Below are 56,248 nucleotides of genomic sequence, written 5' to 3'. Positions count from 1 at the left end.
TGCGTTTATTGTACGAGTGCAACTCACTGGCTTATATTGCAGAGCAGGCGGGTGGCAAGGCTTCTAACGGCAAAGGCCGCATCATGGAGGTAGAGCCAACAGAATTGCACCAGCGCTCACCACTCATCATCGGATCTTCCGAAATGGTGAACAAAGTAGAGGAGTTTTTAAAAGCTGAAATAAAAAAAACAGAAGCAGTTACAGCTAACTAGTTCTGACTATACCGGAAGCGGATCTGCGCTTTTAGCAACTCGCGCTCCACAATTAAACGGGCTATGTTTTCGGCCACCTCTTCTTCGGAGGCTGCCAGCATAGCCCGTTTTACATTGCGCTCATCCACATCAATGCGGTATAGAATATTGAGCAACTGGTTGAGGTTGTGGCGGAGCAGGTATAGTACCATATGGGCTACTTCCTGTATCAGGTCGCTTTCCTGGGTAGGCAACTGGTGCTCTGATTCGAAAACCCGCTGTAACTGGTGCGCGGCGCTCGCAATTAGCGCAGGAGAGTACGTCATGGCTGTAAGCGTAAGGTATAGCGATAAAAAAAGCCCTCCTGTCCGGAGGGCTTTTCTATGGTGCAGGTTCTTATTTCTTGGCTTTCTTTGCCTTTGATTCGGCCTTTTCTTCTTTGCCTTCCGCTGCTTTCTCTTCTGAGGCAGTTTCTTCGACTGCTGTAAAGCCAACATGCTTGTTCACGATGCTGTACCAGGTGGCAAGTTTGCGCATGTCAGATACATACACGCGGTCCTCGTCATAATCGGGCAGCACGTCAGACATAAAGCTTTTCAGTTCCTCGTCAGAAGGCTTCTCACCGAAAGGCAACTCACCATTGTATTTCTGGTGGATGCGATCCATCACCTCGGCCAGCGGAACAGTTGCTTCCTCGTCGTTGGTGTAGATCGAGATCTCGTCCAGCAGCGACATGCGGTGACGCGCCTGGGCTACCATGCGGGTAGGCTTGTCAGAAAGGCTCTCCACAATTACGCCATTGCGTGTAGGCTTTACGATGCGGAAAAGTCCGCTCATGCCGGCAATGGCTGAAACTTGTCTTAAATCAATAGGCATAATCAGGTATAAAAACTTTGGTTATAGTTTGAACATTATGGGCACGCTGGCTAACATGCCAAAACCAGGCCCGGGTGCTTTGAATTTCAACATTTTGGCAATTCGAAGAGCCTCCTCTCCCGTGCCTGCGCCCGCGTTTTTCAGCACTTTGAAGCCTGAGGTGGAGCCGTCTTCATTCAAAGTAAAGCTGATAATGCATTCGCCCTGCACACGGTTTTTGCGTGCCAGTGCCGGATACTGTATCTGCTTGTCGATGAACTTGTACATCGCCTCCTGGCCGCCTGCATAGTGCTCCGTCACAGGTATAGACTTTGACGGTACCCAGACTTCTTTCTCCTTTGCCGTATCGGCTGATTGCGCAGCGGCGGCAAAGGTCATAAAGGCAAATAAAAGAAACAAAATTGAGATTTTACTTTTCATAAGGGTAAACAATTTAAGTTTAAGTTGGTGCACACCTGGTCAACCTTCTTCCTAAACCGCAAACCCTGTGCCGGTTAGAACTGCACTTGTGCGTTTACCTCCTCTATAAATTGAAGGATTTCATCGCGGCCCGTTCTTTTTTCTGCAGAGGTCTTGAACATGCGGGGAAGCTCATCCCAGGTTTCCTGCATCTTACGGGCGTAAGCGGCTATGGTTGAGTCAGTCTTAGTGGCCGACTGCTTGTCAGCTTTGGTGAACACAATCACAAAAGGAACGCCGAGCTCGCCCAGATGTTGCATAAAGTCGAGATCGACCTGCATAGGCTCGTGGCGAGAATCTATTAGTACGAACACGCAGGTCAGGTTTTCGCGTTTCTGCATGTAGTAGTTGATCATCTTGCGCCACTGCTCCCGTGACTCCTTGCTCACTTTGGCATATCCATAGCCCGGCAAGTCGACAAGGTACCACTGGTCGTTGATCAGGAAATGGTTGATGAGCTGGGTTTTGCCCGGTGACTGGGATGTTTTTGCAAGCCCTTTTTGCCCGGTGAGCATATTGATGAGCGAGGATTTTCCCACATTGGATCGGCCAATGAAGGCATACTCCGGTTTGTTGGGTTCCGGGCATAAGTCAACCCGGGTATTACTTATTAAGAATTTTGCTTCTTTGATAACCATGCTGTCGCTAGCTTAAGCCACAGGCCGGTGGATGTCCTGCTGATGTGGCAATTTTAATGTACGGTGCGCGTTGTGCCTGAGATGGAAGGCAGGTAGCTGATTTGTCAAAATTACTACTATTTTAATTAACATGTTCTGATTAAGCCCTAGGCCAGGTGAGTCAGGTATACAGGGCATCTGTTTAGCAGCATCCAAAAAACGTTTTATTAAATAATCCAGAAACCTATATAGTTTATATGTATATTTTAATATATTTGCTCTCTGATCTTAACTTGTGTTATGACGACAGTATATAAAAATAGAGATTAGTGTATCTATTATGTCGTTAGTAGCGTAAGGGGGATGTTGTTGGATGTGGGGAGGAATGAAAATAACACGATTAGGATGAAGGTAGTAAGGCACTGCTAAACCAGATCAGCTAAGCGAGTGAGCCTTTTTCAATTCTTTAGGAAAAGATTAACACATATATCCATACAAACAATAAGTATAACAAACCCTTTACAGCATGAATAATTTAGCCAAATTATTTTCACGGCTTTCATTAGCACTGGCGGTTACCTGTGTGAGTGTCTACACGGTAGACGCGCAGAGTAACAGAAAGCTGGTACGGACTGGAAACAAATTTTTTGACCGTGAAAACTACCGCGCTGCCTTGCCTTACTATGAGCAAGTGCTGGCCAATGACCCAAACAATGCTGAAGCCCTCTACTTTGCGGGTATCAGCTACATGACTTTCGACAAGGAGAAAGCGGCAGAGTACATCAACAAAGCACAGTCTGTTAAGCCTAATGTAGATCGTGATATTGAATACTGGCTCGGCCGTATCAACCACATCAACTACCGTTTCGACGATGCCATTAAGCACTACCAGGCTTACATTCCAAACATTCGTAAGCGTGACGACTGGCGCCGCGAAGAGGTAGCCATGCTGATTCAGCAGAGCCGCAACGCGCAGAAGGAAGTGGCTAACCCGAAGGATATCTTCGTGAAAAACCTGGGTGGTGTGGTAAACACAGAGTACTCAGAGCACAGCCCGGTAATCTCTTCTGACGATAACTACCTGCTGTTTACCTCGCGCAGTGCCGGTAACAACCAGAGTGGTGCCAAGGCTTCAGACGGCGAGTATTTCGAAGATATCTACGAAACACGCCGTATCCAGGGTGACGAGTGGGAGCAACCACGCTCTATCGCTGGTAACCTGAAGAGCTCAGGCCACGATGCTTCTATCCAGCTGTTCGACAACGACACCAAGATGCTCCTTTACCGCTCTGTAAACAACGGTGACATCATGTACGCTGAGCGTCAGGCTGACGGTTCGTGGGGTGATGCCAAGAGCATCGGTTCTAACATCAACACTGCTGATTTCGAGTCTGATGCCTTTATCACACCGGACAACCAGCGCCTTTACTTCTCGACCAGCCACTACTCTGAAGATGGTGACCTGGATATCTACGTATCGCAGCGTCAGCGCAACGGCGAGTGGGGCAAGCCACGCAGCGTAGGTGCCGCTATCAACACGAAGTTCGATGACGACAGCCCTTATATGGCTGCTGACGGCTCGCTGTACTTCGCTTCACGCGGTCACAACACCATGGGTGGTTACGACATCTTTGTAGCCAAATATGACTCAGTGGCTAAGCGTTTCGCCCGTCCTGAAAACCTGGGTTACCCGGTTAACACACCAGACGACGACACCTACTACCGCCTGAGCCCGGACGGAAGCTATGCTTACCTGTCTTCTTACCGCATCGGTGGCTACGGTGAAAAGGATATCTATACCATCAACTACATCCGTGCAGCTCGTGTGACTGGCCGTGTGTACGCTACGAACGACAGCCTGGCTATACCTGGCCTGGAGCTGGTTTTCAACGGACAGCAGGCTGACAAGCGTCCGATCTCTTACCGTGACGTGACCAAGCAGGAAGACGGTCTGTATGACCTGCGTATCCTTTCTGGCCGTACGTACCAGGTTGAGATCACAAAAGACGGTCAAGTGCTGACGACAGAATCATTCGAAATGCCAATGGTGCTGAACGACACGACTACCGTTGAGCAAAACTTCTACATCGACTTCGGTGACTCTACACGTGTAAGCCCTGGTGCTCCTGCACTGGCCGGTAAAGACGCGATTGCTACGATGGAGTTCAAAAACATCTACTACGATACCGACAAGTACGATCTGCGTGCCGAGTCAATTCGCGAGCTGGATGCTGTGGCAGCTTTCATGAAAGCTAACCCGAACGTGAACGTAAGCATCGAAGGTCACACCGACTCACGCGCCAGCGAACAGTACAACATGACACTTGGCGAGAACCGTGCTAATGCTGCCTTCGATTATCTGGTACAGCAGGGTATCTCTGCACGCAGACTCGTGACAGTAAGCTACGGTGAGCGTCGTCCGGTTGCTACTAACAACTCTGCTTCTAACATGCAGTTGAACAGAAGAACTGAGTTTAAGATCATTCAGCGTCAGGACACACAGCAGGAAGTTCCTGTAAACTAAGTTGCCTGATCACATTGTATAAATAAAAACAGGCTGGGCATTCGCTCAGCCTGTTTTTTTATAATAATGGAACACAAACTGTGCATAATAGTTACAGGTACAGTATTTTTGTTCTTTTATTACATAAGCATAACCCATGGCGGTAGTACCCTACAAAGACCAGAATAACGACAAGAAATCGCAGGTTGCTCAGATGTTTGACAACATTGCGGGCAAATACGATTTCCTGAATCACTTCCTGAGTGCCGGCATTGACATCATCTGGCGTAAGAAGGCGGTGAGCCTGCTCAAAGCCGAAAATCCGAAACAGATGCTGGACATTGCCACTGGTACAGCCGACTTCGCGATTGAAGCACTGAGCCTCAACCCTGATAAGATCACGGGCGTTGACATTTCGGAAGGCATGCTGGCCGTGGGGCGTGAAAAGCTGAAGCGCAAGGGACTGACCCAAAAGATCGAGCTAAAGTACGGTGACTCCGAGAACCTGCCGTTCGAAGACAATAGCTTTGATGCGATCACGGTGGCTTTTGGGGTGCGTAACTTTGAAAACCTAAAGCAGGGCCTGTTGGAGATGCGACGCGTGCTCAAGCCGGGTGGTACAGTTGTGGTACTGGAGTTTTCTAAACCGCAGAGCTTCCCCATGAAGCAGCTGTATCAATTTTATTTTAAGAATATACTACCGATGGTAGGTAAATTCGTTTCTAAGGACCGTGCCGCCTATACCTACCTGCCCGAGTCGGTGCAGGCCTTCCCGGACGGCAAGGAATTTCTTAACATCTTTGAAGAAGTTGGCTTTAAACAAACAAAATGGCATTCACTCACATTTGGAATCAGCTCCATCTACACTGGCAAAAAATAAGCTTTGCGTTATTGTTCTTGATTTTCCTGGCGGGTGCTACGCAGGTACAGGCCCAGAACCAGAAAGTGAAAGGCGAGAATAAGCCTGGCTACGACGAAAAGCGCATTCACTATGGCTTTTACCTGGGCATGTCCTATTCTAAGTACTACATTGAGCACTCGCAGGCTTACGCCGATCAGGCAGGCGGTGGCACACAGGTGAACACGATGAACAGCCTGGGCTTTTACCCTGGCCTTGTGCTGAATGTGCGTCTGCTTGAATACCTGGATGCCCGCTTCGTACCCGGCGTGGGCTTTTACGGGCGCAGCATCGATTTTGAAAGTGGTAGTGTACCTGAAGGGGAAGGCGGAAGCTTTGATAACACCACCTTTGCCTCACCGGTAATCGAATTGCCCGTGCTGCTCAAGTATAGAGCGAAGCGCCGCGGCAACTTCAGGATGTACATGGTAGGCGGTGTAAAGGCAAGTCGTGTGCTGGGCAATACCAAGCATACACAGAACCGCGACCTGCTGCGTATAAATCGCAATGATCTGGCAATAGAGTATGGCGTGGGTCTGGATATTTTCTACCCGTACTTTAAGTTTGCGCCTGAGTTGCGCTTCTCTCACGGACTTATGAATCAGAAGGCGGACGGCGGAGAGTACAGTCCATTGATCGACAGAATGACTACCCGTAACTTATCGCTAATTTTCCACTTCGAATAGTATGGCACGCATTGCACTTGTAACAGGAGCTACATCAGGTATAGGTCGCGCTACGGCGTTTGCTTTGGCTAAAGCGGGCTATCACATCGTAGCCACGGGCCGCAGGGCTGAGCGCCTGCAGGATCTGCAACAGCAGATCACAGAGGTGCCGGTGCACACGCTAGCTTTTGATGTGCGCGACCGCGAGGCGGTGGCTGATGCCATCAACAGCCTGCCCGATGACTGGAAAGGTATAGACGTGCTGGTGAACAACGCCGGCAATGCCCATGGCCTGGCGCCTGTGCAAAGCGGCAACCTAAACGACTGGGACGCTATGCTTGACATCAATGTGAAGGGCTTGCTTTATGTAACACATGCAGTGCTTCCGCTTATGCTTGCCCGTAAGCACGGCCACATCATCAACATCGGTTCTATAGCCGGCAAGGAGGTGTACGCCAACGGCAACGTGTACTGTGCCTCTAAGTTTGCAGTGGATGCCCTCTCCAGGGGTATGCGCATTGACTTGGTGCAGGAAGGCATAAAAGTGTCGGAGGTGAACCCAGGCTTGGTAGAGACGGAGTTTTCAGAAGTTCGCTTTAAAGGTGACAAGGAACGTGCCGCTGGCGTATACCAGGGCTACGAACCGCTGCGTGCAGAAGATATCGCTGATCTGATCACCTTTATGGTAACGCGTCCTGCCCATGTCAACATCGCCGAAGTAATGATTCTGCCAACCGCGCAGGCATCATCCACCGTGCTGAATAAACAGCTGTAGCCAACTCACGCTGACAACCCACCCTTAAGCTGGCCGTACTTAAGGGGGAATGTCCGTAATAATTGCGGGCTTGACGTGATCTATAAAATCAAAGATATGGCTACGAACAAGAATAATTCAGAAGAGAATAAGAATAGACAGAAACCAGATAGTAACGCGAACTCGCAGCCGATGCCGGATGAGTATTCGAACGAGGCGAACCATAAGGGAGCTACAGACCTGGGTACGGATGGCACAAAGGCTACGGCCAGCCAGCAGCAGGGCCAGGGTGCCTGGGCAGCCAAAGACCAGGATAACCGCACTGGCAGCCGAAACAGCGGAGGTGGCGGCGGACAAGGAGCTAAGAACAAAACAGGTGAGCAAGACTAACCTGTGACATAAAAAAGAGGGAGCCGGCTATTAAAGTCAGCTCCCTCTTTTTTATGTCAGACAAGTGGTTTATCAATCCAGATAATAGCGCAGCAGCCAGCCTTCGGCATCATACTGATTCGCATTTGGGTTTTGCTGGGTCTTTTGTCGGGTGCCCTTACTCAGGTCGTAGAAGTTTCGGTACTCGGTGTCTTCTATCCGGATGCGTCGGGCCATGGGTTTGGGTCCTTTTACGGTATAGCCGTCCTCGCCCGCACCGCCCCATATTCTGATCTTGATCTTTGACTTGCCTTGTCCCTTTACTATAAATTCGTCATCGCCGTTGAGGCCGTACAAGTGTATCTCTTTTGTATCGGCAGCCTGAAAAACCCGGTCAAAGAGCTGTCTCTTATCTTCCCCGTCTTTATTGATCTTGTATGCCTGTACCCGTACCTCATTGGCGGACAGGACTTCAACTTCAAACCTTTCGTGTTTGTCAGACCCTGTAACGATCGCCTCCCGCATCAACTCCTTGTAGTACTTCCGGATAGACTTGCCTAGTTTGTTGCGGCGGGACTTCAGCTTGGACATGATGGGTGTAGCCGTGAGCTTGTAAATATTATCGGGCATTTGTCGGAATGACTGCTCAATTACCTCATCTGTCAATTCACTGCTCACGCTGTCAGCCACTTCCACCCAGTCCTGGTAGGTGAGGCCGGCGAGTATCGTTTCGTCCAGGTTGCGGCCACTTCTGTTCAGGTCATCTAGGTTCGATAAGTTGTCGCTATAAGTCCGAAAGTGTTTCTTAAGGCCCGTGCGCATAAAGATCCAGGGTATGATCGCATCGTTGAGCTTGTAGAACACATTGTCGCGGTCGCGGGGCACGGCCTGGTATACCTTTACGCCGTCCTGCTTATACTGCGCCCAGCGCCAGTTGCCCTCATGCCGGCTCCAGTCGCCGATCAGCATGTCAAAGAGGCGGGCACGCAGGTAGTAGCGGGCGTCCAGGTGGCTGTCGTTGTCGAAGAAGCGGTCTTTGAGCATGGCCCGGGTGCTTTTGATATTCTCAGAGTTTCCCATACCTGGTTCGTCAGACAAGTTATCGTTTGGTCTGATCTCAAGCAGCGCAACCATGCCGCCAAAGTTTTCCAGATACTCGCCTAAGCGTGGGTCGTGGGGTATATAGACCAGTTCAGGTTTGGTGTGATGGATGCCGATGGCCTCGGCCATAGGAGGCAGCACCAGGGCTGCATAAGGGTGTGTAGCAGAGGTCGCATCACGAATGATGTTGGCGGCATAGCTTTGCTGCCATTTTTTTGGCAGTGCCGTGGCAGGATCTTTATCAACCGAGCGCAACACATATTCTTTTCCGTCAGAAGCCTCCAGGCGCAGGTTCATGGTCTGCCGACTGCCACCTTGCTGTGTAGGCTTGAGGCCTCCTTTTGCTGTGCCAAGGTCCAGCACTTTGAATTCGACCGGCGTAGTCCAGGCGGGGCGGTAATGCTTGCCATAGAAGAAGGTGTGCAGCCAACCGCGACCGTAGTGCTCCCCTACAGCCACCGTGATGGTGCTATCGTTGGAGGCAGGTATGGCAGTGGGTGACCCTGCAGGAGGAGGTACCTGCTGCAGACTGTGTGTGTATTTGTTGCCGATGCAGCCTGCTGAAAGCAGACCCAGCAAACAGGCAAGGGTAGTGGTGAGGTGTCGGTTGAGGCGCATGTTAGGGTGGTAGGGGTGCATGGTAGGTGGTGTCGGTTAGTGCTTTGCGGCGGGGGCTGCTTACTTAATAGCCCTCCCTATCAAAGGCGTGTACTCTTACGTCGTTGGTGGTTTTGTCGACGGTTTCAGGTCCAAACTCGATCTCGTTGCCCCGCTTCGTGTCATACACAATGGTTTTGCGACGCCAGCTTTTCACGTTTGAGCTATCCTTGATCTCGTCTTCCCCGCGGCCACCCACAATCACGATGCGTATACCTTTGTTCACTTCACCGCTTACTTCAAACTCATCGTCATCAGCCAGGCCGTGCAGTGTAATCTGACTGGTTTCGCTGCGCTTGAACACCCGGTGGTATACCTGCTTGTCATCAGATTTTCGAATGACCTTGACAGCTGTCTCCTCGTCGTTCAGGCGTTCTACTTCAAACCGGTCTTCCTTGTCAGTCCCGATTACCAGTGGCTTCTTAGCCAGATGCAGGTAAAACTCCTGTGCGGCCTGGGGCAGCAAGTCGCGGCGGCTTTTCAGAATGCCGATCGTCTGCTCACCCAACAGGTCGTATACCTTGGGGGGAAACTGGCGGATAGCCCGCTCAATAACATCATCTGTCAGGGCTGTTTGTAATTCGGTTGCGATCTGCTGGTAGTCCTCGGCGGTTAGCTCTGTCAGGGCGCGGCTGTCGATGAAGCTGGCGTTCATCATCAGGGCATACACATCCTTATATTTGGGGCCGAAGGTCTCGAACTTTCTGATGGCCCACTTGCGGCTGAAGAGCCATGTAATGATTCCGTCATCAAACTTAAAAAAAGCGTTATCGCGGTCTTTGGGGATAGCCCGGTAGTATTTGTTATCGCCATCGTCGTACACGGCCCATTCCCACTGACCTTCGTGTCGGTCCCAGTCATTGATGAACAGATCAAAGAGGCGGGCGCGGGCAAACTCGCGCTGGTCTATAAAGTGGTCATCATCCCCAAAACGCTCTTTGAGCATCTTCTTGGAACCGGCGATGTCGGTTGCGTTGCCGAGCATAGGGGTGATGGTACGGTCATCGTTGTATTTCTCCTCGATCATGAACACGCGGTCTTGAAACTTATCGTTGTGCTCTCCGAAGGTGGTGTCAGAAGGCAGCACGTAGACCAGCTCCGGTTTTGAGTGCGGTATACCTGCCGCTTCCGCCATGGTGGGCAGCACAAAAGCAGCATAGGGGTTAATGGCTGAGGTCTGGTCGCGGAGCACATCTGCCACAAAAGTGTTACGCCAGAATTTAGGCAAAATGCCGGCCGGGTCTTTGTCCAGAGAGCGGAGTGCATAGGTAAAGCCGTTATCATCGATCAAAGTAAGACTAGTGGTCTGCATTCCTCCTCCGAGCTTCTCGACAGACAAGCCACCCTTGGCCGTTTTCATGTCGAACACACTGACTGTAACTGGTGTGGCCCATACCTCGCGGTAGTGTTTGCCCCAGAATAGATGGTGGAATCCGGTACGTTTGTAATGCTGGCCAGCCATGACGGTTACGCTGTCTACCTCAGCAGGTGAGGCGGTTTTCAGCTGCTGATAGCGCGCTTGGTCAACGACAGGTGTTTTGGCGAAAAAATTCCTCCGGGCACAGCCTGAGGAAAAAAGGAGGATGCACGCGAGTGACAAAACGTGCAGGTAGTAGCTTTTCATGCAAAGTGGGTTATCAATTTTATCTGCCTATCTAACGTAAATGAGCGCTAATGTTTACAGACAAGCCGCCGAATGGGATTTATTTTCGTTGTGAGGGCCTTTGCGCAGCACAAAGTGCGGGCAAGTTACACTAAAGCAGGAACTAGAGGTTAGCCTAACCGGTATACCTGGAAGAGGAGATGAAACACTTAATATCGACTAACTTTAAAGCAGCAAGGGGCAGCCGCATCGTGCGGCTGCCCCTTGCTGCTTACAGGTCTACCCGGTGTTCTATTTTTTCACGAACTCCACCCGCCTGTTGTTTGATTTCGCCTCGGCCGTAGCGTTCTTGTCGATTGGCTTGGACTCGCCCCAACCTTTGGCCTCTAGCCGTTCAGCTGCTATACCTTGTCCGATCAGGTAGGTCCTAACTGACTCTGCACGCTGCTGGCTGAGTTTCATGTTTGCATTGTCGTCTCCGTCGCTATCGGTGTGGCCTTCTACGCTGAACTTGAGAGTGGGCTGCTCTTCCATGAGTTTGGCAATACTAGTGAGCGTACCTGCCGATTCGGGACGTATATCAGCCTTGTTCACATCGAACTTAATGCCGTAGGTAACGATCTTGCCATCTGCGGCCATCTGGTCATACAGCTTTTTGCCCCCTTCTGCAATTAGCACGTTCTTCACCATCGTGTTCGCATCAATGCGCTTGTCTACTTCTATGCGAAGGCCGGTGGGCGTACCCGTTACATTCGGAATGTTGATCAGGCGCTCTTCGTCCAGATATACCTTCATGCTGCGCTTGTTAAATGCGATGGACAGGTGGCGCCACTGGTTATTCACCCCCTTCTCTTTCAGTTCTTCTGACTCGGAGCCATAGGTCTTAAACCTAATTCTGTTTGCCCGCACGTCTATCGGATCCCAAAAGTGCCCATGTGTTGCTTCTTTGTAGGTCTTTTGATCATCTACCAAATAAATCTCATAGGCCACGTTGGGGTTGTCGCTGTCAAAGTAAAGGTCCATCTCGATGGTGAATGTTTCGGGGAGCCAGTTTTCCCGCTTCATGAGGGGTTTAATGCTCGTACCCGTCGAAACCAGGTTGATGACAGGCTCACCCCCAAAATCAGCTACCTCGGCATTTCCCTTGTTCAGATCCCAGCGCGATGGGAACTCGCCGTTTTCCTCTCCGGCTAGATTGTCTGCAAAGAGCACTTTGTCGCCCGGCACGAAATCGTACTTGCTCCAGGCTTTCATTTTTACTTCCTCCGATCCCGACCCACTTGCTTTGGCGCTACTGCGCTTGCTGTCACTTTTGTCAGCAGCGGGTTCCTTTTTGCCTTCCAGCGTTTCATCGATTGATTTGTCAACCTGCTGGTCTACTTTCTGGTTAATCTTATTGTTGATTTTATTTTTGAGGTTCTTACCCACGTTGATTTGTGCTGCAGCTGGTGTAAACAAAAGGAAAACCAGTGCAATCAGTCCGGTGAAAAAAGCATGTGTTCTCATAATACAACAGGTATAGTACTAAGAGAAAGGTATGATTTATAATTACATTTTAAATATGTATAGTTATATAATTGGTGAAAAATATTATTTTATGGGTAAATGAGAAGTAACAGTGGGTGAAAAACGATCAACATCAGACAAGGCTGCATCAGGTTTGCTCATTTTCGTTCTTAGTGGGCTCTTGCAGCACTGTGTCTTTATTCGTTTTAAAATACGCAGGTGTCAGTTACACCCTTATATCCAGTGCAATTTCTACCTATAGGAGCCAGGTGAGGGAGTGAATGCCTATACCTGAGACCATTACCGGACGCCAGCCTTAAGGCCAAGGCGACCCGAAAACAGCAATTTCTGCAGCATAAAGTGTAAGTGTGGTCTGTCAGTTTAGAGCGTACAGTTGCTTACAGCGGGTGAGCCTGATTTCTTTGCCGTTTTCTCCTGTAGGCGTTAAGTCCGATCAGCAGCATAAGCCCGAGTAAGATAAATGGCCAGATGTTGGTGATAAACACAAAAAGCCAGATCAGGTTATTCCACCCGTTTCGGAAGCCGTCTTTAAACTCTGTGGAAAACTCTGTATAAACGGGGGTGTTTTCATAAAATGTCATCGTCAGGATAGAAAGGGACACCTGGCTCTCCAGGTACTTTAGCCGCCCCTCTATCGACTCGATGTCGGCGCGCAGGGCAGCCAGCTGCTTTTCAATTTCCAGGACCTCTGTAACTGTGGTTGCCTGCTTGAGTAGTTGCAGAAACCTGCCTTCGAGCTCCTTTTTGGTCTTGAGTCGGGCCTGTATGTCAAGGAATTCTTCTGTGACATCCTTCACATTTATTTCCCTAGCATCAAACTTCTTTACGCCGTTAGTAGCCTCATGCAGCAAGTTGTCAAAGTGATCGGAAGGCACTCTGATGACAAGGGTGTTGCTGGTCCTTCCCGGAGATTTATACTCTTCGTCAGAAGAAACATAGCCTTTGTATTTTCTGACAGCTGCAAAAACTGTCTGGCGCGTTGCCTCGATCTGATTGGTCTCGTACTCTACCCTTCCTTCTTTGATCAGCTTGCGCTGCAGTTCCATTGCTGCCGCTTCCGGTGGTGGAGCCAGCATCATTGACTCGGCGACTTCGTAATCAGCCCCTTCATTTTGTGACTGGCATCCGGAAATGGAAAATAGCAGCGCGATTGCTACCATCCCGGCAATGGCTGACGGGAATAATTTTTTGTGGCCTTTTACAGATTTGTGAAGGTGACTGAAGGCAGGATACAAAGCAGTAGCATGGAAAAACTGTCGGTGCATGGCGATGTTTTTAAGGTGTATCTTACTGGCAGCTTATAGATGCCAATAGGCCTTAAATTCCACACAACTTGCAAATAAAATACTGCGGGTATCGTGTTTTGAGTATCGGAAAGAATATCTGGAAAGTATAGAGGCAACGGTTGAGTGGCTTATTCGACCCTTACCATAAAAATGTGCTTCTGATCAATTTCACGCTCCGTAGTGCCTGCAGGGCTTTCGCTCCTCGAGATAGGTGGGATGCTGAGGTATACATCTTTATTCGCGTCTGCGACATTGAACTTGTAAGTTAGAGTCGATACTGGGAAGTCGGCTGGTTGATTGGTGCAACTTACCACTCTGTTGAAATTAGACCGTTGGTCCAGGTTCAGTTTATAGATACCCCTTTGCTTTAAGACTATTCCTATTTCGAAGCGTTGCGGGCTGGTGCATCCATACGAGATAGACAGACTTGCGCCATCATCACCGGGTCGACGGGTTACCTTGTCCAAGTCTTTATCGGAAGTTATAAAATCGCAATGACCGCCCGGGGGGCGGAACGGGGCGTAGAAGGTACCTTCCAGATAAACTTTGAAACTGAGTGCTACCGAATCAGCGGGGATGTCCTGGTTTGTAAGCACATCAAAAAGCCGCTTATCATCATTCTGGAATTTTACCCAAATAGTGTCACCCAACTTGTAGCTCTTTTTCGCAGGCAGGATATCCACCTTTTCCTCAAAGTTGTACTTGAACTCTTCCAGCGGATACTCATCATCGCATTGCAACGCCATGAGCAGCATTGCTACAAGCAGAAAAGCAATGGAAGTCTTGATCTGATTCATCATAAGGAGGGCAACTAGTTTGTGTAATAACGGCTCAACTGTTAAAAGCTATACCCTGCCGACGCGCCAAAGTTTTGGGCTAAGAAGCCGGTGCTGCTCAAAACGGGAGTCCAGTTGAGCCGGAACATGAACCCATTGTCCAATGGCTGAAAGCGGTAGCCCAGGTTTAGGTAACCGCTGGTATCCCAGCCATTTTCGTGGACTATTTTTGGTTTTGTAGGGCTGTAGAGATCAGTTCTGGCATAATGCGGCGTGGTACCTATACCTGCTTCGAACGCACTTTTATTTTTTCCGATCAGGTAGTTAAGTCCTACCGGGAAGCCGATCACACCATTTGCTTTGTTGGCTGCATCGGCGTTTGATGTACCTGTAAATATGCCCCCAACGCCCATACGAAAGCCAAGGCCATGCTGTAGTCCCTTTTTGAACCGCATGTCATAGTTTACAGAACCCTGCAACCCTTGCCCGAAACCTTCCACAAAGATGGACTTCTTATAGCTTACCGGAAACGTTGTCTGAGCATTTGCCAAGAAAGAGAGGCCAGTCAGCAGGAGTAAAAGAAGTAGACTTTTCATGAATCTTGATCCAGGTTAGGTATGGTTAAGGTATCCAATAGTAAGGGTAGCCAACATATTTCAGGTATAGGTCAACTGCTTTGCTGTGATGAAGATAACTTAATCATAGCACTTTACAAGTTCCCTAAAACAAAAAGCCCCGACCAGGTATACCGGTCGGGGCTTTCTTATCTAGAGCAGGCTATACCTACGCTACTTCTTCTTTCTTGCCCATGCGGTTACGCTCGTTCTCGTCGAGGTAAATCTTACGCATACGCAGGCTCTTTGGCGTCACTTCCAGGTACTCGTCCTTTTGGATGTATTCCATGGCTTCTTCCAGCGAGAAGTTCTTAGCCGGAGCGATCTTGGTGTTGTCATCAGAACCGGAAGCACGCATGTTCGTCAGCTTCTTGCCCTTCTGAATGTTCACCGTGATATCGTTCTGGCGGTTGTGCTCACCAATTACCTGACCCATGTACACATCTACACCCGGATCAACGAAGAATACACCTCTGTCCTGAAGCTTGTCAATAGAGTAAGCTGTGCCAGGGCCTGTTTCCATCGAAATGATAGAACCGTTGTTACGGCCAGGTATAGCGCCTTTGTACGGCTCATATGCCATGAAACGGTGGTTCATGATGGCCTCACCAGCAGTGGCAGTCAACACGTTGTTACGCAGACCGATCAGGCCGCGCGCCGGAATGTTGAACTCCAGGTGCTGCAGGTCGCCTTTCGGCTCCATGATCGTCAGTTCGCCTTTGCGCATCGATACCAGCTCGATTACTTTACCAGCTGTTTCTTCCGGAACGTCTACTACCAGATGCTCAATTGGCTCGTGACGTATGCCGTCAATTTCTTTATAGATAACCTGTGGCTGACCTACCTGCAGTTCGTAGCCTTCACGACGCATCGTTTCGATCAGTACTGACAAGTGAAGGATACCGCGGCCGAATACCAGGAAGGTATCTTCACGATCGGTTTCCTGTACGCGCAGGGCAAGGTTTTTCTCAGTTTCTTTGAACAAACGGTCACGCAGGTGGCGTGAAGTCACGAACTTACCCTCTTTGCCGAAGAAAGGAGAGTTGTTGATCGTGAAGAGCATGTTCATGGTTGGCTCGTCAATCGAGATACGTGGCAGTGCCTCCGGATTTTCAGCATCAGCAATGGTGTCGCCAATGTCGAAGCCTTCTATACCTGTCACAGCGCAGATTTCGCCGGCAGATACTTCCTGCACTGATTTTCTGCCAAGGCCTTCAAATACCTGTAGTTCTTTGATACGGCCCTTCTTGATAGAACCGTCAGCTTTCATCAAATTGATTGGCATACCTTCCTTCAGGGTACCGCGGTGCACACGACCGATGGCGATACGACCTACGAAAGAAGAGTAGTCAAGCGAAGTGATCTGCATTTGCGGCGTACCTTCACGGTAAGGCGCGGCAGGAATCACATCAATGATGGCATCAAGAAGCGGAGTGATGTCGGTTGTTGGCTGCGTCCAGTCGGTGCTCATCCAGCCCTGCTTAGAAGAACCGTAAAGCGTGGTGAAGTCCAGCTGGTCTTCGGTTGCCTCTAGATTGAACATCAGGTCGAACACCTGCTCGTGCACTTCGTCAGGACGGCAGTTTTCTTTGTCTACTTTGTTTACTACTACGATTGGCTTCAGGCCCAGCTGAATAGCTTTGCCCAATACGAAACGGGTTTGTGGCATGGCACCTTCAAAGGCATCTACCAGAAGAAGTACACCATCGGCCATTTTCAGAACGCGCTCTACCTCACCACCGAAGTCGGCGTGACCAGGCGTGTCGATTACGTTGATTTTAAAGCCTTTGTAACGAACTGATACGTTCTTGGAAACGATCGTTATACCGCGCTCGCGCTCCAGGTCATTGTTGTCCAGAATTAGGTCGTCAAAGTGCTGGTGGTCAGCGAATAGCTTTGATGCGTGGATGATCTTGTCCACGAGCGTCGTCTTGCCGTGGTCTACGTGTGCGATAATCGCGATATTTCGAATATTTTGCATTGAATAGATTTTTCGAGGTGCAAAGGTATGTAAAAGCCTTCGTATTTTTAGTAGTCCGCTCGAAATAAACAGGTTAGGTAATTATTAAATCTTCTCTCTCAGCACAATGGCTTAGGTTAAGGAGCAAACATTATGCAGCCAGCCTTTGTTCAATGAGGTATAAAATAATCAAAAGGGGCCTGTTTTTTGCTCTTGAATTCCGTAAACAACTGTATGAAAATGTTTTATGTCTATACCTTGCTGTTGCTCCTGAGCTTACCCGCCTGCGGACCACAGGACCAGCCTACCACCGACTCAGAAGGTGTTATCCTCGCCTCAACTGATGCGGAAGCTGCCCAAAATGGCGGCGCCAAAAAAACAAAGCAGACCTACGAGGTTAATAAAACCGAGGCCGAGTGGAAAAGAATATTAACGCCGGAGCAGTACTATGTGCTCCGCGAGAAGGGAACCGAGCCTGCTTTCAGTGGCAAGTATAACGACCATAATGAGAAGGGCATCTATACCTGCGCTGCTTGTAAAAACGAGCTCTTTACCTCTGACACCAAATTTGACTCCGGTACCGGTTGGCCCAGTTACTTTAAGCCGATCTCTGCCAAAAATGTGAGAGAACTGACTGACCGCAGCATGAGTATGGTGCGTACTGAAGTCGTGTGCGGCAAATGTGGCGGGCACCTGGGGCACGTATTCGACGACGGACCAAAGCCAACTGGTCTGCGCTACTGCCTTAACTCGACGGCACTTGGCTTCAAGAAAGGTAATTAAATTGTTGAATTGTTGATGGTTAAATTGTTGGGTGCACGATTTACCCAACCCTGCTCCGATGAGAGGAATTCAGTGCGTGACTTAGACAGGTATAGCGGTGCATGATAGACGGTGCATTATTCGGACAGGTCGCGACCTGTCCCTACAAAACCCTTTTCAACAATTTAACCATCAGCAATTTAACTATCCAACAATCACTTAAATTTCAACTCTAAACTCCCATACGCCGTACTTTCTATCCAACACTAACGAGAAAACAAACATGACTGAATTACATTCTGAAGCGGAGAACATAGAAAATCTGGCGCAGACTATTATGGCGGCTTTTAAGGCGGGAAATATACAAGCGGGCGAGGTGCTGTCTTATCAGGAACTGTACCCATACCTGCAGGAGCGCTATCCGAAGTACAAAGACGTGCAGAAGGAAGCAGAGCATCACCTGGCAAAATTAGCCTGGGTAACACCTGCTCCGGAGGGACTCATGCTCACACAAGTGGGGCAGAGTAGCTTAGCTGATATAAATGAATAAACGCATTCTTTTATACTTTTTCATCCGTATACATAGTATAGAGTGCTTTAGCTAAGTTCTTTATTTTACTATTTTAAGATGAAACGAGATGAAAAGGTATATAGACTGGATAGGAGGGATTGCGCTGCTCGGGCTAATGGGCTGCACCTCACTCTCGGAAGGAGGCGGAGGGACATTGCCCCCTAATCCTAATCATTCGCAGCGTGTCAGGTATAATAATGGCGATCCGGTACGTGATCAGATGTATGAGCAGGCGAGCGACATAAACCGCAAGCGCAATATTGAAGAGTATAACCGCAATGCGCCTGTCAATCTGCCGCCTGAAGTGCGCCCGCAGCAATTGCCCAATGCCCCGGTGGATTCTACACGCCACCGCATCCTGCGCATACTTCCCACCAAACCGCCAGTTGGAAACAACTAAGGTATAAGCAAGAAGCGCTGCCCATCCAGGCAGCGCTTCTTGCTTATTTTTTCTTTTTGTTTTTACCCTTGTCAGTGTCTTTTTCCCGCAGATCGCTCACGTCCTCAATCTCAATCTCCTCGTCGCCGATATGTAGTTCATCCGGTTCCAGATCCACGTAAACTTCGTGATCGGGTGGGGTGTTCTCCGATTCGCGGTCGGCACTTTTGGGAGCAGGCTTGCCGCTCACTTTCTTTTTGTCGCTGTCTTTCCCCAAGTGGCCGCTATCGCGCTTCTTCTCGTGGAAATTATCCTGGTTCTTCATATACTTTGGGTGATTAGGTGGTTTACCGTTTACGGAAAAGTAAAAGACTAGTCAGTTTATACCTGCCATTTTTTTGGAATGGGTAGCATGTGCCCTGTCAATCCGACCGGTATTTGTATATTTGCGTTTTTACGAGAACTATGGCTGAAAACTATAAACGATATACTGTAACGGCAGCCCTGCCTTACGCCAACGGTCCGGTGCACATCGGTCACCTGGCTGGCGTATACCTGCCTGCCGACATTTATGTGCGCTACCTGCGCTCACAGGGCAGAGATGTAAAATTCATCTGCGGCTCCGACGAGCACGGTGTGCCGATCACGATCCGCGCCAAGAAAGAAGGCATCACACCGCAGCAGGCCGTGGACAAGTACCATGAGCTGATCAAAAAGTCGTTCGAGGACTTCAATGTGTCCTTCGACATCTACTCCCGTACTTCTTCCCAAACACACCACGAAACGGCTTCTGACTTTTTCCTGAAGCTTTACAACGACGGTAAGTTCATAGAGCAGACCACACAGCAATACTATGATGAGAAGGCACAGCAATTCCTCGCTGACCGCTACATTGTGGGTACTTGCCCGAAGTGCGGCAACGAGAACGCCTACGGCGACCAATGTGAGAGCTGCGGTACTTCGCTCAACGCCACCGACCTGATCAACCCGAAAAGCACGCTGAGCGGCGCTGTACCCGTGATGCGTGAAACCAAGCACTGGTACCTGCCGCTGAACGAGTATGAGGCCTGGCTGCGTGAGTGGATCGTGGAAGGCCACAAAGGCGACTGGAAGCCGAACGTATACGGGCAGTGCAAAAGCTGGATTGACCAGGGCCTGCAGCCCCGTGCCGTTACCCGCGACCTCGACTGGGGCGTGCCGGTGCCGGTAGCAGGCGCTGAAGGCAAAGTGCTTTACGTTTGGTTCGACGCCCCGATCGGCTACATCTCCGCCACCAAGGATCTCACGCCCGACTGGGAAACCTACTGGAAAGACCCAGAATCCAAGCTGGTGCACTTCATCGGCAAGGATAACATTGTATTCCATTGTATCATCTTCCCTAGCATGCTCAAGGCGCACGGCGATTACGTGCTACCCGATAACGTGCCAGCCAACGAATTCCTCAACCTCGAAGGCGACAAGATCTCCACCTCCCGCAACTGGGCGGTGTGGCTGCACGAGTACCTCGAGGAATTCCCGGGCAAAGGCGACGTGCTGCGCTATACCTTGTGCGCGAACGCACCGGAAAGCAAGGACAACGATTTCACGTGGAAAGACTACCAGGCTCGCAACAACAACGAACTGCTAGCCATTCTGGGCAACTTTATTAACCGTGCTGTGGTGCTTACCCAAAAGTACTACAAAGGCGAGGTGCCGGCCCGCGGCGAGCTGCAGGACTATGATAAGGAGGTACTGGGTGTACTGGAAGGTATGCCGATGGTCATCGCCACCTACATCGAGCGCTACCGCTTCCGCGATGCCCTGAGCGAACTGATGAACCTGGCCCGTTTGGGTAATAAATATCTGGCAGACACCGAGCCCTGGAAGCTGATCAAGACGGATGAGGAGCGCGTGAAAACCATCATGAACATTGCGCTGCAGATCTCAGCCAGCCTGAGCATTCTGATGGAGCCATTCCTGCCGACATCGGCCCAGAAACTGGGCAGTATGCTCAATAAGCCAGTAGGAACTTGGGCAGAAGCAGGCTCAGCTGATTTACTGCCAGTGGGCCATGTCATCGGTACGCCAGAGCTGATGTTTGAGAAGGTGGAAGACGCTGCCGTAGAGGCGCAGGTGCAGAAACTCCTCGACACCAAGAAAGCTAACGAAGTGGCTAATGCGGTGGTAGAGCCAGCTAAGGAGAACATCTCTTTTGAGGACTTTAGCAAAATGGATATCCGCATCGGTACGATCATAGAAGCCGAGAAAGTGGCCAAGACCAAGAAGCTCCTGAAGCTGAAGATCGACACAGGTATAGACCAGCGCACGGTGGTGAGTGGCATCGCCGAGTTCTTCAACCCGGAGGAGATCATCGGGCAGCAGGTGAGCATCCTGGTGAACCTGGCCCCGCGCGAGATCAAAGGCATCACCAGCCAGGGCATGATCCTGATGGCGGAGAATGCCGACGGTTCGCTGGCTTTTGTGCAGCCAAGCAAAGAAGTGAAAAACGGGGGTACTGTAAGCTAAACTATACCTGCCAAGCTAGTAGAAAAGCCCTTGCCTGTTTCGAAAGGCAAGGGCTTTTTATTTTGGCTTCCGGGTCTATTGGGCCAGGTACAGGAGTTTGGTCAGCAGCCCGAGTGGCTTTGGAGCTTAGCCCACGGCTATACCTTTGGCTTCGCCTGCTGCAATGGCCGCTTTGGGTGCAGCAATATCTATTTTCTTCACTACAAAGTAGAGCCCCAAACTCACCACGATCGCAAAAGCGCCGAGCGCCCACCACAGCGTATCAAAACCGTAGCGGGCGGCAATAGTGGTGCCCATGTAAGGAGCCACCACGTGGGCAGCCGCATACGATATTGTGTACAGGCCCATGTATGAGCCGCGGTTACTGTTGTTGGAGCGCTCCACCGAAATGGTAGCCATAAAAGGCATTACCAAAATCTCCGACAAACTGAGCAAGGTCATGGCTATATACAGCAGTAAGATGTGCTGTCCCAGGTTCAGAGTCACAAAGGAAAACCCCAGCACCAGCACCCCTACCGTTATCAACCACGACTTCTTTATTTTGTCTCCGATCAGGTATACGAAGATCATCTCCAGCATAAACACAATGAACCCGTTCAGGGCAAGCAGCCCACCGATGTTCTGCTCCGGCAGCGCGTATACCTGGCGGTAGTATAGCGGCAAGGTCGACAGCAGTTGAAAGAAAAGTATCGCAAAGCCCGCATTGAGCACGACGAAAAGCAGGTATAGCCTATCCCTATAAGGGGAGCGGACTTTTTCTGTTTCGCCGAGGTTTGCTTCTGTGACAGCCGTTTCAACTTTTGCTTTGCGAGGTGTTCGGTGCCCCTGCTTGTTCTTAAAGTAAATGTAAAAGAACAGGCCAGCCATCATACAGCCTACTGCATCGCCAATAAACAGGAATTTGTAGGAGATAGCCGCTACCATGCCACCCAGGGCAGGACCGATAGAGAAGCCCAGGTTCAGGGCCATCCGGTTCAGCGAAAAGGCTCTGGTAACGTTCTCTGGCCTGGCATAGTGCGCAATGGAAGAGGCGTTGGCAGGCCGCAACATGTCGTTTACCAGGCTCAGTACAAACACACCTGCCGCCATGTGCTCAAACTTCTCCAGGAACAGGAACATCAGGTATAAGCTACCCCCAACCGTAAGGCTAAAGGACTGCACTTTAAAATGCCCGATCTTATCGGTGAGCCAACCGCCCAAAAAACCGCCACACACCGCACCTAGCCCGTAAATACTCAGGATGATACCCGCTTCCTTCATCGTAAAGCCAAGCGACTCGGTCAGGTATACGCCCAGGAATGGGATCACCATAGCGCCGCTTCGGTTGATGAACATAACCAGCGAAAGCATCCAGGCCGGGCGTGAGAGCCCTCCAAATGCATTGCGGTATAAAAGGAACAGGCGTTTCATGATATGCCCTCGTTTTACTGATTTATTTGTAATACTACCCCAGAAGTGAAGCAATCACCCACAGCAGGTTATAGCCCAGATTAAACAGCATAATTAAAGTGGCTATACCTCCAAAACAACCGCTCTCCAGCTTGCTAGCGGCCCTGTTCTGGCTCCAAAAGTAGAAGCTTGCCAACGTGACGGAAAGTAAGAACAGGATAACAGACACCACTGGGAATAAGCCTTGCGCATAGCCGGTCTCCGTGTAAGCAGTTCCGAAATTTGCCATTGTAGCTATACCCAACAGTATACCTGTCCAGAAGTAGAAGTCTGTCTTGCGACTGAGCAGGAAGCCGACCATAGGAGCTACTTACTTGGTGTTGTACTGATTCATGGTGCGCTCCAGCCCAATGCTGCCAAAAGCAATAATAGACTCAGCTGCTTTTTCGATTATACCTTGCAGGTCTATCTTTTCGTCGTCGCTGAAATTGCTGAGCACGTAATCTACCTGCTTGCCTTTGTGGAAGGTGTCGCCAACCCCGAAGCGCAGGCGCGGGTAGTTGTTATGGCCCAGTGTCTGCTCAATATGCTTCAGACCGTTGTGCCCACCGGCACTTCCCTTGGCGCGAATTCGAATTTTGCCGAAAGGCAGCGCAATGTCATCGGTGATCACCATCATCTGATCCGGTGTCAGCTTCAGGTTGCTCAACCAATGACTTACCGCTTTGCCGCTCAGGTTCATGTAGGTGGTGGGCTTCACGAGCACATAAGTGCGGCCCTTGCTTTTGATCTCGGTCACAAAGGAGTGGCGACCTGTGTCAAACTTCGCATCAAATTTCTGCGCCAGATAGTCCAGCACCATAAAACCAATATTATGACGCGTCTCTGCGTATTCCGGGCCTATGTTGCCAAGGCCCACGATCAGGTATTTCATACTTGTATCTTCCGTATCGGCGGCTGCCTGTTTCGTCAGGCCAAGCCACTGTTTTATTGCGCTAATTGTTGAATTGTTCAACTGAGTATGGTTAAATGGTTAAATTGTTGATTCGTAAGGCGATTTCTCTTGCCTAACCAACAATTTAACAATTAAACCATTTAGCAATTTAAAAGAAACAAAAAATCCTGCCCCGCTCGGAGCAGGACAGGATCTTGTTGCTATTGAAGCAGCAATAATTATTTCTTGCCGCGAGCTTCTTCTGTCTGTGCACTCTTAAGAGCACGTGGAATCGTAACGGTTGCTACCGGAGCAAGTGGGTTGGTCAGGATTTCGTAGTTACCTTTCGCAATTTTGCTCACTTTGATAGACTTGCCAAGTTCCAATTCAGAGATGTTCACCTCGATGTAGTCTGGAAGGTTAGCTGGAAGTGCTTTGATTTTCAGCTTACGCAGTTTTGTCACAAGCTTACCACCTACCATTACACCTGGAGATGTACCTACGAACTTAACAGGCACGTCGATCTTAACTTCTTTGTTCTCATCAAGCTGCAGGAAGTCTACGTGCAGCAGCATTTCGTTTACTGGGTGGAACTGTACGTCCTGAAGGATCGCTCTGTAGTGCGTGCCTTCGATATTCAGATCAACTTCGTATACTTCTGGAGAATAAACTAAGTCTCTGAACAGGATAGCTGGGGCGTAGAAGTGAATTTGCTCAGTGCCGCCATACAGTACACCTGGTACAAAAGACTCATTGCGCAGCTCTTTCGTCTGTGCTTTACCGAGATTTGCTCTTTTAAACCCTATAATCTCTAAAGTTTTCATAAAATGAATTTGTTAAAATTTTTAGGCCACAAAGGTAGGGTTTTTATTTTAATTGTTGAAGGCTGAATAGTTAAATTGTTGCTATTTATTTCTTCAAGAGTATCAACAATTTAACCATTCAGCCATTCAGCAATTGAAACTTATATAAACAGCGAACTGATAGATTCGTGCGTCACTACGTTGTTGATGGCGCGGGCGAACAGTTCGGAGAACGAAAGCACCTTGATCTTGGAGCATTCCTGGCGCAGAGGGATGGTGTCAGAAACCACCAGTTCTTCCAGCACAGAGTTCTCGATGCGCTCGTAAGCCGGGCCTGACAACACAGGGTGCGTTGCGATGGCACGAACAGTTTTGGCACCTTTGTCTTTCAAGAGTTTGGCGGCTTGCGTAATCGTGCCGGCTGTGTCCACCATGTCGTCCACAAGCACCACATCCATACCTTCCACATCACCGATCACCTGCATAGAGGCGATCTCGTTAGCCCGTTTGCGGTGTTTGTCGCAGACAACCATCTCAGCGCCGAAGTTCTTTGCGAATGCTCTCGTTCTAACCACGCCACCTACGTCAGGAGAAGCGAAGATCAGGTCGTTGCCCAGGTTGAGGCTGCGCAGGTAGGGCACGAAGATGGCCGAACCATCCAGATGATCAACCGGAATGTCGAAGAAGCCCTGGATCTGGCCAGCGTGCAGGTCGCAGGTCATCAGGCGGTCAGCGCCCACTGACTGGATGGCGTTGGCCAGCACTTTAGAGCCGATCGAAACGCGGGGCTTGTCTTTGCGGTCCTGGCGGGCGTAACCGTAATATGGCATCACGACGATCACTTTGTGGGCTGAGGCGCGTTTGGCAGCGTCTACCATCAGCATAAGTTCCATCAGGTTGTCGGCTGGCGGAAACGTGGATTGCACCAGAAACACTTCGGCACCGCGAACAGATTCATTGAAGTGTGGTGCCATCTCCCCGTCGCTAAAACGTAGAAGCTCAAGGTCACCGAGTTGCGTGCCATAAGCGACAGCAATTTTTTCGGCTAAGTACTTGGAGGCGGAGCCAGCGAAAATTTTTACCTGTGGCATAATAATGCTAAATATTTGTAGGGTTTGGTTTTTAGGTTATTATGCCTGCAAAGCTACGAAATTCCGCAAATATGCTACCTGATATTTCTGATTTTTAATTAGTTAGGCGGGAGGGTGTAAAGCAAAAAAGGCAACCCGCATTGCTGTGGGTTGCCTTTTTAAGTTGTCCGACCAGGTTTCGAACCTGGACTCTTCTGAACCAAAATCAGACGTGTTGCCAGTTACACCATCGGACAAGCTACCTACTAGATTTCAGGGTGGAAGCCCCTTCGTCGTTCAGTGATGCAAAGATAGGCAGGCTATTTTAAACTGCAAACATTTGCCTCAAAATTTTTTGAAAATCTTAGTCCAAAATCTGCTTTAGCGCCGTGTCCTCGTGCTTTTTGGGTATGCGAACACAATCCAAATCTTATCAATACAAGAGGTCTCAGAGGGCCAATGTTTCGCCTAATTGAATGAAATTCACGGTCTTATTCTATCGTTATTTTTCAGAATCGGGCTGCTTTTCCGGATTAGCCAAAACCGTAACAAGACCCCACAGCGCCCGATTAAAAAAAAATGTAAGTCCTGAAATTTAAATCAATCCAAGTATGGGAGCAAAGGTGTGCCGGCTATTTTACTCCTGCAAGTATACGGGCATAACTTGCCTGTATGGCATAAATTTACTTGCTCGTCATAGGTAAATCACCTTTTGTATTGAGGTGTGAGGTATGTTTCAGGGGCTTAAAGAGATGATGTGGATAAGTTTAACTGATTTTATGGACTTCTAATGTCACTAACTGGCTGGTCCTGCGTAAAGAACCTTGCTAAATCTTCCAATTATGTATTCAACTACCATGACGGTCAATACTGACATCATCACGACGACCTGCGGCCGTGAGCTCGATCTAAGCCGCACAGAACTGATTATTGAGCGCTCCAACAGTCTTTTTAGTTATAACATTCACAAAATGGATACTGGGGAATATGTGATAGCTGAGAAGTTTTTTGCCAACCCTTTTAACAACCGCTACATCCTGCTCAACGACGAGCAAATCGAAATGCTGAAACATTTATAGCCTTCCTCTCGAATACGGAGTTTGCTTAAGGAATACTTTAATATAAGATTACGCTTACGATTATGTTCAAATTTTTAGCCTTCCGCTTATTCCGGGCCATTTGGGCTCAGATTCTCTAATTTAACACACACCTTTAAAATAACAGGCAATCTCCGCCATGCACCGTTTGTTTACAAGCTGCGCATGGCGGAGATTTCGTTTTAAGTAAGTCTGCGTATGGCAGGGTGCTGTCTACTAAATAATGTCCTTACTTGTTGGTAATGATGTGTTTAAGTATTATGTTCACTGTGGTTTAATGTCAGTCATTATAAGACATCGCTATGAAACAGGTATACCTTTTACCCGTGTTGCTGTGCGCCGCCTTCAGTTTGGAAGCAGCGCGCGGCACCGCAACCGCTCAACTGCATGAGGGGGCCGCTTTTTCCTATGTTTCTGAGTTAATAGTCTCCCTCCAGGATACCATCGTGAAGGGACAGGACACGACAAAAGTGACTTATGTGCGGGATGATGATGCAAAGACGAAAAAAAAGGCGCCGAGCGTTAAGAAGACCCGGGTCTCTTATAAGCGGGATGTGCAGCGGGCTTCGCTAACCAAGCAAAGCACTGAGGGAAACATGGTTGATGTTATTGTCATGCAGTCAGGCCGGGTGATACGTGACCTGAATGACCTGCAGTTGGTGGGCAGCAGTGGCAACCACCTTTCTTCGCAGAACTTTATCGGTTTTGAGAACATGGTGCTTCCCTTCGAAGGAACGGTTCGTTTCAGAGCCTCCAACCTGATGGGGACATCCAGCATCGACCGGGAAGTGCGTTTCACCATTTTAGAGCCAGGTCGTTGGGTGCTCAGAATCGATCTTTAATCAGGTATAGCTTTGCGCATGGCGCAGGTATAGCCTTATAAAAAAACAGCCGCAGCGAGATGATTCTCACTACGGCTGTTTTGTGTTTATATGCTGGTGTTATACCTTATTCCTCGTCAGGAGCGGCTACAACACCAGTTCGTCGCTTGTTGCCTACGTTTTCAACCTCGCGGTTGATCTCCTTGATGTCCACTGGCTGTGAGAAGTCGCCGAGCAGGTGCTTGGTGAAGTAATCGCCCATCATCCAGAAGAAGTACTCGGTCATGTCGCCGAAAGCGTGGCGCTGACCAGGCAGCATCACAAAATCGAAACGCTTATTGGCTTTGATCAGTGCATGGGCCATACGGATGGTGCCGGCCGGGTGTACGTTGTTGTCTACGTCGCCGGTTGCCAACATCAAATGACCTTTCAGGTTGCGCGCCAGGTCCGGGTTTTTCTCAACGGCATACACAAAGGTTGTGTCTCCTTTTGGCGTCACCACTTCTTTCACGCCGTGGTGCTTTTCGCTCCACCAGCGGTTGTAAATGTTGTTCTCGTGGTTACCGGCCCCCGATACAGCTACCTTGAAGAAATCAGGGTATACGAGCATAGCGGCCGTGGACATAAAGCCACCACCTGAGTGACCTGTTATACCTACACGGTTGATGTCGATGAAGCGGTGGCGGTCGGCCAGTTGCTCGATGGCCGCTTTCTTGTCAGCCAGACCATAGTCGCGCAGGTTGCCGTAGCCGTAGGTGTGGTACCACTTAGAGCGGGCCGGGTGACCACCGCGGTTACCTACTGTTACAACCACAAAACCCAACTGCGCCAGACGATCGATACGGTCCATGCTGCGGCCGAAAGACTTGTTCACTGCCTCGGTCTGCGGACCTGGGTACACGTAAGTAATGATCGGGTAGGTTTTGGTGGAGTCGAAGTCGAACGGCTTGTACATCACGCCGTACAGATCGGTAATGCCATCGTCCGCCTTCACCATAAATGGCTCCGGGAATTTATACCCGGTCGTCATCAGGCGGCTCAGGTCGGCTTTCTCCAGGTCCATCACCTTGCGGCCTTTCGTGTCATACAGCGCCGATACTGGTACGGTATTCACGCGTGATGCCGTGTTTACAAAGAAAGTATTGTTGTCGTTAAGGCTAATGTTGTTATCGAAGTTGCCTTTGTTAAGCAAGGTCATGCCGCTGCCGTCGAAGTTGATGCGGTAGAGGTGCATCAGGTAGGGGTCTTCGCCATTTTCGCGACCGTTGGCTGTGAAGTAAAGCACGCGGTTTTTCTCGTCTATACCTACCAGGTCTTCCGCATGGAAGGAACCGCTGGTGATGCGGTTTTTCAGGTTACCCTTGCCATCGTACAGGTAGAAGTGGCCCCAGCCGTCGCGCTCAGACCAGTGGATGATCTCGTTGCCGCCTTTCACCAGCCCGATGCGGTTGATGTCGATGTAGGTATTGAAGCGCTCCTCTATAACAGGGGTTACCTTGCCCGAAGCGATATCCAGTTCGCAAACGTCTATCTTCTTGAGGTCGCGACTGGTGCGGGTGAAGTACAGCTTGTCTTTGGTGCCGTGCCACATGTTCGGACGGTGCTCATCGTCGCGCTGCTTTTGCAGGGCAGGGGCCGACCATAGGGAAAGCTCCTGGTCTTTGAAGGCAGCCGTGTTGATGCGTTTCTGCGTTTTGTTGGCAAAGTCGAAGATCAGCAACTCTCTTTTAGGGGCTTCTTTCTCACCTGGCATCTGATACTTGTAGGTCTCTAAAGCAGGGCGGCCCTGGGCCGTGTGGTGCAGCACCCATAGGTCTTTCACTTTGCGCTCGTCTGTGCGCACCATGGCAAACTGCTTGGAGTCCGGTGACCAAAGGACAAAAGCTGGCTTGCGGTTTTTCTTGTTCTTCTCGCGCTCCACGTTCGTTTCGCCGCGGGAGTCGCCGTAGGTATAGTACTCCACGCCATCCTTGGTCAGCTGGTGCTCTACAATGGTGGTGTCTTTCTCATTCTTCAAAGCCTTCTCGTAGTTGGCTTTGTCCATCCAGTACAGGTTGTGTTCCTTGGCGAATAGCACGACCTGCTGGTCCGGTGAGATAGAAGCCCAGCGTGGCTTAGGCTTAATTTTTTCGAAGTCTTTCAGCTCCACTACCTGGCCTGTAGTCAGGTTATAGCGGAAGTAGAACGTCTTCTTTTCGAGCGAATCGGCGGCCTTCTTGTCCAGACGGTCTTTCTTCACCTGGTCGATCGAGCTCTTGATCTCGAACTGCACGCTCTTTTCGTCTTCCGTGAACTTCAGGTTCTGGATAGGCAGGTTCTGCGCATCAAAGGGGTCCTGCACGATCATGGTTACGGCAGAGGCTACTTTGGCATTGTCTAAGAGCAGCTTCTTGGATTTGGTGGCCGGGTCTACGATGTACCAGTTCTTGCCATTGCTGGTCTCGTACTCGTACCAGAAGCGGTCGGAGTTTTTGAGCCAGTGCGGATCGAGGTTGGTGGTGAAAATAAGTTTCTCCAGCTTTTTGGGCGAGAAGCGGGAAGCCAGCTGGTAATTGCCCTTGGTCGGCGTGCCAGACTGCTGTGCCTGTACACTGATGCCCGCTATCAGCAGCATAGCGAGAAGGTAAATTTTCTTCATGAAAAGGTTGGTTTGGTTGGTTAGATCAGTTGAACAGGTATAAGCCGCTCGGAAGGTATAGACTGGCAAAAAGCGGAATAGTTTAAATAGCGTTATGATAAAATATAGGTAACTTCAGCATGTCATATTTAAGGTATAAATAGAGTCGGCGTGTTAGCACAAACGTAAGATCTGTCCCAGATGCAACGTTCCGCTGCAATTTAGGGTCAAACAGTTAAAGTATAGCGCTGTATCATGAAAAACTTATTCTTTGTTGCCACGCTGCTCTGTCTGCTTTTGTCCTGCTCAAAAGAAGATTTGGGTACTGTTAATGCCATGCTGGGGCAGGAAATCAAGCTTAAAGAAGGGCAGGCGGCTTTGTACAATAACAGTGGACCCGAGGCTGTTCACATTGTCAGGTTAATGGTAGAGCATGTGAGCGACAGCAGGTGCCCGAGCGATGTAGTTTGTGTGACTTATGGCAGGGTGGAGGTGAAGTTGAGAGTGGAGACTGGAGAGGGCATAGGGGAAACCATTACCATGTGCCTGGGCGATTGCGCCGGTGGCAGTAAATCTGAGGATGCTGCGGTGGTGGTGATAGGCGCCATACCTTATACCATCAGGCTGTTGGGTGTGGCGCCTCTGCCGAGCACGAAAGACAAATCAAGCAAGACCAAGGAAGTACAGTTGGTGTTAGAACGCTTGTAGAGCCGCCACTACGCTCTCTTTATTTGCGCAGGCGATTTTGAGTGAAGCATCAGGTATAGGGTATACATTCCTGTGTTTGGTGCAGCAGGTTGGCTTTTTAATACAGGCAAGGCCTTTGTAATGAAAGCGGCTTGAATAGCAAGGCCTATACTTTGATATTGAGTAAGTTAAAACTTTTTGGGGTGTTGTGTGGAATTGTCCTTAATATACCTTAGTTTTGCGCCTTGAAATAACTCCGTTATACAGTTAATCAATATAAAAAGTCAAATGGCGAATATTGGCAGAATTACCCAGGTTATCGGTCCGGTTGTGGACGTTAGCTTTGCGGGTGAAAACGCAAAATTACCAAACATCCTCGATGCGCTTGAGGTAATTAAAGAAAACGGCCAACGCATTGTGCTGGAAGTGCAGCAGCACCTCGGCGAAGATCGTGTACGTACCATTGCGATGGACTCCAGCGAAGGCCTTACCCGTGGTGCACAGGTTAATGACCTGGGCGGTCCAATCACGATGCCTACTGGCAATTCTATCAACGGTCGTCTCTTCAACGTAATCGGCGAAGCGATCGATGGTATTCCACAGCCTAATGCTACTACGCGTCTGCCAATTCACCGTGCTGCGCCGCGTTTCGAAGACCTGGCAACTTCTTCTGAAATCCTTTATACTGGTATTAAGGTAATCGACCTTTTGGCCCCTTATGTAAAAGGTGGTAAAATTGGTCTGTTCGGTGGTGCCGGTGTGGGTAAAACGGTATTGATCATGGAGCTGGTAAACAACATTGCCAAGGCCTACTCAGGTCTGTCAGTGTTTGCCGGTGTAGGTGAGCGTACCCGCGAAGGAAATGACTTGCTTCGCGAATTCCTTGAGTCAGACATTATCCGTTACGGTGCCGAGTTCAAGCACTCAATGGAAGCTGGCGGATGGGACCTGTCGAAAGTGGACATGGCGGAACTGGAGAAATCGCAGGCGACGCTGGTGTTCGGTCAGATGAACGAGCCTCCTGGGGCGCGTGCGCGTGTGGCCCTGTCTGGTCTTACGATCGCAGAAAACTTCCGTGACGGTGACGGCACCGGTGCTGGTCGTGACATCCTGTTCTTTATCGACAACATCTTCCGCTTCACGCAGGCGGGCTCTGAGGTGTCGGCCCTTCTTGGTCGTATGCCATCAGCGGTAGGTTACCAGCCAACGCTGGCAACAGAGATGGGTGCTATGCAGGAGCGTATCACGTCAACGAAGCGTGGTTCCATTACATCTGTACAGGCCGTTTACGTACCTGCGGATGACTTGACTGACCCGGCTCCAGCGACAACGTTCGCTCACTTGGACGCTACAACAGTACTTTCCCGTAAGATTGCCGAGCTTGGTATTTACCCTGCGGTGGATCCACTGGACTCTACTTCACGCATCCTTTCTGCTGACGTATTGGGCGAAGACCACTACGGTACAGCACAGCGTGTGAAAGAGATCCTGCAGCGTTACAAAGAACTTCAGGATATCATCGCCATCTTGGGTATGGACGAACTTTCTGAAGAAGATAAGCAGGTGGTACACAGAGCGCGCCGTGTGCAGCGTTTCCTGTCTCAGCCGTTCCACGTAGCAGAGCAGTTTACTGGTCTTGCCGGTGTGTTGGTAGACATCAAAGACACCATCCGTGGCTTCAACGAGATCATGGACGGTAAGTACGATCACCTGCCTGAGGCAGCCTTCAACCTGGTAGGTACCATTGAAGACGCCGTAGTGAAAGGTGAGAAGATGATGGCCGAAGCAAAATAGACTTAATTAGTTTAGAGTTAAAAGTTTAGAGTTAAGAGTGGTGTTCAGCTAATCCTAACTTTAAACTTTTAACTTTTAACTCTCAACTAAATAAAGGATGTATTTAGAGATAATCACACCTGACAAGAAGGTTTTTGCCGGTGAGGTAGAGTCGGCCCAGTTTCCGGGTTCAAACGGTTCGTTTGAAGTCCTGAACATGCACGCTCCCCTTATCAGCACCATGGAAAGCGGCAGAATCCGTATCACTACCAAACAAGGACAGGAGTTCTTTACCGTGGATGGTGGTGTGGTAGAAGTGCTGAACAACAAGATCATCGTACTGGCTGAGTCCGTTACGGAGTAGTACAGCACAAGCTAAAGCATATAAAAAAACCCCTTCTGCTTGATAAGAGCGGAAGGGGTTTTTTGCTTTTTGAACTGTTTTGAAGTCGGGCAGTAAACTAGAAAGCTGCGCCTATACCCAGGTATAGTGTTTCGGGGTAGCCTACGCCACTCCGAAAGAGGAAGCGGCTTGTAGGCTTCTGGAACCTGTAACCCACCGCGCCAACTATTCTGATGTGGATGTAATCCGACTTTAGCGGTTGCGGCTCAGAGAAGTATGTGCTCATGTCTTCAGCATGGTCATAGCCGGTTTTGTTGAACATGCGGGCTAGTCCACCGTTGAGTTCCAAGTGGCTGTTCCTTTTTCCTGTCATCGTGCCGAGCATCAGCGACTGGTAAGGTCCTCCGGTTGACCAGACACCCCAACCACCAACCCCCGCTTTAGTCCATAGGCCCTGAATAGAACCTTCTTTACTGGCCAGAAGCATCCGCTCAAAACTCAGGTTGTAAGCGCCCATCAGCCCGACAGTGCCCATGGTTGCCAGAATGGCATTCTTCCTGAAGCCCTGGTTACCTTCTGCATCAGCAGACTCTTGAGCATAGGTATGGGAGCAAAGTGAGAGCGCTGCTCCGATGGTTAGATAAATGCTTTTCCTGGTCATAAAGGGCGTAAGGTTAAGGTATAGCTGAGTCTACTTCCTGACTGGTGCTGCAGAGCTTTGCGGCACAACCTGCACTCTGGTGAAATCCAGGTCATGGAAATCGTAGCTGAAGTCGGTGAGCGGGGAGACGGCCTTCATGTTGATGCCAGAGAGTTTGCCTTCCTGATCCGGCACGTACACCACAAAGGCATCGGCCTCAAAACTGCGATCCGTCCACTTCACCACAAAGGTATTGTCTTTGTAGTAGAGCATTTCGCCCTGCAGCCTTGGCGATCGAAGTGACTTGAAGTAGAGCTTATTCTTTTGTTTGTAGACCTCAACGTGGCCGAACCACTTGTCTTCGAAAGTACCCACGTAATTGTCAAAAGCCACTTTCGACTTCTTCTCTTTCAGCACTTTGTTTACATCGTCCCAAATCTTGTTGGTATAAGCGGTGGCTTCTTTCATGTATTCATCCTCTTCCTGCTTCAACTCTGCCACCCAGTCGTGGGCTTCCATACCCAGGTAGGCCTGCTTGATGGTGTTGGTGATGGAGCGGAAGGCCTGGCCGTTTTGTTGGTTTGTGAGCACGATGATGCCCAGGTTCAGCTCGGGCAGCATGGTTACCTGGCTCACCATACCTGGCAGACCGCCCGTGTGGCTCACTTCTTTGTGGCCCTTCACATCGCTCAGAAACCAACCAAGCCCGTAAGACCGGAAGTGCGTGTTGAAGGGGCTCTTGCCGTTGTAAGGTATAATGGTTTGCGGCGTCCACTGCTCCCAGATGACGCGTTGCGTGAGCAGGCGCTGTTTCAGTTCATCGCCATACCTTCCCTCGTTCATCAGCATGATCAGCCACTTGCTCAGGTCGTGCACGCTGGTGTACATCCCCCCGGCAGCGGCCCCGAAAGGCAGGTTGTAACGGTCAATAACCTTCAACTTACCTTCTACCACGGCATGGGCTTCGATGGTGTTGGTCAAGTCCCGGAGCCTGTCGTAGCTGGCGGCGCTGCGCGTCATGCCCAGTGGCTGCAAAATGCGCTTTTCGGTGAACTCTGACCAGCTTGTGCCTGTCACGCGGGCCACTACCTCACCGGCTACAATGTAGAGCAGGTTATCATAGTCATACTTCGTTCTGAAAGCAGACACCGGCTTCAGGTATTGAATGTTACGGATCAGGTCGTCTACCGTGAAGTCGTTGCCATCAGGGAACATCATCAGGTCGCCGGCTCCTAGGCCCAGGCCACTGCGGTGGGTCAGGAGGTCCCGGATTGTGAATTCCTCTGTCACGTAGTCGTTGTAGAGGCGGAACTCAGGTATGTACTTCACCACCTTGTCATCCCACTTGATCTTTCCTTCTTCCACCAGCAAACTCAGCGATGCCGCCGTGAAGGCCTTGGTGTTGGAGGCCACGCCGAATAAGGTATGCTCCGTGGTTTTCTCACCTGTTTTAGTTGAGTTGACGCCGTAACCTTTCATGTGCACCACTTTCCCGTCTTTCACAACGGCGACGGCTATACCTGGCACCTGGAAGGCAGTCATGGCCCGCTCCACTACCTGGTCGATTTCCTGTGGGCTAATAGACTGTGCCTGAAGCGGAAGAACAGAGCCCAGCCAAAGCAGCGTGAGTATGAGTAAGTGCGGAGTAGACTTTTTCATGATCAACAGGTATAGGCTAAGGTTTTATAACAGGCATCGGAAACGCCATTGTGGAGTCAGGTTTCAGGGCCAGGATTGAAAACTGGATGGTAGAGTCAGGCACGAGGACAGGCATGGAGGACCTGGGCTCATTGACTTCTGCATTAGCAGCGCTTGTTGTAGAAGATTTCGGGAACAGGCTATACCTGCTGCTTGGCTTCCCAAGCGGGTTTAACTTGTCGATGGAGGAGCCTTTCTCCAGATAGCTCAGGTCGAGCTTTTTGTTAGACGGCTTTAACCGGAGCTGCGGACGATCTAAATCCTGTGTTTCCTGAGCATTTGCCGCGAGGGATAAAAGCACTAATCCGGCGATGGCGGAGCATGTTTTCATGAGCTGTGTAGTTGAGTAAGACTGTAATATTAGTGTTTGCTGATCACGCTGATTGGGTATGGCCTAAGCTTATTTGACAACTTTTCCAGCCTCCAAAGCACCAAGGCTAAGTATAGTCTCAGTAAACTAAGTCCCTTTAAATATAGCAAAACCTACATTCAATTTATAAAAAAACTACTCTTTTCAGAAGATATTGTAGGACTCAGGAAAGCGTTGCTACAGGATTTCCAGCTCCACGTCTCCGTCTACCGGAAAGCCAACGCAAGTAAGCGTCATACCATTCTCGATATCCCGCTCGGTGAGCACCTCGTTGTAGGACATCCATACCTTGCCTTTTAACACCCGGGCCAGGCAACTGCCGCACTTGCCGGTTTCGCAACTGTAGGGCATCGCTATACCTGACTGACGGGCACTCTGGAGTATGTTGTTGGGATAACGCGAAACGATCTGGTGCGCGCTGCCGCCGATGTGCAGGGTAACCTTGTGGGCTGCTGTGTCGGGTGGCATGAGCTTGGCAGGCTTGCGGATGTCAGTATTGAAAATCTCCTTCCGGATATTGCTCTCCGGTATACCGAACTGGCGCAGCGCAAAAGACATCAGGCGCATGTAGTTATCAGGACCGCAGATGTAGAAAAGCAGCTCATCCTGCGGCGCCCTGGAGAGGGAGCTGATAAAACGCTGCAGCAGGTCTTTGTGCAGTCGCGCCCGGCTCAGGTCAGGGGAGTTGCTGTACAGAAATTCGGTGTGCAGCCTTTCGGGGAACAGGGTCGACAGCTCTTGCAGGGGTTTCTGGAACATGGCTTTTTCTGGGTAGCTGTTGCTGTAGAAGAGCACAGCCGACAGCTCGGGACGGGCGTACAACAGCGTTTTGAGCAGCGAAAAGATGGGCGTAATGCCACTGCCGGCCGCCAGAAAGAAAATCTGCTTGTAGTCTGTGCCTTCTTCTGGTAAGGTAAACAAACCAGCTGCCCCGGTCGTGATCAGTTTGTCGCCGACACGGGCATTGTCGATGAGCATGCGGGAAAAGAGGCCGTTCTCGATGCGCTTCACTCCAATTGTGAGCGGCTCCTGCAGCGCGGGGGAGGAAGTGATGGAGTAGGAGCGGCGAACTTCGCCCTGCGTGCTGTGGTGCACCAGCGTCAGGTATTGGCCGGCTTTGTACGGAAGTGGCTTACCATCCTCGGGCTCCAGCGCGAACGTTTTCACGCCGGGTATTTCCTCCTGAATGTGACGGATGATCAGGCTGCGGTAGTATCTATTGTCGTCAGGTATAGGGTGTGTCATGATGTGTGTTATGTGTAAAGGTTACGTTTGCTAAGGGCAATTTGACAGTATGAGCCCCCATTTGCCAGCAACGGCTATTTTGTCACCTTGTCTAAATTGCTGTGAACTCAGCAAGTCCTTATAACACTTTCCCGATAATTCAGGCAACGCTATTTCGGCTTCCTGAGAGCTGTTATTAATAACCACGATCACGCTTTCGCCTTTATAGCTCCGTTCAAATGCCAGCAAATCCCTTTTATCATCAGCAAGCAATAGCTTATAGGTGCCCGACTGCAGTGGCGGCTGCTCCTTTCTTATATGGATAAGCTTTTTATAATGTTCAAATAATGGCTGGTTGATCGCTACTTTGTCCGGGGCATGGGTAGAGCCATCTGCATTGAAAACCTCGTCGGCGTATTGCAAATCCGCCCATACCATCGGCTTTCTGGAGTCCGGATCATTACCACCCCACATACCCACTTCATCTCCATAATAGACCATGGGAGCGCCTACATATGTCATCTGCATGATCACAAACAGTTTTTGTAGCTGGATGTCTTCGTGCTGCGGCTTGCGTGTAGAGTAATTGGGGTTGTTGAGTGCAACGGATGTGTTGAAATACTTACCCCAGTCTCTGAAATTCCCGATTCCACGATTCACGATATGGGAGCCTATTCTGTTGGAGTCGTGGCTTCCGAACAGGTTCTGGGAAACGTAAGCTACACCGGGCGGGTACAGCTCCCGCAGCGCTTTTAATTTGCTGTCGAACTCGGTGGCCGAAATGCGCATGGTATCCGGGTTAAAGAAGAACTCCGCAGCGGCAAAGGCAAAGTTGTAGTTCATTTCACCATCAAATTCATCTCCCTGCATGTAGGGTTTCACCTTGTCCGGCGTATCAACGATTTCGGCGGTCATATACGCCTCAGGGTTGATAGAGCGAACGTGCGTTCTCCATTTCTTCCAGAAAGGATGGCCGACACAGAAGGCTACATCGAGTCTCCAGCCGTCAATGCCGTTTTCTATACCTTCTCCTTTCGGGTTCATCCAGCGTTCCGTGGCATTAAAGATGTACTGCCGGGGTCCCTCCACTATCCCGGTACTGTCTTCCCGCAACTCAGGCAAAGACTTCACGCCAAACCAGCCTTCATAATCGAATTTGGTGCCCTTCTCAGGGTCGTCCCAGGATTTGATGATGAACCAGTCTTTGTAAGGCGATTGCTGCTGGTTTTTCAGGACATCCTGAAATGCAAAACTGTTATAGCCCAAGTGGTTAAATACCCCGTCGAATATAATTTTCATTCCCCTCTTATGGGCCTCTCTGATCAGCTGCAGAGCCAGCTCGTCAGCACTCGTCCATACCCAGGTGGCAGGATCCAGCGGATTTTCAGTCGCGATCAGTTTTCGGTCACCTTCTGGGTCAGGACCAAAGTTCGGATCGATGTGATGGTAGCTTTCACCATCGTATTTGTGCAGGGAGGGTGCCTGAAAAACCGGGTTTAAGTAAATGGCTGTTATACCCAGGTCCTGCAGGTAGTCCAGTTTGTCGATGATGCCCTGCAGGTCACCCCCATAGCGCCTTCTAAGCAGATGCTTCCACATTTCAGGTTCGCCGTTCTTCTTTTCGTAATCCTGCAGCTGATACCAGTCACTTCCCCAGGGGTGCACGTGCCATGCTTTCGGAGGCTCTTGTGGGTCTGCTCCCAGAATATCGGCAACGGTGGGGTTGTTGCTTGTGTCCCCATCCCGGAAGCGCTCCGGAAATATCTGATACCAGACGACCGTTTTTGCCCATTGCGGTACAAATTCCGTGTTATCATCTGTTGTGTGATACGCAGCAGCCTGTTCAGACTTTAGGGCTGGAGGGTTACAACCCGTACCCAGCAGAAGGAGGAGAACCCCCAGTTTTATAAGCTTTATCTGCCCTGAAAATAGTGATTTCATAAAGATGGTCTTTGTAATTGAAGCGCTCCGGATACATGGCTGAATATGCCTGTTTCCCTGTGTTAAGTACGGTCATAAAAGTATAGGGGCTCTCTGATAGGCCTAGGCGCTATACCTGCACAATATATAGAAATTTACTTCTTAACTTCAAGGCGAGTTTTACTTATACCTGACCATGGCACAAATCCACCCGAAAACCACGCCCATTTACCAGACCTCGGTGTTCACCTTCGAAGACCTGAACGATCTGGAGCTGTACTTCGAGCAACCGGACCAAAAGTACATGTACACCCGCTACGGCAACCCCAATTCTGATGAGTTGGCCGAAGAGGTGAACAAACTGGAAGGCGGTGCCGGAGCTGTGGCCACTTCGTCGGGGATGTCAGCCATCCTGACGGCGGTGCTCACGTATTGCCAGTCAGGCGACCATCTGCTGTGCGCCGAGGAGATCTACGGCGGCTCAGCGGCCTTGCTCTCGCAGGAGCTGACCCGCATGGGTATAGCTGTAAGCTATGTGCCGAGTGAGGAGCTGTATACCCTGGACGGGCATGTAAGGGAAAATACCAAGCTATTGCTGGCTGAGACCATGAGCAATCCGCTGCTGCAGGTAGTGGACTTACAACGGCTCTCCGCCGAAACCAAGCGCACAGGTATAAAGCTGCTTATTGACAATACCTTCGCCTCCCCGGTCATTACCAAACCGCTGCACCTCGGAGCTGACATGGTGATCCACAGTGTGACCAAATACCTGTCGGGGCACAGCGATGTGACGGCGGGCACAGTAGTGGCGGGCAAGGCAGAGGACATGGAGCGCAGCAAACAGATCATGCGGGTTTACGGTCTCAACCTGAGCCCATTCGAGAGCTGGTTGGCCGCCCGCGGTCTCAAGACGCTGAACGTGCGGATGAAGCAGCACTGCTTCAATGCGATGGCAGTAGCCGAGTTTTTATGTAACCATCCGAAAGTGAAGCAGGTATGGTACCCTGGTCTGTCGCAGCACCCACAACACCGACTGGCCAAGGGGCAGGGCTCCGGCATGTTCGGGGGCATGCTTTCTTTCCGTCTCGAAGACGATCTGGAAACGGTCAACACCTTTATGCGGTCGCTGAAGCACATTCCGTTTGCCCCATCGCTGGCAGGGGTAAGCAGCTCCATTTCGCACCCACTCCGCACCTCGCACCGCAGCCTAAGCACGGAGCAGCAGCAGAAGCTCGGCATTACGCTGGGAGTCATCCGACTGTCTGTAGGTATAGAGGAGACTGTAGATCTGCTGGCTGATTTGGCGCAGGCGCTGGATAAGGTTTAGTGATTGATTTAGTGAATGAGTGATTGAGTGAGATAGAAAAGGATAGGGCTATACCTGCGTCAGTAAGGATATTCATTTTCTGAAGCCGTATGATGATACGATCAAGTCTTTCGTCCTTTGTCTAAAAGTCTTTTGTCATAAGAGCTTCCAACAGGAGTTCTCCAAGGCAGATAAATACGAACCTATGCTGGATTTTCCGAATGCTAAAATAAACCTGGGACTGCTCGTGACAGAGAAGCGCCCTGATGGGTTCCATAACCTGGAGTCGTGCTTTTATCCGGTGCGCTGGTGCGATGCGCTGGAGGTCGTGCCAGCTGAGACGGAGGCCTTTACCATGAGCGGCCTGCCCGTGCCCGGTAACCCGGATACGAACCTGTGTCTGAAGGCTTATCGGCTGCTGCAGCAGGACTTTCAGTTGCCACCCGTGCACATGCACCTACACAAGGTCATTCCGATGGGAGCGGGGCTGGGAGGTGGCTCTGCCGATGCGGCTTTTGCCCTGAAGCAGCTCAACAGTCTGTTCGAGCTCAACCTAAGTAAAGATCAACTCGAGGCCTACGCCCGCCAACTTGGCAGCGACTGCGCCTTTTTTATCCGGAATAAACCGGTGATCGCAGTAGAAAAGGGAGATGTTTTCAAACCCGTGGAACTGGACCTAAGCGACTATACCTGTATAGTGGTATATCCGGGCATCCATATCACCACAGCCGAAGCCTATGGCAATATCGTGCCTAAAAAGCCTAGCTGCGGCATTGAGATGTATTTGAAGCAGGATGTGCCGGTATGGAAAGAAGTGCTCAGGAATGATTTTGAGGAGGCGCTTTTCCCGCGCTATCCGGAACTGGCGGGTATAAAGGAGCAACTGTACAGCGCAGGAGCCGACTATGCTTCCATGACCGGCTCAGGATCTGCCGTGTACGGCCTTTTCAAAAACGAACCTGGCAGCCTACTCTTTCCCGGCCACTACCTTCTCTGGAAAGGCCTCCTTTAGCTTTTTGCGGCGCTCGCTATACGTATCCAATACCGGGTGGATGAACACACTGAGCAGAATGATGGTAGCCCCGATGTAGAAGTTGGAGGTCATCTGCTCATTCTCGTTGAAGATTAGCCAGGCCAGTAGGATGCCGTAAATTGGCTCCATGTTCACGGTCAGGTTAACGGTATAGGCCGATATTTTCTGCATCAGCCTTACCGAAGCGGTATAAGCGTACACTGTACACACCACTGCCAATAGCAACAGGTATATCCAATCCATGCCGTTCATGGCAAAGCTCAGCGTACCCGTCTCCGTAAACAGATCGGCGTAGATAGGGAAGAAAAGTGCTGTGCCGATACAGGCGCCCGCCATTTCATAGGCGGTGATGGTGGTGGAAGGATGCTTCTTAGCCAGTCTGGCATTGATGATCGTGAAGATTGCGCCCAGCAGCGCAGAGCCAACCGCCATGCCTATTCCAAGCATATTGTCAAACTCCGTCTCGGCCTGGAAAATGATGTAGAGACCCACTAAGATGATAACGCCCAGCAGGATTTCGTGAACTTTTAGTTTTTTGCTTGTGAAGGCTGGCTCCAGTAGGGCCGTCCACAAACTGCAAGTGGCCATACCTACCAAGCAGAGCGAAACCGACGAGATGCGGGCCGAGGCAAAAAACAGGATCCAATGGGCCGAGATCATCAGCCCGACACCCATGATGATGAACATGTTGGTGCGCCCCAGCCAAAACTGTGTCTTGCGTCGGTAAATGATAGCACCCAGTGCCAAAGCGGCGATCAGGGTGCGGAGGAAAACCAGCTCTACTGCCGGAATCGTGATCAATTTGCCCAAAATGGCGGTGAAGCCCCATAACAATACAATGAAATGGAGCTCGATAAAGTCCTTAAGACGCGGCATTAGCGTGGAATATAACGGTAAAGAAGAAAGCCTATACCTGTGAAAATAATACTCGGCACCCAGGCTGCATACATCGGGTCAAGGTCGCCAACTTGCGCCAGACTGCGGCTCGTAATCACGAAGATAATGAACACAAAGGCTAGGAAGAAGCCTAGCGCGATCTGCATACCTACACCGCCCCGTGCCTTGCGGGCACTCACGATCACCCCGATCACAGTGAGGATGATGATCGCAAAAGGATAGCTGTAGCGCTCGTATTTCTCGATCAGGTAGGTTTCTATATCATCAGCGCCACGGTCCCGTTTTTCCTGAATAAAGCGATTTAGCTCGGGCAGGGTCATCGTTTGCTCCAACTTGTAGGTGCTCTCGAAGTCTTTAGGGTATATGTTGAGGGCGGTATCCAGCACACCGCCATGGTAAAGTGTTTCACGCTCTCCGTCAAAGGTACGCAAGGTATAGCGGTCTACTTTCCACTTCTCTGTATCGGGGTTCCACTGCACACTGCTGGCCGTTAGTTTCTTGCTCAGGTTAGTGCCTTTTATTTCCTCGATGGCAAAGTTATAACCAACGTGTGCCGTGACGTTGTAGCTTTCCATGTACACATAAGTGTCAGGGGATATCTTTACGTGTATATTGCGGGTGTCGTAGGTAAATGGGCTTTTTACATACTTTACCTGAAAGGCCACACTCTCCTTGTTCGAGTTTGGGATCACCCAGCCGATCAGGCCAAAAATCAAAGCACCAATGATGGTAGCCCCGATCAGGTACGGCACCAGGAAGCGCTTGAAGCTGACGCCACCACTCAGAATGGCCACAATCTCAGTGTGCGAGGCCATTTTGGAAGTCACAAACACCGTCGCGATGAACACCGTGATCGGGCTCAGCATGTTCGCGTAGAATGGGATCAGGTGGATGTAGTAGTCGAAGATGATCTCTGAAATAGGCACATTGTGCTTGATAAAGTCGTCGTTCTTCTCCGTGAAGTCAATCACAAGAATCACCGAGACCATGATCAGCACCGTGAACACGTACGTGGTCAGGAACTTCTTCAGGATGTATTTGTCAATTAGCTTCAAGCTTTGCTTTAGTTAAGAGTTAAAAGTTATGAGTTAAGAGTTTGCTTTCGTAAAGGAGGAAGGCAAAGCCCCCTCTTTTAACTTTAAACTCTTAACTTTTAACTAGCTCGTTAGAGCCTTACCATTAGTTTTTTCACCATCACGTCTTTCCAGTCGCGGAAAGTGCCGGCGATGATGTGCTGGCGGGCCTGCTTGACCAGCCAGAGGTAGAACGTCAGGTTGTGCACGCTGGCGATCTGCCCAGCCAGGTATTCGCCGCTGTGTACCAGGTGGCGAAGGTAGGCCTTGCTGTAGAACGTGCTCACATAGCCACCTAGTTCCGCATCGATCGGGCTGTGGTCGGTGGCCCACTTCAGGTTACGAATGTTGACGATGCCCTGCGTGGTGAAGAGCATGCCGTTGCGCGCGTTGCGGGTCGGCAGCACGCAGTCGAACATATCCACGCCCAGCGCGATGTTCTCCAGGATATTGGCTGGCGTACCCACACCCATCAGGTAGCGGGGCTTATCAGCCGGCAGGATGTCGCACACCACTTCGGTCATCTCGTACATCATCTCGGCTGGCTCGCCCACCGACAGGCCGCCTATGGCGTTGCCTTCACGGCCAAAGCTGGCAATGGTCTCGGCTGACTGCACCCGCAGGTCTTTGTAAGTACTGCCCTGCACGATCGGGAAGAGCGTCTGGTCGTAGCCATACTTGGGCTCGGTAGAGTCGAAGCGGTCGACGCAGCGCTGCAGCCAACGGTGCGTACGCTCCATCGAGTTCTTGGCGTAGGTATAGTCGCAGGGGTAAGGCGTGCACTCGTCAAAGGCCATGATGATGTCGGCCCCGATGGTGCGCTGCGTATCCATCACGTTCTCCGGCGTAAAATCCAGCGCAGAACCGTCGATGTGCGACTTGAACTTTACACCCTCTTCCTTGATCTTGCGCGTACCGGCCAGCGAAAACACCTGGTAGCCGCCGCTGTCAGTCAGGATCGGGCGGTCCCAGCCGTTGAATTTATGCAAGCCACCGGCCTGCTCCAATATGTTCAGGCCCGGGCGCAGGTATAGGTGGTACGTGTTGCCCAGTATGATCTCGGCCTTGATGTCATCTTTGAGTTCGCGCTGGTGCACGGCCTTCACGGTGCCTGCCGTACCTACGGGCATGAAGATCGGGGTTTCGATGGCGCCATGCGCTGTCTCTACCACCCCGGCACGGGCTTTTGACTGTATATCTTTTGCTACTAATGAAAACTGCATGGTATGTGATTGTCAGCGCACTATGCTACAAGAAGCAAGCCAACTGCTTGAGCAGCCTGAGGGCTACCGGTTTTTGCTAAATGGTTATCGAAATAATCTGCAAAGATACACAGTGCACACCCACAAAACATAAACAATTATTAAATCATGAAGATGTTCGTAAATGGCTTAATTATACCTATTTTTGGTTGTTAGATAGGTTGTAGCGGTATGTGCGGTCTGGTGTATTGTGCTTTCAACAATTTAACCATCAACAACTCAACAATTAAATAATTTGATTCCACTTATACTCCTGGCGGTGCTGGCTTTTTGCGTGCTGGTACAGCTATACTATGCTTTGTTTTACTTCCTGCCGCTGAGCAGGTATAAGGACCCGGAACCGGACACCCATCGGCCTGTGTCGGTGATTGTGGCGGCGCATAATGAGCAGGACAACCTGTTTGAACTCCTGCCCATGCTGCTTGACCAGCAGTACCCCGAGTATGAGATCATCCTGGTGAACGACCGCTCTGACGATGACACGGAGTTTTACGTGTATGAGCTCGAGCGCCAGTTTCCGAATTTCCGGGTGGTGACAATTAAAAAAACACCGGAGTACCTTAATCCGAAGAAATATGCGTTAGCCTTAGGTATACGTGCCGCCAAATACGAACACATGCTGTTCACAGATGCGGACTGCCGACCTTGCAGTGAGCGATGGATTGAAAAAATGCAAAGTGGCTATGCTGCTGGTGCTGACTTAGTTATTGGTTATTCGCCCTATAAAAAGCTGGGTGGTTTCCTTAATCATCTTATCAGATATGAAACCTTACTGACCGCAATTCAGTATCTGTCTCATGCAAACAAAGGACACGCGTACATGGGCGTTGGCCGAAACTTATCGTATACTAAGTCATGTTTCTTTAGAAACAAAGGGTTTGCATCTCATATCAAGACTACCGGCGGCGACGATGACCTATTTGTCAGAGATGCCGTCAACAATAGTAAAGCAAGCATTGTTATCAGCAAGGAAGGGCAAACAGTCAGCATTCCCAAAAAGACGTTTCGGGAATGGCTGGTACAAAAAAGAAGGCACATGGCCGCCGGCAGGCAGTACAATGCAGCAGACAAAGGAAGGATAGGGACTTTTATTTCATCCAATATTCTTTTTTACACACTGGTAATTATTCTTCTTGTTCTAAATAGCCATTTGACTATATTGGCCGCTCTTGTCGGAATCCGCTACCTGGCTGTGTTTCCGATCTATGTAAGTGTGGCGCGCAGATTAGACGAAGGTGTTTCTTTGCCGTTGTTGCCGCTGCTCGATATTGCTTATTTTTTTAGTTACCTGCTCCTTGGGGTATCCGTAGTATTGAACAAACGAATCAGATGGAAGTAAACAAACAATTCTCCGCAAAAGCGAAGCACGATTTCAAGCTGATACAGGCGGCTGTTGAAGAAAACGACGAGAAAGCTTATGCTGAGTTGATGAGCATATACAAGAAGCCGGTATACCACGTGGTTCTCAAGATGGTGCGCAACGCCGACGACGCTGAGGACCTGACCATAGAGGCTTTTGCTAAGGCTTTTCGTAACCTGCATAAATTCAACCCGGAGTACGCTTTCAGTACCTGGCTGTTCCGTATCGCCACCAACAACTGCATCGACTTTATCCGCAAGAACCGCATCAAGACGATGAGCATCGACTCAGCTATTAAGATCGACAACGGCGACGAGATCACGATCGACTTTAAGGACAAGAACCTGAACCCGCAGGAAGAGGCGATCAAGAACCAGAAGATCGAGATCATGCAGTACGTGGTAGCCAAGCTGCCAGAGAAGTACCAGCGCCTCGTAACACTGCGTTACTTCAACGAACTGTCGTACGAAGAGATTGCCACTGAACTAAACGCTCCGCTCGGCACCGTGAAAGCTCAGTTGCACCGCGCCCGCGAGTTGCTCTATGACATGGTGAAGAATAAGAAGCACTTGATTTAATTGTTAAATTGTTGATGGTTAAATTGTTGTTCGGAAATGAGGAATCGTTCTGTGGACTAACTATTTAACCATGCAGCAATTTAACCAAGCAAAAAATATTGATTGCGTTTTTAGAGCCCCTGTTGCTTTGTGCGGCGGGGGCTCTATTTTTGGGCTGATTTCCAGACTTATTTCCTATTTTTGCAGTTCCTGTAGCTACAATAGGGCACTAGAAGAAGAACCGCTATACCTTGCAAACACAGACCATGCGAAACCTGAGCGAAGCCATCCTGGTGCGAATGGGCAAACTGCATTTATACCTGCGCCACAGAGGCACTGAAGAAGCCCAACAGGAGCTGGACCGCAAGTACGAAGGCCAGTACCGCAACGCCGGCCTGGTGCTCCTGTTCGACCTCTTTATGGCCCTTGCCGTAGTGGTTGTAGTCGCTGTGCTGGCAGGTATACTATACCTTGTTCTAAGTTAGAAAGAGAACGAGCTGTATTATTACTACTCAACTTTCAAACTCTTAAATTCCTAAACTCTTAAACTCAACCATGTCCATCTCCATCCGCATACTTTTGTCAGGTTACTTTCCGGAGCTTACCGAAGACCAGCTCGATAAATATGAGCGCATGGCCGAACTGTACCGTGAGTGGAATGAGAAGATCAACGTGATTTCGCGCAAGGATATGGAGCACATCGGCGAGCACCACATCCTGCACTCGCTGGGTATAGCCAAAGTAATTCAGTTTCCGGCGCAGGCGCATGTGCTGGATGTCGGCACAGGTGGCGGACTGCCCGGCTTGCCGCTGGCTGTTATGTTTCCGGATGTGAAGTTCCACCTGGTGGACTCGATCGGGAAAAAGATACACGTAGTACAGGAGATTGCCCGCGAGTTGCATTTGCAGAACGTAACCGCCTCCCACACCCGCGCCGAGCAAGTGCGCGAGAAGTTCGACTTCGTGGTAAGCCGCGCCGTTACCCGACTGGCCAATTTTTACCCTTGGGTGATGAACAGTTTTAAGAGAGAAGCTATACCTGACAAGGGCATCTACTACCTCAAAGGCGGCGATCTGGAAGAAGAGATAGCCGAGTCCGGCCTGATCACGAAGGTATACGACCTGAAAGACTACTTTACTGAGGAGTTTTTTGAGACCAAGAAGGTGGTGGTGGTGCCGATGCCGTAGCGGCTACTCTCCCTCCAACAAGAACTGCACAGCTCTGGCCTCTGAGTAATAAACATCATTCCTGAAATCCTCGGCAAAGCCCACGTGGCCGCCTCCTGCAGGTGTTTCGAGGTATAGGTATGGGTTGGCATCTGCCTCTTCGAAAGGGAAGCAGGATTTTGTGAGGAACGGGTCGTTTTGGGCATTGACGAGTAGCGTTGGCACTTGTATGCTTTTCAGAAACTGCTTGCTGCTGGAGCGCTTGTAGTAATCCTCTGCATTTTCGAAACCGTGCAGTGGGGCCGTGTACTTGTCGTCGAACTCTGGGAAAGACCAGAACAGACTGTAGTTGCTGAGATCCAGGGCATCCGGATACATCTCTTTTTTCTGTTCCAGTTTTTGTCCCAGTGATTTTAAGAAGCGCTGGGTATAGATTTTGGAAATGCGCTTCGCAGAGCTCTTTAAGTCGATGGGCACTGAGAAAACGGACGCCCGCTTTACTTCGGCTGGCACCTGCGCCGGGTCTTCTCCCAAATACTTCAAACTAATGTTGCCGCCGGCACTAAACCCGACCAGGTATATGGTTTCGTAATTTCCTCTTTCCAGTGCATGGCGCACCACAAAGTCGAGGTCGTCGGAGGCGCCCAGATGATAGGAGCGGAGGAGCTTGTTTGGCTCACCGCTGCAACTGCGGTAGTTCCAGGCCAGTGCATCTATACCACGTTCGTTCAATGCTTTCACCATTCCCATGATGTAGGGCCGGTGCGAGTCGCCTTCCAGGCCGTGGGAAAGGACAGCCAGTGATCGGGATTTAACGCGCGACCAGTCGACGTCTATAAAATCATCGTCGGGAGTGGTCAGCCGTTCGCGGTGGTAGCTCACGCCTTCTACCTGCCTGAACAAGCTGGGCACAATCGTCTGGATATGCCCGTTGAAGAGGTAAAAAGGCGGTTTGTGCTGTGACGGTAGAATGGGCATCAGGTAAAAGGGTATTTTTTAATTAATACGAAAAATTCAAAATTACGACCTTTCTATATTTCGCGCCATATCAGTGGGCCGCTTTTGACGTACTCTCTCTTGTAACACCAACAGAACATAAGACAATGAAGTTTATCAGACATATAAAAACATGGATACTGGTTTGCCTATTGGCAGGCTCCATCGCGGCTTGTTCCTCTGAAACCCGACACAGTGCTAATCGAGAGGTAGAGGAATTTTCGACCTGGGTAGAAGAGAACAGCAAGCGTGCTGAAACAGCCACCGAGGAAGAATGGAATGAGATGGAGGCGGAATATAACCGCAAAGCAACCGACATAGAAAAGCGGAGCGCCGACTGGGACGATCAGACCAAGGCGGAGTGGGAGAAGGTGCAAGCCCAATGGCAGGAAACAGTAGGCCGATCCGGGACCCGGTTCAGGGCATCTGAAGTGGAGCCAGAGTTTGACACGGAGCTGAAAAACAGATAACAGTAAGCTCTGATACAATTATATATAGTAAAACGCTATACATTTATATGCTTTACTTTGAATATTACTATTCTAAGTGTTGTAATAATACGTATAAGGCAGTATAACTAATGATAATTATACGATGAATATAAAATCAAATCTCAAAATGCTAGGTATGGCGCTAACAGTTAGTGCATTTACCTTTGCCTGTAACTCTGAAACCCGCACTGAAACGAACAGTGAGATTGATGAGGCACAAGTAGAAGCGAACGAAACCAGCGTAGAAGCTGAGCGTGAATATGATGAATTCGCGGTATGGGTGAACGATCAGTCTTCTCGTGCTGAAACAGCATCAGAAGAAGAGTGGCGCGAGATGAAAGCTGAATACAACCGTCGCGAAGCTGAACTAGACGCTAAAAGCGATACCTGGGACGATGAAGCCAAGCGTGAGTGGAAAGAAGTAAAAGACAGCTGGAAACGTACCGAAGACAAAGTGCAGAAGCGTATCGGTGATGTAGATGTTGATGTGGATGTAGACCGAAAAAACAACTAAGCTAATTTTTAGCTGAAGACTAAGCCTGGGGCTGCGGCAATTGCTGTGGACTCAGGCTTTTCTCATTGAAAGGAATAATAAAATTACCGGGCAGGGTAGCAGGTATAGCCAGTTCATAGGGCTTTGGTTTTACAGAAGCAGGAGTGGTCTGGTTGCCCTTTATTACTGGAGCAGGCGAAAAAAAGTAGCACAAAGGCAGCTGACAGAAAGAAACGCAGGGGTAGCATGGTTTTCAGGCTAAATAAGTGTAATTTTGAATCGGCATTGAGTTAAGTATTTGCGGTGGAATAGTTCCGGGGCGGCAATAAATACTTAGTCAGGCATTTTTAATAGCGAGGAGGTTTTGGAATTTAATTTCAAAGAATATATCTTTGCAAACTCATTCAGGATACGCAACGAAATTTTAATTAGTATAAAATAACATGGCTAATCACAAGTCGGCATTAAAGAGAATCAGATCTAACGACGCGAAACGTCTTCGTAACAGATATCAGGCGAAAACTACTCGTACTTTCATCAAAAAGCTGAAAGGCACTACTGACCAAACTGAGGCGCAAGAACTGTACAAGACAGTTTCTTCAATGCTTGACCGTCTGGCAAAGAAAAACATCATCCACAAAAACAAAGCTGCTAACAACAAGTCGAAACTGGCTAAGTTTGTTAACGGCCTGGCTGCAGCCTAGTTTTTTGCTGGAATACCATTCTGAAGCCTTACACGTCAAGTGTAAGGCTTTTTGTGTTTTCTATTAGAGCTGTTTGAAGGTGCCCTGTTTGCCTTTAAACAGCTCTTTTTTGATAGCTTTCCTTGGTGTGTCGCTGATGGGACAGGGGAGGGAAAGCTGGTTAGCTTATTTCATAATCAGTGGAATTTATGCTGGGAGGTATGAGAACTCTCCGTTTTCGCTCTTGTCATTTACCGCCGCATAGGCGAAGCTATACAACAAAGTAAGATTGCTATCCCTGAAATAGCAGCTTCTATGATGCAAAGTAAGCTATACCTATCCTGTGCCCACACTTGGGCCAGAGGCCCCACTATAGCAGACACGAGCGAAGACGCTCGCGCCATCATGGAAGTGCCCCTATGGCTAGGCAGAAAACTTATCATCCCAAAGCAATCTTGCCTATACCTTTAGCAATTTCAAACCCCCAAGCATAAACCCCTCCCAAAACAAAAAATCCTGAGGCCGCTACACTGACCCCAGGATTCCCTGAATTACAAAGAACACTTTTATTTTAAGCGATACTCAGCTTAATCATGTTCGTTCGTTTCTGCTCGTATATCGGCATACTCGCCGTGTTAATGAATACATCCCCTTTGTTCAGGTAACCTGCTTTCAGGAGCATTTGCTTGATGTCTTCGATCGTGGCATCAGTAGACTCGAACTTGTCATAGTAGAAGCCGCGAACACCCCATACCAGGTTAAGCGTGGTGAGCAGGCGCTCATTCTCGGTGAAGATGAAAATGTCAGCTTTGGTGCGGTATTTTGCCAGCTGGAAGGCCGTATAACCTGACTTGGTCATACCGATAACGGCACGGGCGTTGGTGTCGCGGGCCAAGTTGCAGGCATTGGCTACCAGGCTGTCGTTGAAGAAAGTCTGAGAGTGTGGGTTCAGGATATACGTCTTGTTAAAGATCTCAGCCTGGCGCTCCACCTCGCTGATCGTTAAGTTCATGGAGCGGATTGTCTCAACCGGATAAGCACCTACCGCAGTCTCGGCACTCAACATCAGGGTGTCAGCACCGTCAATCACGGCGTTGGCAACGTCGTTGGTCTCAGCTCTGGTAGGCTTCGGGTTCACGATCATGCTCTCCATCATCTGGGTAGCGATAATCACCGGTTTGGCGGCCTTGTTACACTTCTCCACAATCATTTTCTGAAGCATCGGTACACGCTCCATGCCTGTCTCCACGCCCAGGTCGCCGCGTGCTACCATCAGGGCATCAGATGCAGCAATGATCTCATCGATGTTGCGGATAGCCTCTGGCTTCTCAATTTTGGCGATCACGCGGGTATCTTTGCCACGCTCTTGAATGATGCGCTTGATCTCCAGGACATCCTCCACTTTGCGCACAAAGGAGAGGGCCACCCACTCTACATCGTTATCCAGGCCAAAGTGCAGGTCGCGAATGTCTTTTTCCGTCATAGAGGGGGCTGATACCGAAGAATCGGGCAGGTTGATGCCCTTGCGTGGTTTCACCACACCACCGTATTTCACGTCTGCTTCTACCAGGCAGTCATTATCAGTGGTAACCACCTTCAGCTCCAGCTTGCCATCGTCCAGCAAAATGGTATCGCCTGGGCTTACGTCCTTGGCAAGTGCGGTATAGCTTGTGCCCAAGTGTTCGTGATTGCTAACCGAGCCGTCGCAGCGCAGCACGACGCGTTGCCCTTCTTTTATTTCTACGCCACCGTTTTCAACTTCGCCAATGCGGATCTTGGGACCCTGTAAATCCTGCACAATGCAGATATTGGTGTTGAATCGGCGGTTCAATTCGCGGATATGCTCAATTACCTGCAGGTGCTCCTCGTGCTCCCCGTGCGAAAAATTCAGTCGGAAGGCATCTACGCCTTCCTGCACCAGGGCGAGGAGGCGGTCAAAGGTATTGCTGGCAGGGCCAACAGTGGCCAGTACTTTGGTCTTGTTGAAGACTATCTTCATAATTCAGAATAATAAGTGTTCCTTGTACTTAAGTGTAAGTGGATCAAATTGTTTCGTGTATTGGATCAGGGGCAGGCTCTGGAGCCTCCTGAGCAGTTCCTGCGGGTGAAGGTAATGTTGCAGCGCTCCTGATATTTGCAAAATGTAATCATACTCTTTTACATCGGGCAGCATAAAGGGCTTTTTAGCAGTAAGTGTCCCCAGTGCCTTGTTCCGGAACAGGCGCACTGTGCTGTGCGTGTCGTTGTGCTCAAAATGAGAGATGTACATCTTCTGCCTATCTGTCGTTTCGTAGCAAAGGTCCCGCTGTCGGGTCAGGTTCAGGCCCAGAAGACGGTTGAGCGACCAGGCCATTTTGTAGTCACGGCATGAGGCAACCACGCCGAAAAGGGCGAAGCTGAAATCATACTCAATGTCCAGGTGCAGTGTTTTCATGGGTTCACAAACAGCGTAATTGCAAATTTATAAACATGGCAACGGAAAACGACCTTTAAGGCAAAAACTTTTATAACATTATGAATACCACAATTTTTTTTGACATTGTCTGCCTAATTACATTTCTTTGCACAGTGTTTTAATAAACTATAAGAAAAAATGTCAGAAATCGCAGAAAAAGTAAAGGCTATCATCATCGATAAGCTTGGTGTTGAAGAGTCAGAAGTTACTCCGGAGGCTAGCTTCACAAATGACCTTGGCGCTGATTCACTGGATACAGTAGAGCTTATCATGGAATTCGAAAAGGAATTCAACGTATCTATTCCAGATGACCAGGCTGAAAACATCGCCACTGTAGGTCAGGCTATCAGCTACCTGGAAGAGCACGCAAAGTAATATAACCCCGATTGCCTTATTGTATTAAGTAATTTTACTATCTATCCTCTACTAGCAGCTTATGGAGCTTAAGAGAGTTGTAGTTACAGGGCTTGGCGCACTCACCCCACTTGGAAACAACGTTGCAGATTATTGGAACGGACTGGCCAATGGTGTGAGTGGAGCTGCGCCTATTACACGCTTTGATGCGAGTAAGTTTAAGACCCAGTTTGCCTGTGAAGTAAAGGGATACGATCCTGAAAATTACTTCGACCGTAAGGAAGCGCGTAAAATGGACCTGTTCTCTCAGTTCGCCATGGTGGTGGCTGACGAGGCGGTTCAGGACGCGAACCTGGTGGAGGGGAACTTTGATCCCGACCGCGTAGGTGTAATCTGGGGATCTGGTATTGGTGGTCTGCGTACTTTCCAGGAGGAGTGCGTGAACTTTGCCAACGGGGACGGCACACCGCGATTCAACCCATTCTTCATCCCGAAGATGATCGCGGACATCAGTGCCGGCCACATTTCAATTAAGTACGGCTTCCGTGGACCTAACTTCGTAACGGTTTCTGCCTGTGCATCTGCTACCAACGCCATCATCGACACTTTCAACTATATCCGCCTGGGTATGGCCGATGTGGTGGTAACCGGTGGTTCAGAGGCTGCCGTAACCGAGGCAGGTATAGGAGGCTTCAACGCCCTGAAAGCCCTTTCAGAGCGCAACGACTCGCCAGAGACGGCTTCCCGCCCATTTGACAAAGACCGCGACGGTTTTGTGTTGGGTGAAGGTGCAGGCGCCCTCATTCTGGAAGAGTACGAGCATGCCAAAGCCCGCGGCGCTAAGATTTACGCCGAGGTGATCGGTGGTGGCATGTCTGCAGACGCCTACCACATCACAGCCCCACATCCGGAAGGTATGGGCGCACTCAACGTGATGAAGAACGTACTGCGTGATGCCAACATCAAGCCCGAGGAAGTAGACTACATTAACGTGCACGGCACGTCCACTCCGCTTGGAGACATCAGCGAAGTGAAAGCCATTCAGACTGTGTTCGGTGACCACGCCTACAAGCTCAACATCAGCTCTACCAAATCCATGACAGGTCACTTGCTGGGTGCAGCCGGTGCGATAGAGGCTATTGCTGCTATCATGGCCATCAAGAACAGCCTGGTGCCACCAACCATCAACCACTTCACGGATGATGAGAGCTTTGACGCAGGTCTGAACTTTACTTTCAACAAAGCGCAGGAGCGCGAGGTGAAGGTAGCGCTCAGCAACACGTTCGGCTTCGGTGGACACAATACTTCCGTTTTATTCCGTCAATTTATCGACTAGGTGTTTGGTCCAATAAAACCGGTACGGCGCTTCTATCACAGCCTATTTACCAAAGATAGAGAGTTAGTGCGCGCCATTGCCGGAATTATTGGTAGCACTCCTGATAATATACGCCTGTATAAACTGGCGCTCACACACACGTCCTTTGCGCGGCAGAACCTGGCCAGCAAGCACGATACCAATGAGCGGCTGGAGTTTTTGGGCGATGCGGTACTCGGAACGGTAGTGGCAGAACTGCTATTCAAGAAATTTCCTTACGAAGACGAGGGCTTTATGACAGAAATGCGCTCACGGATTGTCAACCGTGAGTCCCTCAATTATATTGCCATTAAAATCGGCCTTAACCTGCTGGTGAAGGTAGATACCACAGGCGGACAGAGCGCCCGACATAAGTCAGTGCATGGCAATGCTCTGGAAGCCTTGGTTGGCGCGATATATCTGGACAAAGGGTATAGTACAACCCGACAGTTTATATTGGGGAAACTCATCAAGCCGCACGTGGACCTGCACAAACTGGTCAACACCACCTCTAACTTCAAGAGTAAGCTCATCGAGTGGGCGCAAAGCCAGAATGCCGATATCCGGTTCGAGATCGTAAACCGCAAGAATCAGGGCAACACAACCGAGTTTACCTGCGAGATCTACCTCAATGACAAACCCGTGGCTGTTGGCGTAGGCCTATCCAAGAAAAAAGCCGACCAAGCTGCAGCCGAGAAGGCGCTGGATGTACTCAACATCAGCTAAGGCTGTCTCTCAATAGCGGGAGGTAGCGCGCGCAGTTTGCCAACACAGTCCTGACAGCTTTGTTAATTTGGCTTTTTAAATAAGCCTCTGTTATTCGAACGACAGCTGCTTCGCTTTCCATCCTTTTCCATTCTTCATTTCTGATTTCTGGTTCGGCACTGCGCCCGGCCTATACCTGAATCTGCACTAAGGGTGTTTAGCTATACCTGTTCAAGGTATAGTGGTTCTTTATTTGGCCGCCAAAGCTTAACTTGCTTCCATATTGTTGCGTTAGAGAACACACTATGGAAGAAACAAGACTGATACTGGCTGGGGCTGCCCTGAATCAGACCCCGCTCGACTGGGAAGCCAACCTGCTCAATATCCGATCTGCTATCATCGAGGCAAGCACCCGCAATGTCGATATTCTGCTGCTGCCTGAGCTTTGTATTACAGGCTATGGCTGTGAGGACATGTTTCTGCACCCCTGGTTTGCCGAGGAGACGTTCGACAAGCTACTCCAGGTAAAAGAGTGGTGCGATAACATGACTGTGTGCCTGGGCGTGCATGTGATCATCGGAAAAGATATTTTCAATACGGCTTGCGTTATCAAGAACAAGGAGATTGTGGGCTTTACGGCCAAGCAGTTCCTTGCCCGCGACGGCATACACTACGAGCCGCGCTGGTTCACACCATGGCCAGCCAATGTGGTAGAGGAGTTCGAGATGCAGGGGAAGCGCTACCCGATTGGCGATCTTGTGTACGAAGAGAAAGGCGTGAAATATGCCTTTGAAATATGTGAGGATGCCTGGCGAACCAACCGCCCTGCTGAGCGCCACATGCAGAAGGGTGTGCAGCTGATCCTGAACCCAAGCGCCAGCCACTTTGCTCTGAGCAAGACGGACCTGCGCCATCGCCTGGTAGTAGAAGCCTCCCAAAAATATCAATGTGCTTACCTGTACGCTAACCTGCTTGGCAATGAGTCGGGCCGCGTGATCTTTGACGGGGAAGTACTTATCGCCCAGAACGGCAAGCTGATTCGCCGAAATGAGCTGCTGTGCTTTAAGGATGTAGACCTGGAATGTGCTGAGGTTAGTTTCGGGGCCAACCCGGAAATAGCTGAAACAATCGAGTACTTGCCGCCTATAGACGAAAACGCCGAGTTGATCGCCGCCCTGAGTCTGGCACTGTTTGACTACATGCGCAAGAGCCGTAGCCGTGGCTTTGTGCTGTCGCTGAGTGGCGGTGCTGACTCGTCGTGCTGTGCCGTGGCCGTGGCCGAAATGGTGCGCCGTGGCGTCGACAGCCTGGGCGTGACCGGCTTTGTGACCAAAGCCCGCATGTTCTCGCTCAAAGATGCCGAGTATTTTGAGGGCTTGCCGCAAGACCAGGTGGTCAAGCAGCTGGTAGGCAAAATGCTGACTTGTGCCTATCAGGGTACTGTCAATTCTTCTGACGCCACCTATACCTCAGCCAAAGAACTGGCTGAATCTCTGGGAGCGGTATTTTATGACTGGACAATCGATGACGAAGTGAAGGGCTATACCTCTAAAATTGAGAAAGCCTTAGAACGCGATTTGACCTGGGAGCAAGACGACGTGAC

The 56,248-nt window shown here is 50.0% G+C and carries 57 protein-coding genes and 1 tRNA gene (2 of these 58 cut by a window edge); 28 read left to right on the top strand and 30 right to left on the bottom strand.

Annotation, left to right across the window (positions count from 1 at the left end):
• Positions 1–212, top strand: the 3' portion of a protein-coding gene (gene fbp, locus C8E01_RS08100; RefSeq protein ID WP_116542860.1) for a class 1 fructose-bisphosphatase. Its footprint begins 814 nt before the window's first position; 212 of the gene's 1,026 nt are visible here — the last part of the coding sequence; its start codon lies beyond the left edge, outside the window; the stop codon is at positions 210–212.
• Here fbp and C8E01_RS08095 read toward each other — a convergent pair.
• From C8E01_RS08095 to yihA, 4 genes are all read right to left on the bottom strand, one after another.
• A complete protein-coding gene (locus tag C8E01_RS08095; protein WP_116542859.1) occupies positions 209–517 on the bottom strand; it encodes a hypothetical protein in 309 nt (102 codons plus the stop codon). The genes fbp and C8E01_RS08095 overlap by 4 nt on opposite strands.
• A 70-nt stretch (positions 518–587) precedes the next feature.
• A complete protein-coding gene (locus tag C8E01_RS08090; RefSeq protein ID WP_116542858.1) occupies positions 588–1,067 on the bottom strand; it encodes a DUF5606 family protein in 480 nt (159 codons plus the stop codon).
• A 21-nt stretch (positions 1,068–1,088) separates the two neighbouring features.
• Complete coding sequence (locus C8E01_RS08085; protein WP_116542857.1) at positions 1,089–1,487, bottom strand: energy transducer TonB; 399 nt, start codon at positions 1,485–1,487, stop codon at positions 1,089–1,091.
• A 74-nt stretch (positions 1,488–1,561) separates the two neighbouring features.
• A complete protein-coding gene (yihA, locus tag C8E01_RS08080) occupies positions 1,562–2,164 on the bottom strand; it encodes a ribosome biogenesis GTP-binding protein YihA/YsxC (RefSeq protein WP_116542856.1) in 603 nt (200 codons plus the stop codon).
• A gap of 505 nt (positions 2,165–2,669) precedes the next feature.
• Between yihA and C8E01_RS08075 the strand changes: the two genes are divergently transcribed.
• The 5 genes from C8E01_RS08075 (at position 2,670) to C8E01_RS08055 (ending at position 7,353) form a co-directional block, all read left to right on the top strand.
• Positions 2,670–4,667: an OmpA family protein gene (locus tag C8E01_RS08075; RefSeq protein WP_116542855.1), complete on the top strand. Its 1,998-nt coding sequence runs from the start codon at positions 2,670–2,672 to the stop codon at positions 4,665–4,667.
• Between the two features lie 136 nt (positions 4,668–4,803).
• Positions 4,804–5,526, top strand: coding sequence for a bifunctional demethylmenaquinone methyltransferase/2-methoxy-6-polyprenyl-1,4-benzoquinol methylase UbiE (gene ubiE, locus C8E01_RS08070; protein WP_116542854.1), 723 nt, complete (start codon positions 4,804–4,806; stop codon positions 5,524–5,526).
• Between the two features lie 11 nt (positions 5,527–5,537).
• Positions 5,538–6,230 carry a type IX secretion/gliding motility protein PorT/SprT gene (gene porT / locus C8E01_RS08065; protein ID WP_243409478.1) on the top strand — a complete coding sequence of 231 codons (693 nt, stop codon included), beginning with the start codon at positions 5,538–5,540 and terminating at the stop codon, positions 6,228–6,230.
• 1 nt (position 6,231) lies between these two features.
• Entirely contained in the window at positions 6,232–6,984 is a 753-nt protein-coding gene (locus C8E01_RS08060; RefSeq protein ID WP_116542852.1) for an SDR family NAD(P)-dependent oxidoreductase, read from the top strand.
• 96 nt (positions 6,985–7,080) lie between these two features.
• Positions 7,081–7,353, top strand: coding sequence for a hypothetical protein (locus C8E01_RS08055; protein ID WP_116542851.1), 273 nt, complete (start codon positions 7,081–7,083; stop codon positions 7,351–7,353).
• 72 nt (positions 7,354–7,425) lie between these two features.
• On the opposite strand, the gene C8E01_RS08050 is transcribed toward C8E01_RS08055, so the two are convergent.
• The 7 genes from C8E01_RS08050 to typA all read right to left on the bottom strand — a co-directional run bounded on the left by C8E01_RS08050 (position 7,426) and on the right by typA (position 16,877).
• Complete coding sequence (locus tag C8E01_RS08050) at positions 7,426–9,072, bottom strand: hypothetical protein (RefSeq protein WP_116542850.1); 1,647 nt, start codon at positions 9,070–9,072, stop codon at positions 7,426–7,428.
• 43 nt (positions 9,073–9,115) lie between these two features.
• The gene (locus C8E01_RS08045) at positions 9,116–10,714 is read right to left on the bottom strand and encodes a hypothetical protein (RefSeq protein WP_116542849.1); all 1,599 of its coding nucleotides are present in this window, start codon (positions 10,712–10,714) and stop codon (positions 9,116–9,118) included.
• A 270-nt stretch (positions 10,715–10,984) separates the two neighbouring features.
• Positions 10,985–12,199 carry an OmpA family protein gene (locus C8E01_RS08040; protein ID WP_116542848.1) on the bottom strand — a complete coding sequence of 405 codons (1,215 nt, stop codon included), beginning with the start codon at positions 12,197–12,199 and terminating at the stop codon, positions 10,985–10,987.
• 398 nt (positions 12,200–12,597) lie between these two features.
• Positions 12,598–13,485, bottom strand: coding sequence for a DUF4349 domain-containing protein (locus tag C8E01_RS08035; RefSeq protein ID WP_116542847.1), 888 nt, complete (start codon positions 13,483–13,485; stop codon positions 12,598–12,600).
• A 149-nt stretch (positions 13,486–13,634) separates the two neighbouring features.
• Positions 13,635–14,306 carry a hypothetical protein gene (locus tag C8E01_RS08030; RefSeq protein ID WP_116542846.1) on the bottom strand — a complete coding sequence of 224 codons (672 nt, stop codon included), beginning with the start codon at positions 14,304–14,306 and terminating at the stop codon, positions 13,635–13,637.
• A 38-nt stretch (positions 14,307–14,344) separates the two neighbouring features.
• Positions 14,345–14,878, bottom strand: coding sequence for a hypothetical protein (locus C8E01_RS08025; RefSeq protein ID WP_116542845.1), 534 nt, complete (start codon positions 14,876–14,878; stop codon positions 14,345–14,347).
• Positions 14,879–15,065: 187 nt separating this feature from the next.
• Entirely contained in the window at positions 15,066–16,877 is a 1,812-nt protein-coding gene (typA, locus tag C8E01_RS08020) for a translational GTPase TypA (RefSeq protein WP_116542844.1), read from the bottom strand.
• Positions 16,878–17,090: 213 nt separating this feature from the next.
• Here typA and msrB point away from each other — a divergent pair, with 213 nt between their 5' ends.
• The 3 genes from msrB (at position 17,091) to C8E01_RS21450 (ending at position 18,589) form a co-directional block, all read left to right on the top strand.
• Complete coding sequence (msrB, locus tag C8E01_RS08015; RefSeq protein ID WP_207774878.1) at positions 17,091–17,639, top strand: peptide-methionine (R)-S-oxide reductase MsrB; 549 nt, start codon at positions 17,091–17,093, stop codon at positions 17,637–17,639.
• Between the two features lie 262 nt (positions 17,640–17,901).
• Entirely contained in the window at positions 17,902–18,168 is a 267-nt protein-coding gene (locus C8E01_RS08010) for a hypothetical protein (protein WP_243409477.1), read from the top strand.
• 88 nt (positions 18,169–18,256) lie between these two features.
• Positions 18,257–18,589, top strand: coding sequence for a hypothetical protein (locus C8E01_RS21450; RefSeq protein ID WP_133242745.1), 333 nt, complete (start codon positions 18,257–18,259; stop codon positions 18,587–18,589).
• 43 nt (positions 18,590–18,632) lie between these two features.
• On the opposite strand, the gene C8E01_RS08000 is transcribed toward C8E01_RS21450, so the two are convergent.
• A complete protein-coding gene (locus C8E01_RS08000) occupies positions 18,633–18,893 on the bottom strand; it encodes a hypothetical protein (RefSeq protein WP_116542842.1) in 261 nt (86 codons plus the stop codon).
• 140 nt (positions 18,894–19,033) lie between these two features.
• On the opposite strand from C8E01_RS08000, the gene metG reads away from it, so the two are divergent.
• Positions 19,034–21,073, top strand: a complete 2,040-nt coding sequence (gene metG, locus C8E01_RS07995; protein WP_116542841.1) for a methionine--tRNA ligase — start codon at positions 19,034–19,036, stop codon at positions 21,071–21,073.
• A gap of 126 nt (positions 21,074–21,199) precedes the next feature.
• On the opposite strand, the gene C8E01_RS07990 is transcribed toward metG, so the two are convergent.
• The 6 genes from C8E01_RS07990 to C8E01_RS07965 all read right to left on the bottom strand — a co-directional run bounded on the left by C8E01_RS07990 (position 21,200) and on the right by C8E01_RS07965 (position 25,526).
• Entirely contained in the window at positions 21,200–22,483 is a 1,284-nt protein-coding gene (locus C8E01_RS07990; protein ID WP_116542840.1) for an MFS transporter, read from the bottom strand.
• 34 nt (positions 22,484–22,517) lie between these two features.
• Positions 22,518–22,823, bottom strand: a complete 306-nt coding sequence (locus tag C8E01_RS07985) for a hypothetical protein (RefSeq protein ID WP_116542839.1) — start codon at positions 22,821–22,823, stop codon at positions 22,518–22,520.
• A 9-nt stretch (positions 22,824–22,832) separates the two neighbouring features.
• Positions 22,833–23,396, bottom strand: coding sequence for an aminoacyl-tRNA hydrolase (pth, locus tag C8E01_RS07980; protein ID WP_116543027.1), 564 nt, complete (start codon positions 23,394–23,396; stop codon positions 22,833–22,835).
• A 239-nt stretch (positions 23,397–23,635) separates the two neighbouring features.
• Complete coding sequence (locus tag C8E01_RS07975; protein ID WP_116542838.1) at positions 23,636–24,220, bottom strand: 50S ribosomal protein L25/general stress protein Ctc; 585 nt, start codon at positions 24,218–24,220, stop codon at positions 23,636–23,638.
• A gap of 140 nt (positions 24,221–24,360) precedes the next feature.
• Positions 24,361–25,290 (bottom strand): ribose-phosphate pyrophosphokinase, encoded by a 930-nt coding sequence (locus tag C8E01_RS07970; RefSeq protein ID WP_116542837.1) that lies wholly within the window; start codon positions 25,288–25,290, stop codon positions 24,361–24,363.
• 163 nt (positions 25,291–25,453) lie between these two features.
• Positions 25,454–25,526 (bottom strand) — tRNA-Gln (locus C8E01_RS07965).
• A gap of 585 nt (positions 25,527–26,111) precedes the next feature.
• Between C8E01_RS07965 and C8E01_RS07960 the strand changes: the two genes are divergently transcribed.
• A complete protein-coding gene (locus C8E01_RS07960; protein WP_133242744.1) occupies positions 26,112–26,348 on the top strand; it encodes a hypothetical protein in 237 nt (78 codons plus the stop codon).
• 320 nt (positions 26,349–26,668) lie between these two features.
• On the top strand, positions 26,669–27,208 hold the full coding sequence (locus C8E01_RS07955) for a hypothetical protein (protein WP_116542835.1): 540 nt from the start codon (positions 26,669–26,671) through the stop codon (positions 27,206–27,208).
• 106 nt (positions 27,209–27,314) lie between these two features.
• Here C8E01_RS07955 and C8E01_RS07950 read toward each other — a convergent pair whose 3' ends face one another.
• The gene (locus C8E01_RS07950) at positions 27,315–29,825 is read right to left on the bottom strand and encodes a S9 family peptidase (protein WP_116542834.1); all 2,511 of its coding nucleotides are present in this window, start codon (positions 29,823–29,825) and stop codon (positions 27,315–27,317) included.
• A 234-nt stretch (positions 29,826–30,059) separates the two neighbouring features.
• Here C8E01_RS07950 and C8E01_RS07945 point away from each other — a divergent pair, with 234 nt between their 5' ends.
• From C8E01_RS07945 to atpC, 3 genes are all read left to right on the top strand, one after another.
• Positions 30,060–30,512 carry a hypothetical protein gene (locus C8E01_RS07945; protein ID WP_116542833.1) on the top strand — a complete coding sequence of 151 codons (453 nt, stop codon included), beginning with the start codon at positions 30,060–30,062 and terminating at the stop codon, positions 30,510–30,512.
• A 267-nt stretch (positions 30,513–30,779) separates the two neighbouring features.
• Positions 30,780–32,285, top strand: coding sequence for a F0F1 ATP synthase subunit beta (gene atpD, locus C8E01_RS07940; RefSeq protein WP_116542832.1), 1,506 nt, complete (start codon positions 30,780–30,782; stop codon positions 32,283–32,285).
• Between the two features lie 97 nt (positions 32,286–32,382).
• Positions 32,383–32,628 (top strand): ATP synthase F1 subunit epsilon, encoded by a 246-nt coding sequence (gene atpC / locus C8E01_RS07935; RefSeq protein ID WP_116542831.1) that lies wholly within the window; start codon positions 32,383–32,385, stop codon positions 32,626–32,628.
• 97 nt (positions 32,629–32,725) lie between these two features.
• Here the strand turns inward: atpC and C8E01_RS07930 are convergent, their stop codons facing one another.
• The 5 genes from C8E01_RS07930 to C8E01_RS07910 form a co-directional block, all read right to left on the bottom strand.
• On the bottom strand, positions 32,726–33,268 hold the full coding sequence (locus C8E01_RS07930) for a hypothetical protein (protein WP_116542830.1): 543 nt from the start codon (positions 33,266–33,268) through the stop codon (positions 32,726–32,728).
• Between the two features lie 30 nt (positions 33,269–33,298).
• A complete protein-coding gene (locus C8E01_RS07925) occupies positions 33,299–34,906 on the bottom strand; it encodes a serine hydrolase (RefSeq protein WP_165820595.1) in 1,608 nt (535 codons plus the stop codon).
• A gap of 16 nt (positions 34,907–34,922) precedes the next feature.
• The gene (locus C8E01_RS07920) at positions 34,923–35,276 is read right to left on the bottom strand and encodes a hypothetical protein (protein WP_116542828.1); all 354 of its coding nucleotides are present in this window, start codon (positions 35,274–35,276) and stop codon (positions 34,923–34,925) included.
• 216 nt (positions 35,277–35,492) lie between these two features.
• On the bottom strand, positions 35,493–36,560 hold the full coding sequence (locus C8E01_RS07915; RefSeq protein ID WP_116542827.1) for a flavin reductase family protein: 1,068 nt from the start codon (positions 36,558–36,560) through the stop codon (positions 35,493–35,495).
• Positions 36,561–36,590: 30 nt separating this feature from the next.
• Positions 36,591–38,480 (bottom strand): glycoside hydrolase family 13 protein, encoded by a 1,890-nt coding sequence (locus C8E01_RS07910; protein ID WP_116542826.1) that lies wholly within the window; start codon positions 38,478–38,480, stop codon positions 36,591–36,593.
• A 175-nt stretch (positions 38,481–38,655) separates the two neighbouring features.
• Between C8E01_RS07910 and C8E01_RS07905 the strand changes: the two genes are divergently transcribed.
• On the top strand, positions 38,656–39,786 hold the full coding sequence (locus C8E01_RS07905) for a trans-sulfuration enzyme family protein (protein WP_116542825.1): 1,131 nt from the start codon (positions 38,656–38,658) through the stop codon (positions 39,784–39,786).
• Positions 39,787–39,970: 184 nt separating this feature from the next.
• A complete protein-coding gene (gene ispE / locus C8E01_RS07900; protein ID WP_116542824.1) occupies positions 39,971–40,777 on the top strand; it encodes a 4-(cytidine 5'-diphospho)-2-C-methyl-D-erythritol kinase in 807 nt (268 codons plus the stop codon).
• On the opposite strand, the gene C8E01_RS07895 is transcribed toward ispE, so the two are convergent.
• The 3 genes from C8E01_RS07895 to tgt all read right to left on the bottom strand — a co-directional run bounded on the left by C8E01_RS07895 (position 40,733) and on the right by tgt (position 43,991).
• Complete coding sequence (locus C8E01_RS07895; RefSeq protein WP_116542823.1) at positions 40,733–41,674, bottom strand: DMT family transporter; 942 nt, start codon at positions 41,672–41,674, stop codon at positions 40,733–40,735. The two genes, ispE and C8E01_RS07895, sit on opposite strands and share 45 nt — an antisense overlap.
• On the bottom strand, positions 41,674–42,750 hold the full coding sequence (locus C8E01_RS07890; protein WP_116542822.1) for an LptF/LptG family permease: 1,077 nt from the start codon (positions 42,748–42,750) through the stop codon (positions 41,674–41,676). Before C8E01_RS07890 ends, C8E01_RS07895 begins: the two co-directional genes overlap by 1 nt.
• Before the next feature lie 110 nt (positions 42,751–42,860).
• Positions 42,861–43,991 carry a tRNA guanosine(34) transglycosylase Tgt gene (tgt, locus tag C8E01_RS07885; RefSeq protein WP_116542821.1) on the bottom strand — a complete coding sequence of 377 codons (1,131 nt, stop codon included), beginning with the start codon at positions 43,989–43,991 and terminating at the stop codon, positions 42,861–42,863.
• A gap of 274 nt (positions 43,992–44,265) precedes the next feature.
• Between tgt and C8E01_RS07880 the strand changes: the two genes are divergently transcribed.
• From C8E01_RS07880 to rsmG, 4 genes are all read left to right on the top strand, one after another.
• Positions 44,266–45,369: a glycosyltransferase gene (locus tag C8E01_RS07880; RefSeq protein ID WP_116542820.1), complete on the top strand. Its 1,104-nt coding sequence runs from the start codon at positions 44,266–44,268 to the stop codon at positions 45,367–45,369.
• The gene (locus C8E01_RS07875; protein ID WP_007659731.1) at positions 45,360–45,968 is read left to right on the top strand and encodes an RNA polymerase sigma factor; all 609 of its coding nucleotides are present in this window, start codon (positions 45,360–45,362) and stop codon (positions 45,966–45,968) included. Before C8E01_RS07880 ends, C8E01_RS07875 begins: the two co-directional genes overlap by 10 nt.
• 230 nt (positions 45,969–46,198) lie before the next feature.
• Positions 46,199–46,432, top strand: a complete 234-nt coding sequence (locus C8E01_RS07870; RefSeq protein ID WP_243409476.1) for a hypothetical protein — start codon at positions 46,199–46,201, stop codon at positions 46,430–46,432.
• Positions 46,433–46,502: 70 nt separating this feature from the next.
• Entirely contained in the window at positions 46,503–47,135 is a 633-nt protein-coding gene (rsmG, locus tag C8E01_RS07865) for a 16S rRNA (guanine(527)-N(7))-methyltransferase RsmG (RefSeq protein WP_207774877.1), read from the top strand.
• Between the two features lie 3 nt (positions 47,136–47,138).
• Here the strand turns inward: rsmG and C8E01_RS07860 are convergent, their stop codons facing one another.
• The gene (locus C8E01_RS07860) at positions 47,139–48,092 is read right to left on the bottom strand and encodes a YheT family hydrolase (RefSeq protein ID WP_116542818.1); all 954 of its coding nucleotides are present in this window, start codon (positions 48,090–48,092) and stop codon (positions 47,139–47,141) included.
• 125 nt (positions 48,093–48,217) lie between these two features.
• Between C8E01_RS07860 and C8E01_RS07855 the strand changes: the two genes are divergently transcribed.
• From C8E01_RS07855 to rpsT, 3 genes are all read left to right on the top strand, one after another.
• The gene (locus C8E01_RS07855; RefSeq protein WP_116542817.1) at positions 48,218–48,580 is read left to right on the top strand and encodes a hypothetical protein; all 363 of its coding nucleotides are present in this window, start codon (positions 48,218–48,220) and stop codon (positions 48,578–48,580) included.
• Positions 48,581–48,704: 124 nt separating this feature from the next.
• Positions 48,705–49,115 carry a hypothetical protein gene (locus C8E01_RS07850; protein ID WP_116542816.1) on the top strand — a complete coding sequence of 137 codons (411 nt, stop codon included), beginning with the start codon at positions 48,705–48,707 and terminating at the stop codon, positions 49,113–49,115.
• A 422-nt stretch (positions 49,116–49,537) separates the two neighbouring features.
• Positions 49,538–49,798 (top strand): 30S ribosomal protein S20, encoded by a 261-nt coding sequence (gene rpsT / locus C8E01_RS07845; RefSeq protein ID WP_116542815.1) that lies wholly within the window; start codon positions 49,538–49,540, stop codon positions 49,796–49,798.
• 550 nt (positions 49,799–50,348) lie between these two features.
• Here rpsT and pyk read toward each other — a convergent pair.
• Positions 50,349–51,776, bottom strand: coding sequence for a pyruvate kinase (gene pyk / locus C8E01_RS07840; protein WP_116542814.1), 1,428 nt, complete (start codon positions 51,774–51,776; stop codon positions 50,349–50,351).
• Between the two features lie 3 nt (positions 51,777–51,779).
• Positions 51,780–52,211, bottom strand: a complete 432-nt coding sequence (locus tag C8E01_RS07835) for an IPExxxVDY family protein (protein WP_116542813.1) — start codon at positions 52,209–52,211, stop codon at positions 51,780–51,782.
• A gap of 159 nt (positions 52,212–52,370) precedes the next feature.
• On the opposite strand from C8E01_RS07835, the gene C8E01_RS07830 reads away from it, so the two are divergent.
• The 4 genes from C8E01_RS07830 to nadE form a co-directional block, all read left to right on the top strand.
• On the top strand, positions 52,371–52,607 hold the full coding sequence (locus C8E01_RS07830) for an acyl carrier protein (protein WP_007659745.1): 237 nt from the start codon (positions 52,371–52,373) through the stop codon (positions 52,605–52,607).
• Between the two features lie 61 nt (positions 52,608–52,668).
• On the top strand, positions 52,669–53,922 hold the full coding sequence (gene fabF / locus C8E01_RS07825) for a beta-ketoacyl-ACP synthase II (protein ID WP_116542812.1): 1,254 nt from the start codon (positions 52,669–52,671) through the stop codon (positions 53,920–53,922).
• 66 nt (positions 53,923–53,988) lie between these two features.
• Positions 53,989–54,666: a ribonuclease III gene (rnc, locus tag C8E01_RS07820; RefSeq protein ID WP_243409475.1), complete on the top strand. Its 678-nt coding sequence runs from the start codon at positions 53,989–53,991 to the stop codon at positions 54,664–54,666.
• 284 nt (positions 54,667–54,950) lie between these two features.
• Positions 54,951–56,248, top strand: the 5' portion of a protein-coding gene (gene nadE / locus C8E01_RS07815) for an NAD(+) synthase (protein WP_116542810.1). The gene runs 583 nt beyond the window's last position; 1,298 of the gene's 1,881 nt are visible here — the first part of the coding sequence; it begins with the start codon at positions 54,951–54,953; the stop codon falls past the right edge of the window.

It is taken from the genome of Pontibacter virosus, from assembly GCF_003096355.1.
Lineage (GTDB): Bacteria > Bacteroidota > Bacteroidia > Cytophagales > Hymenobacteraceae > Pontibacter > Pontibacter virosus.
Note: the sequence above shows the minus strand (reverse complement) of the source record. Positions and strands in the feature narration are given on the sequence as shown.

Bases quoted from the DNA above. Each gene is read 5' to 3' on its own strand.
- C8E01_RS07910 (WP_116542826.1), bottom strand. From the start codon at position 38,480: ATGAAATCACTATTTTCAGGGCAGATAAAGCTTATAAAACTGGGGGTT.
- metG (WP_116542841.1), top strand. From the start codon at position 19,034: ATGGCTGAAAACTATAAACGATATACTGTAACGGCAGCCCTGCCTTAC.
- ispE (WP_116542824.1), top strand. From the start codon at position 39,971: ATGCTGGATTTTCCGAATGCTAAAATAAACCTGGGACTGCTCGTGACA.
- tgt (WP_116542821.1), bottom strand. From the start codon at position 43,991: ATGCAGTTTTCATTAGTAGCAAAAGATATACAGTCAAAAGCCCGTGCC.
- C8E01_RS07860 (WP_116542818.1), bottom strand. From the start codon at position 48,092: ATGCCCATTCTACCGTCACAGCACAAACCGCCTTTTTACCTCTTCAAC.
- C8E01_RS08010 (WP_243409477.1), top strand. From the start codon at position 17,902: ATGACTGAATTACATTCTGAAGCGGAGAACATAGAAAATCTGGCGCAG.
- ubiE (WP_116542854.1), top strand. From the start codon at position 4,804: ATGGCGGTAGTACCCTACAAAGACCAGAATAACGACAAGAAATCGCAG.
- C8E01_RS07975 (WP_116542838.1), bottom strand. From the start codon at position 24,220: ATGAAAACTTTAGAGATTATAGGGTTTAAAAGAGCAAATCTCGGTAAA.
- rpsT (WP_116542815.1), top strand. From the start codon at position 49,538: ATGGCTAATCACAAGTCGGCATTAAAGAGAATCAGATCTAACGACGCG.
- C8E01_RS08000 (WP_116542842.1), bottom strand. From the start codon at position 18,893: ATGAAGAACCAGGATAATTTCCACGAGAAGAAGCGCGATAGCGGCCAC.
- C8E01_RS08060 (WP_116542852.1), top strand. From the start codon at position 6,232: ATGGCACGCATTGCACTTGTAACAGGAGCTACATCAGGTATAGGTCGC.
- typA (WP_116542844.1), bottom strand. From the start codon at position 16,877: ATGCAAAATATTCGAAATATCGCGATTATCGCACACGTAGACCACGGC.
- C8E01_RS08085 (WP_116542857.1), bottom strand. From the start codon at position 1,487: ATGAAAAGTAAAATCTCAATTTTGTTTCTTTTATTTGCCTTTATGACC.
- pth (WP_116543027.1), bottom strand. From the start codon at position 23,396: ATGAAATACCTGATCGTGGGCCTTGGCAACATAGGCCCGGAATACGCA.
- C8E01_RS08045 (WP_116542849.1), bottom strand. From the start codon at position 10,714: ATGAAAAGCTACTACCTGCACGTTTTGTCACTCGCGTGCATCCTCCTT.
- C8E01_RS08040 (WP_116542848.1), bottom strand. From the start codon at position 12,199: ATGAGAACACATGCTTTTTTCACCGGACTGATTGCACTGGTTTTCCTT.
- C8E01_RS07960 (WP_133242744.1), top strand. From the start codon at position 26,112: ATGTATTCAACTACCATGACGGTCAATACTGACATCATCACGACGACC.
- C8E01_RS08025 (WP_116542845.1), bottom strand. From the start codon at position 14,878: ATGAAAAGTCTACTTCTTTTACTCCTGCTGACTGGCCTCTCTTTCTTG.
- C8E01_RS07855 (WP_116542817.1), top strand. From the start codon at position 48,218: ATGAAGTTTATCAGACATATAAAAACATGGATACTGGTTTGCCTATTG.
- C8E01_RS07830 (WP_007659745.1), top strand. From the start codon at position 52,371: ATGTCAGAAATCGCAGAAAAAGTAAAGGCTATCATCATCGATAAGCTT.
- C8E01_RS07955 (WP_116542835.1), top strand. From the start codon at position 26,669: ATGAAACAGGTATACCTTTTACCCGTGTTGCTGTGCGCCGCCTTCAGT.
- C8E01_RS08095 (WP_116542859.1), bottom strand. From the start codon at position 517: ATGACGTACTCTCCTGCGCTAATTGCGAGCGCCGCGCACCAGTTACAG.
- yihA (WP_116542856.1), bottom strand. From the start codon at position 2,164: ATGGTTATCAAAGAAGCAAAATTCTTAATAAGTAATACCCGGGTTGAC.
- C8E01_RS07950 (WP_116542834.1), bottom strand. From the start codon at position 29,825: ATGAAGAAAATTTACCTTCTCGCTATGCTGCTGATAGCGGGCATCAGT.
- C8E01_RS07875 (WP_007659731.1), top strand. From the start codon at position 45,360: ATGGAAGTAAACAAACAATTCTCCGCAAAAGCGAAGCACGATTTCAAG.
- C8E01_RS08030 (WP_116542846.1), bottom strand. From the start codon at position 14,306: ATGATGAATCAGATCAAGACTTCCATTGCTTTTCTGCTTGTAGCAATG.
- C8E01_RS07915 (WP_116542827.1), bottom strand. From the start codon at position 36,560: ATGACACACCCTATACCTGACGACAATAGATACTACCGCAGCCTGATC.
- C8E01_RS08055 (WP_116542851.1), top strand. From the start codon at position 7,081: ATGGCTACGAACAAGAATAATTCAGAAGAGAATAAGAATAGACAGAAA.
- msrB (WP_207774878.1), top strand. From the start codon at position 17,091: ATGAAAATGTTTTATGTCTATACCTTGCTGTTGCTCCTGAGCTTACCC.
- C8E01_RS07985 (WP_116542839.1), bottom strand. From the start codon at position 22,823: ATGGTCGGCTTCCTGCTCAGTCGCAAGACAGACTTCTACTTCTGGACA.
- C8E01_RS07990 (WP_116542840.1), bottom strand. From the start codon at position 22,483: ATGAAACGCCTGTTCCTTTTATACCGCAATGCATTTGGAGGGCTCTCA.
- C8E01_RS07835 (WP_116542813.1), bottom strand. From the start codon at position 52,211: ATGAAAACACTGCACCTGGACATTGAGTATGATTTCAGCTTCGCCCTT.
- C8E01_RS07970 (WP_116542837.1), bottom strand. From the start codon at position 25,290: ATGCCACAGGTAAAAATTTTCGCTGGCTCCGCCTCCAAGTACTTAGCC.
- rsmG (WP_207774877.1), top strand. From the start codon at position 46,503: ATGTCCATCTCCATCCGCATACTTTTGTCAGGTTACTTTCCGGAGCTT.
- C8E01_RS07945 (WP_116542833.1), top strand. From the start codon at position 30,060: ATGAAAAACTTATTCTTTGTTGCCACGCTGCTCTGTCTGCTTTTGTCC.
- atpD (WP_116542832.1), top strand. From the start codon at position 30,780: ATGGCGAATATTGGCAGAATTACCCAGGTTATCGGTCCGGTTGTGGAC.
- C8E01_RS07925 (WP_165820595.1), bottom strand. From the start codon at position 34,906: ATGAAAAAGTCTACTCCGCACTTACTCATACTCACGCTGCTTTGGCTG.
- C8E01_RS08075 (WP_116542855.1), top strand. From the start codon at position 2,670: ATGAATAATTTAGCCAAATTATTTTCACGGCTTTCATTAGCACTGGCG.
- pyk (WP_116542814.1), bottom strand. From the start codon at position 51,776: ATGAAGATAGTCTTCAACAAGACCAAAGTACTGGCCACTGTTGGCCCT.
- C8E01_RS07920 (WP_116542828.1), bottom strand. From the start codon at position 35,276: ATGAAAACATGCTCCGCCATCGCCGGATTAGTGCTTTTATCCCTCGCG.
- C8E01_RS07850 (WP_116542816.1), top strand. From the start codon at position 48,705: ATGAATATAAAATCAAATCTCAAAATGCTAGGTATGGCGCTAACAGTT.
- atpC (WP_116542831.1), top strand. From the start codon at position 32,383: ATGTATTTAGAGATAATCACACCTGACAAGAAGGTTTTTGCCGGTGAG.
- fabF (WP_116542812.1), top strand. From the start codon at position 52,669: ATGGAGCTTAAGAGAGTTGTAGTTACAGGGCTTGGCGCACTCACCCCA.
- C8E01_RS07930 (WP_116542830.1), bottom strand. From the start codon at position 33,268: ATGACCAGGAAAAGCATTTATCTAACCATCGGAGCAGCGCTCTCACTT.
- C8E01_RS07895 (WP_116542823.1), bottom strand. From the start codon at position 41,674: ATGCCGCGTCTTAAGGACTTTATCGAGCTCCATTTCATTGTATTGTTA.
- C8E01_RS21450 (WP_133242745.1), top strand. From the start codon at position 18,257: ATGAAAAGGTATATAGACTGGATAGGAGGGATTGCGCTGCTCGGGCTA.
- C8E01_RS07905 (WP_116542825.1), top strand. From the start codon at position 38,656: ATGGCACAAATCCACCCGAAAACCACGCCCATTTACCAGACCTCGGTG.
- C8E01_RS08035 (WP_116542847.1), bottom strand. From the start codon at position 13,485: ATGCACCGACAGTTTTTCCATGCTACTGCTTTGTATCCTGCCTTCAGT.
- C8E01_RS08090 (WP_116542858.1), bottom strand. From the start codon at position 1,067: ATGCCTATTGATTTAAGACAAGTTTCAGCCATTGCCGGCATGAGCGGA.
- C8E01_RS08050 (WP_116542850.1), bottom strand. From the start codon at position 9,072: ATGCACCCCTACCACCCTAACATGCGCCTCAACCGACACCTCACCACT.